The following is a 40,504-nucleotide window of genomic DNA, read 5'->3' as shown; positions in this document are numbered from 1 at the left end:
CTGCTGTCCCTGCCCGGCTCGCCGATCCTCTACTACGGCGACGAGATCGGCATGGGCGACAACATCTGGCTCGGCGACCGCGACGCGGTGCGCACCCCCATGCAGTGGACCCCCGACCGCAACGCCGGCTTCTCGTCCTGCGACCCGGGACGGCTCTTCCTGCCGACGATCATGGACCCGGTCCACGGCTACCAGGTCACCAACGTCGAGGCGTCCATGTCGTCGCCGTCCTCGCTGCTGCACTGGACGCGCCGGATGATCGAGATCCGTAAGCAGAATCCTGCCTTCGGACTGGGGTCCTATACCGAACTGCAGTCGTCGAACGCGGCGGTGATCGCGTTCCTGCGGGAGTACGAGGACGATCTCGTCCTGTGCGTGCACAACTTCTCCCGCTTCGCCCAGCCCACCGAGCTGGACCTGCGGCGCTTCAGCGGCCGGCACCCGGTGGAGCTGTTCGGCGGGGTCCGGTTCCCGGCCGTCGGCGAACTGCCGTACCTGCTGACCCTGGCAGGACACGGCTTCTACTGGTTCCGACTGCGCGCGGACGGGTAACCGGAACCCAGGCACGGTCCACCCCGGGCGGCGGCTACCGCCGGTCCGCCCGGGGCACGCATCACCGACGCCCCCGACGACCGGGGAAAGGACGTACCGCCATGGCGGAAACGGTCACCTCTTCCACGCCCCCTCTGCTCGCCTCGCTCGATCCCCTGCTGCGCGAGTGGCTGCCCCGGCAGCGCTGGTTCGCGGGCAAGGGCAGTCCGGTCACCGGCTTCGCCACCGTGGCGGAGACCGAACTCCTGCCGTCCGACAGCAGGCTGGGCCTGCACCATCTGCTGATCCGCGCCGAACAGCCGCCCGCGCCCGCCTCGGCCGGCGACTGCTACCAGCTCCTCATAGGCACGCGCGAGGCGCTGCCGCCGCGGCTGGCGCCCGCGCTGATCGGCCATCTCACCGAGGGTCCGCTGGCCGGACGCACGGTGTACGACGCCCTGTACGACCCCCGGCCCGCCGAGCTGCTCCTGGAGGCCCTGCGCACCCGGGCCCGGATCGGCGGGCTGTCCTTCGAACGCGACCCCGGCACCGAGATCCGCGACGGACTGGTGGCCCGGCTGCTGACCGCCGAGCAGTCCAACTCCTCGGTCGTCTATGGAGATACGTTCATCCTGAAGCTCCTGCGGCGCGTCGTGCCCGGCGTCAACCCGGACCTGGAGCTGCCCCTGGCGCTGGCCCGCGAAGGCTGCGCCCGGGTGCCCGCCCCGGCGGCCTGGCTGCGGGCGGAGCTGTCCGAGGAGCCCGGCGCGTCGTACGTGCTGGCCGTCCTGCAGCCCTTCGTGAGCGGCGCGACCGACGGCTGGGAACTGGCGCTGCGCGAGCTGGCCAAGGGCGAGGACTTCGCGGCGGACGCGCGGGCGCTGGGGCGGGCCACCGCCGAGGTGCACACCGCGCTGGCCCGGGCGCTGCCCACCGTCACCCTCGGACACGTCCAGCTGGAGTCGATGGTCGCGGGCATGACCGAGCGGCTGACGGCGGCCGCCCAGGCGGTGCCCGCGCTGCGGCCCTACGAGGACGGGCTGCGCTCGGCCTACGAGGCGCTGGCCGGCCTGGCCGCCGAGGGCCGCACCTGGACCGCCCAGCGGGTCCACGGCGACCTGCACCTGGGGCAGTGCCTGCGCTCGCCGTCCGGGGAGTGGTCCCTGATCGACTTCGAGGGCGAGCCGGCCCGCCCGCTGGCCGAGCGCCGGCTGCCGCAGCCGCCGGTCCGCGACATCGCCGGCATGCTGCGCTCCTTCGACTACGCGGCCCACTCGGTGACCCCCTCGGCCCGCGCCTGGGCCCAGCTGTGCCGGGCCGCCTACTGCTCCGGGTACGCCGAGATCACCGGCACCGACCCCCGCACCGACCCCGTGCTGCTGCGCGCCTACGAGACCGACAAGGCCGTCTACGAGGTCGTCTACGAGGCCCGGCACCGCCCCGACTGGCTTCCCGTGCCCCTGTCGGCCGTCCGCCGCCTCGCCACCTCCGACTCGACCTGACATCCCCGGGAGACGCGTCCGTGACCTCCAAGAAGTCCGTATCCGTAGCCGCCGACGACCGCGACCGGCTGCTGCTCGGCACCCACCACGACCCGCACTCCGTCCTGGGCGCGCATCCGGTGCCGGGCGGCGGGATAGCCGTGCGGGCGTTCCGTCCCTACGCCCGCGGGGTGTCGGTGGTGGCCGGCCGGGACCTGCGGGCCGAACTGCACGACGACGGCGACGGCTTCTTCTCCGTCCTGCTCCCTCTGTCCGACGTGCCGGTCTACCGGCTGCTGGTGGAGTACGAGGGGACGGTCCAGGAGTCCGAGGACGCCTACCGCTTCCTGCCCACGCTGGGCGACCTGGACCTGCACCTGCTCGGCGAGGGCCGGCACGAGCAGCTGTGGGAGGTGCTCGGCGCGCATCCCATGACCCACCAGGGCGTGACGGGCACCCGGTTCGCGGTGTGGGCGCCGAACGCGCGGGGCGTCCGGGTGGCCGGCGGTTTCAACTTCTGGGACGGCACCGGCCATCCGATGCGTTCGCTCGGCTCGTCCGGGGTCTGGGAGCTGTTCGTGCCGGGCGTCGGTGCGGGCGAGCTGTACAAGTTCGACATCACCCGCCCGGACGGCTCCCGCACCCTGCGCGCGGACCCGATGGCCCGCCGCACCGAGGTGCCGCCGAGCACGTCGTCCATCGTCGACGTGTCCCGGCACGAGTGGACCGACGGCGAGTGGATGGCGCACCGCGGCGACACGCCGGTGCACGAGGCGCCGTTCTCGGTGTACGAGGTGCACCTGCCGTCCTGGCGCCCCGGCCTGACCTACCGCGAACTGGCCGAGCAACTCCCGCGCTACGTCGGCGACCTGGGCTTCACGCACGTCGAGCTGATGCCGGTCGCCGAGCATCCCTTCGGCGGCTCCTGGGGCTACCAGGTCACCGGCTTCTACGCCCCGACGGCCCGGCTCGGCACCCCGGACGACTTCAAGTACCTGGTCGACGCGCTGCACCGGGCCGGCATCGGGGTGCTGATGGACTGGGTGCCGGCGCACTTCCCGCGGGACGAGTGGGCGCTGGCCGAGTTCGACGGACGGCCGCTGTACGAGCACTCCGACCCGCTGCGGGCGGCCCATCCGGACTGGGGCACCCTGGAGTTCGACTTCGGACGCCGTGAGGTGCGCAACTTCCTGGTGGCCAACGCCCTGTACTGGTGCGAGGAGTTCCACATCGACGGGCTGCGGGTGGACGCGGTCGCCTCGATGCTCTACCTCGACTACTCCCGCGAGGCGGGCCAGTGGACGCCGAACGAGCACGGCGGGCGGGAGAACCTGGACGCGGTGGCGTTCCTCCAGGAGATGAACGCGACGGTCTACCGGCGGGTGCCGGGCGTGGTGACGATCGCCGAGGAGTCCACCGCGTGGGACGGCGTGACCCGGCCGACCGACACCGGCGGCCTCGGGTTCGGCCTGAAGTGGAACATGGGCTGGATGCACGACTCGCTCGAGTACATGTCCCACGAGCCGGTGCACCGCAGGTACCACCACCACCAGATGACCTTCTCGATGGTCTACGCGTACAGCGAGAACTACGTGCTGCCCATCTCCCACGACGAGGTCGTGCACGGCAAGCGCTCGCTGGTCTCCAAGATGCCCGGCGACTGGTGGCAGCAGCGTGCCAACCTCCGTGCCTACCTGGGCTTCATGTGGGCCCATCCCGGCAAGCAACTGCTCTTCATGGGGCAGGAGTTCGCCCAGGGCGCGGAGTGGTCGGAGGCCCACGGCCCCGACTGGTGGCTGCTGGACCCGGCCTACGGCGCCGAGGCCGACCACCGGGGCGTGCGCGACCTGGTCCGCGACCTGAACTCCGTCTACCGCGCCACCCCGGCCCTGTGGCAGCGGGACACCTCCCTCGCCGGCTTCCAGTGGATCGCGGGCGACGCGGCCGAGGACAACGTCTTCGCCTTCCTGCGGTACGACGCCGAGGGCAGCCCGCTCCTCGCGGTCTCCAACCTCGCCCCGGTGGTCCGCGCCGACTACCGCCTGGGCGTCCCGGACGACGTCCCGGCCTGGCACGAGGCCGTCAACTCGGACGCCGCCCGGTACGGCGGCAGCGGCATCACCAACCCCGACCCGGTGAAGCCGGAGCACCACGAGTCCCACGGCCGCCCCACGAGCATCCGCCTGACCCTGCCCCCGCTGGCTACGGTGTGGCTGCGGCCTGCCTGAGCCCGTCGGGCAGCGGGCCGGTGTGCAGTACGCCCAGGCGCTGGGTGGCCCGGGTCAGCGCCACGTACAGGTCGCTGGTGCCGTAGCGGCCCGGTTCGACCACCAGGACCGAGTCGAACTCCAGGCCCTTGGCCTGGCGCGGGTCCAGCAGCACGACCGCCCGGGTCAGGTCGGGTTCGGCGCCGGCCGTGACGCCGTCCAGGCCGGCGGCCAGGGCGCGGTGCAGGTCGCGCGGTGCGATCACCGCCAGCCGGCCGTCCGCCGGGGTGAGTTCGGCGGCGGCCTTCGCCACGGCGCCGGGCAGGTCGTCGTGGGCCTGCCGGATCCACGGGCGCACTCCGGTGGACCGCACCGAGCTGGGCGGTTCGAAGTCCGGGTCCCCGGCGCGGACCACGGCCGCGGCGAGGTCCATGATCTCGGACGGGGTGCGGTAGTTGACGCCGAGGCGGGTGTGGTCCCAGCGGTCCTCGACGTACGGCTGGAGGATCCGGGACCAGGAGCCGACGCCCGCCGCCTCCGCGGTCTGGGCGGGGTCGCCGACCAGGGTCATGGAGCGGGTCGGGCTGCGCCGCATCAGCAGCCGCCAGGCCATCGGCGACAGCTCCTGCGCCTCGTCGACGATGATGTGCCCGAAGGCCCAGGTGCGGTCGGCCGCCGCGCGTTCGGCGGCGCTGCGGAAGTCCTCCTCCTCGTGGCGTTCGGCGAACCGTTCGGCGTCGATGATGTGGTGCGCGGACAGGACCTCCGAGGCCTCGGGGTCGCTGTCCTCCTTGTCGTCGAACTCGTAGGTCCGGGAGGCGTAGGAGACGTCGAGGACGCCCTGCGCGTAGGCGATCTGGGTCTCGCGCTCGCGTTCGGCGCGGGCCCGTGCGACCCGCTCGTCGACGCCGAGCAGCTCGGCCGCCTCGTCGAGCAGGGGCACGTCGGAGACGGTCCAGGCGCGGGTCACCGGGCGCCGGATCGCGGCCGCGTCCTGATCGCCGACATGGCCCTCGGGCGCGGCGAGGAAGTCGGCGACCAGGCGCTGCGGGGTCAGCCGCGGCCACAGCCGGTCGACGGCCGACCAGACCTCGGGGTTCTCGGCGAGCTCGTCGCGGATCTGGGTGATGTCGGAGGCGTCCAGCAGGCTGCTGCCGTCGAAGGGGTCGGTGCCGACCCGCTCGGCGTACAGGTCGGTGAGGGTGTTGAGGATGTGCCCCTCGAAGTACTCGCGGGCCACGTTGTGCGGGAGCCCGGCGGCCCGGGTGCGCTCGCGGGCCACGTTCACCAGGCCGTCGTCGAGCATCAGCACCTCGCGGTCGTGCTCGACGGTGATGACCGGGTCGGGCAGCGCCTGCCGGTCGCGTACGACGGCGGCGAGCACGTCGGCCATGTCGGCGCAGCCCTTGACGGCGGCCGCCTCCGGGGTGTCGGCGGCCGTGGCCTTCACGCCCGGGTACAGCTCGCCGACCGTCGCGAGCAGCACGCCGGTCTCGCCGAGCGAGGGGAGCACCTCGCCGATGTAGCCGAGGAAGGCGGGGTTGGGTCCGACGATGAGCACGGCCCGCTTGGCGAGCAGTTCCCGGTGCTCGTACAGGAGGTAGGCGGCCCGGTGCAGCGCGACGGCGGTCTTCCCGGTGCCGGGACCGCCCTCGACGACCAGGATCCCGCGGTGCGGTGCCCGGATGATCTCGTCCTGCTCGGCCTGGATGGTCTGCACGATGTCGTTCATCCGGCCGGTGCGGGCCGAGTTGAGGGCGGCCAGCAGCACGGCGTCGCCGGACGGGTCCTCGTGGCCGGTGCGCTCCTGGTCGCCGAGGTCGAGGATCTCGTCGTGCAGGGAGGCGACCCTGCGGCCGTCGGTGGCGATGTGCCGGCGGCGCCGCAGGCCCATCGGGGTGTGGCCGGTGGCCAGGTAGAAGGGGCGGGCGACCGCGGCGCGCCAGTCGATGAGGAGCGGGGTGCGCTCGGCGTCGTCGCGGCGCAGTCCGATCCGGCCGATGTGGTGCTTCGTGCCGGAGGTCAGGTCGATCCGGCCGAAGCAGAGCGAGCCGTCCACGGCGTTCAGCGCGGCCAGCAGCCCGGACCGCTCGGCGACCAGGATGTCCCGCTCCAGGCGGGCCTGCATCGGCTTGTCGCCGAGGGAGAGGGCGTCCGCGACCGAGTCCTCGGTGTCGCCGCGCAGGGCGTCCACCCGTGCGTACAGTCCGTCGATGAATTCCTGCTCGTGCCGCAATTCATCGTCCGGAAATTCGGTGTTTGACAATTCCGCTCCCGCCCGGATATACTGTGCCCACTGAACTTCTTCGTGGCTCAATCGATTTCTTCACCGATCCGAAGTCACGAACTCTTGAATATACGCAAAAAAATCCCCCGGGCGCAATTGCCGGGGGATTTCCTGTGTTCGGGGCGGGTTCAGAGGACGTCGGACAGTTCCTCGCGGAGCCGCCGTCCGGGCCGGGCGCCGACCATCGCCTTCACCGGCTCGCCGTCCCGGAACACCATGAACGTCGGCATCGACAGCACCTTGTAGGCGTTGGTCGTCTCCGGGTTGTGGTCCACGTCCAGCTGGACCACCTTCAGCCGCTCGCCCTCCTGCGCCGCGAGGGCCGTGAGCACCGGCGCCATCTGCCGGCACGGCGGGCACCAGTCGGCGGTGAACTCCACCAGCACCGGCCGGTCCGCCCCGATCACCTCCGCCGCGAAGTCCGCGTCCGTCACCTCGGCCACACCCGCTGCCCTGGTCATCCGCCGTCCCCTCCCAGCTCGCACACCGGTTCCGGACCACCCGGAACCGCCGCCTCGGCGGCCAGCCGCGCCCGCGCCCGCTCGGCCCGCTCCAGCTGGGCCCCGACCTCGCTCCGCACGGCCTCCAGCTCGCCGATGAGCGAGTCCAGCTCCGTCAGCTTGCGCCGGTAGACCGCGAGCGACGCCGGACAGGTGTCGCCCTCCGGGTGCCCGGCCCGCAGGCACTCCACGAACGGCCGGGTCTCCTCCAGCTCGAAGCCGAAGTCCTGGAGCGTCCGGATCTGCGTGAGCAGCTTCAGGTCGCGCTCGTCGTAGGTCCGGTGGCCGTTGCCGGAGCGGCGCGCGGGCAGCAGCCCGCGCGCCTCGTAGTACCGCAGGGTGCGCGTGGTGGTACCGGCCCGTGCGGCCAGCTCGCCGATTCGCATGTCCACGACGGTAGGCCTTGACGCCGACGTCAAGGCAAGCTCGGCTGCATCCCCGCGGATTCCTCGACTTCGAGCAGGGAGGCGCTGTGCCGCTCCTCGTCGAAGGCCCGCCGTCCGCCGCGCAGCCCGAACAGCCGCTTGGCGAGGGCGATGTAGAGCACCGCGAGAATGTTCAGCACCAGCGTGGCGATCTTCAGGTAGCTGACCTTCTCGGTGAGTTCCCAGATCTCCAGCGGCAGGAAGGCGGCGGTGGCGACCACCGTGAGGTATTCGGCCCACCGCTTGGCGTACCAGAGCCCGACCGCCTCGACGAGTTCGATCAGCGCGTACGCCAGCAGCAGCCCGGCCACGAGCACCAGGGTGGAGTGCTTGTAGCCGAAGGCCTTCTGTATGGAGCCGACGACCGGTGAGTGGTCGAGGTCGTAGTGGAAGTGCTTGAAGACCGGTCGGAAGGTGTCCAGGTACTCGTTGAAGAGCCGGCGCACCGCGTCCTGGCTGTTGCTGAACTTCCACACCGCGACGGCGGCGAGCACGATGAACACCCCGCGCACGGCCCGCTCGACCGCCAGGAAGCGCAGGATGAACAGGTCCCGCAGCACCTTCCCGCGCGGTACCAGCGGGGCGTCGGCCGCCGGGCCCGAGCCGTGCGGCTCGCCGAGCGCGAAGTCGCCGCAGCGCAGGCAGCGCCAGGCCTCCCCGACCGCGGTCTGGGCGTGCAGCCGTACCCGCAGCCGCGGGTCGTCGGGGGCGTAGGTGACGTGCCCCTTGCGCGCGCAGTGCCGACGGTCCCAGTCGATCTTCATCCCCCGTGCCTCCATGCCAGTGCCGACGTGCCGTTCCGGTTGGTCCGGAGCGGCACGTTAGTGGATACGGCCCGCACGTGCCGGTCGGGGGTCAGCGCGCCCCGCTCTCCGCCGGCTCCCTTTCCTCTGCCGGGGCCTCCTGCCCCGGCGCCGCGCGCCCCGGCAGCAGCGCCGCCACCAGCACCGTCCCGATGCCCAGCAGGACCGCTCCGACCAGGCTGGTGTGGGCCACCGCGGAGGCGAAGGAGGAGCCGACGGCGTCCGCCATCTGCCGTGCGCCTTCACTCAGTTGACCGGCCTGCGCCTTCAACTGGGCGGCCTGCTGCGGGTCGGTGGCCTGCGCGGCCCGGGCGGCGGTCCGCCGGGCCTGCTCGCCGATGCCCCGGGCGACCGCGTACCCGGCGCCGACCGAGTCCTGGGCGGTGGCCAGCGCGCTCGCGGGCAGCCTGCTGCCGCTGGTGGCGTCGGTGAGGTGGTTGCCGTAGGAGGTGGCGAGGAGCGAGCCGAGGACGGCGATGCCGAGGGAGCCGCCCAGCTCCAGCGAGGTGTCGTTGACGGCGCCGCCGACGCCCAGTTCGGACTCCGGGAAGGCGCCCATGATCGCGTCCGTGCAGGGCGAGAGCGCGAGGCCGATGGCCAGCCCGAGGATGATCAGGGGCGCCACGAAGTCCCCGTACCCGGAGGCGGCGTCGACCCGGGTGAGCAGGGCGAGCGCGGTGGTGCCGCCGGCCATGCCCGCGGTGACCGTCCACCTCATCCCCACGCGCGGGGTGAGCCAGCCGGTCAGGGCCGACCCGGCGAAGACGGCGCCGGCCAGCGGCAGCATGCGCACGCCGGTGCCGAGGGCGTCGTAGCCGAGGACGAACTGGAGGTGCTGGGTGAGGTAGTAGAAGGCGCCGAAGACGGCCAGGAAGAACAGGGCCACGGCGAGGTTGGAACCGGCGAAGCGGCGGTGGGCGAAGCGGCGGACGTCCAGCACCGGGTGCGGGTGGCGCAGCTCCCACAGGACGAAGGCGAGAAGTCCGGCGCCCGCGACCACGGCGGCGGTGACCGCCTTGGCACCCCAGCCGAAGTGCGGCCCCTCGATGATCATGTAGACCAGCGCGCCGATCCAGAGCACGGAGAGCAGTCCGCCGACGTAGTCGATGCGGTCGTGGTGGCCGGCCCTGCTCGGCGGCACGAGGACCAGGGCGCCGACGGCCGCGACGGCGGCGATCGGCACGTTGATGAGGAAGGTCGCGGACCAGCCGTGGTCGCGCAGCAGCGCGCCGGCGACCACCGGTCCCGCGGCGATGGCGAGCCCGGCGGTGGCGGTCCACAGGGTGATGGCCTTGGCCCGCTCGCGGCGCGGGAAGGTGGCGGCGAGCAGCGAGAGGGTGGCCGGCATGATCAGCGCGGCGCCGGTGCCCATCACGGCACGGGCCGCGATCACGGTCGCGGCGCTGCCGGCGGCGTACCCGAGGACGGCTCCGCCCGCGAACACGGCCAGGCCGAGGATCAGCGCCCCGCGGCGGCTGTACTTGTCGCCGACGGCGCCGAGCAGCAGCATCAGGGCGGCGTAGGGGACGGTGTAGCCGTCGATGACCCACTGCAGGTCGGCGCTGCCGAGCCCGAGGTCGGCGGTCATGTCGGGCGCGGCCACCGTGAGGGCGGTGTTGGCCATCACGATGATCAGCAGGCTCAGGCAGAGCACCAGCAGCGCCCACCAGCGGCGCGGATAGGGCCGCTCGGCCGTCTCCACCGGTTCCTTCATGACGAGTCGCATGACAGGGATCGCCTTCCTCACGCGTCCAGGTGCCGTCGGGTCCGTACGGCGGGACTTGCACAGTTGCGTGCAACTGCACAACCATGTGCAATGTAAGGGATCTGCACAGCACTGTGCAAACGGTGGGGGTGAAGCACTTGCGGAGAGACGGCGAGACGGACCGCGGGCCAGGCAGAATGGCAGCCATGACCACGGGTAACCCCTCCCGCGCCGACCTCAACAGGCGCCGCATCCTCGACGTCGCCCTCGCCGAGCTGCTGCGCGACCCCGACGCCTCGATGGACCAGATCGCGCGCGCGGCAGGGGTCGTACGACGGACCGTGTACGGCCACTTCCCGAGCCGGGAGGCGCTGATCGGCACCCTGGTCGACGACGCGGTGCGGACGCTGACCGCGGCCGACGAAGGGGCCCGGCGGCAGACCGCGGACCCGGCGGAGGCGGTGGCCCGCTCGGTCCTCGCCATCTGGGAGACCGCCGACCGCTACCGGCTGCTGATCGGCCTGGCCCAGCGCACCGTCACCATGCAGGGCATCCGCGACCGGCTCACCCCGCTGCGCGAGCAGAAGGTGGAGCTGCTGCGCCGCGGCCTCGACGAGGGGATCTTCACCTCACCGCTGCCGGCGCCGGCCCTCGCGTACGTGCACGAGCAACTGCTGTTCGCGGTGATGGAAGCGGTCAACGACGGCCTCCTGGACGCGCGGAAGGCGGGCCGCGCCGCCGCCGTCAGCGCACTGACGGCGGCGGGCGTGCCCGCCTCCCGGGCCACGGAACTGGTGGCCGAGCTGAGCGAGTAGCCGGATCGGGCTCCGGGCGGCCGGACGGGGGGGGGAGTTGCCGGCCGCCCGGAGGCTTCGGCCGGACGCCCGGCCCCGGTTCAGGCGGGGCCGGACGTCCGGAGCGGGTGGACCGGGCACACGGCGCCCGGGTCCGAGGCACGCGGCCGGCCGCACCGGCCGGCGGGCGCTCAGGCCTTCGCCAGCTCCTCGCGCTGCTCGGGCACCTCGGGCGTGCCCGGCTCCCCGTCGTCCAGCAGCGTCTTCTCGTCGAACGGCAGCTCACCCCCGAGCACCTGCCGCACCCGGCCCTTGTCGATCTCCTTGGTCCAGGTGCCGATCAGGACCGTGGCGACCGCGTTGCCGGCGAAGTTCGTCAGCGCGCGGGCCTCGCTCATGAACCGGTCGATGCCGACGATCAGGCCGACGCCGTCCACCAGCGCGGGCTTGTGCGACTGCAGACCGCCGGCCAGCGTGGCCAGACCGGCGCCGCTGACACCCGCCGCGCCCTTGGAGGCCAGCAGCAGGAAGAGCAGCAGCGGGATCTGCTCGCCGACCGACATCGGCGTGCCGAGGGCGTCGGCGATGTAGAGCGACGCCATGGTCATGTAGATCATCGTGCCGTCGAGGTTGAAGGAGTACCCGGTCGGAACGGTGATGCCGACGACCGGCTTGCTGATGCCCAGGTGCTCCATCTTCGCGATGAGCCGCGGCAGCGCGGACTCGGAGGACGAGGTGGACAGGATCAGCAGGAACTCGCGGGCCAGGTACTTGAACAGGGAGAAGATGTTCAGACCCGCGATGGCCCGGAGCATCGCGCCCAGCACCACGAAGACGAACAGCACGCAGGTGACGTAGAAGCCGAGCATCAGCACGGCGAGGCTCTTGAGGGCGTCGAGCCCGGCGGAGCCGACGACCGCCGCGATGGCGCCGAAGGCACCGATCGGCGCGGCCCACATGATCATGCCCAGGATGCGGAAGACGAGCCGCTGGATGTGCTCGACGCCCCGCAGCACCGGCTGCCCGGCCGAGCCCATGGCCTGCAGCGCGAACCCGGCGAGCAGCGCGATCAGCAGCGTCTGCAGCACCTGGCCCTCGGTGAAGGCCGAGACGAACGTGGTCGGAATGATCGACAGCACGAAGTCGACGCCGCCGAGCGCCTCGGAGTCCACCTGGGCGTGCCCGGTGGCCTTGAGGGCGTTGGTGATGTGCAGCCCGTCACCGGGGTGCAGGATGTTGCCGACGACCAGGCCGATGGTGAGCGCGACCAGCGACATCACCAGGAAGTAGCCGAGCGCGATACCGCCGACGGCACCGACCTTCGCGGCCTTGCGCACGGACCCGATCCCGAGCACGATCGTGCAGAAGATGATCGGCGAGATCATCATCTTGATCAGGTTGACGAACCCGGTGCCGAGCGGCTTCAGCTCGACGCCCGCGTCGGGCCAGATCAGCCCCACGGCGATGCCCAGGGCCACCGCGACGATCACGGCGATGTACAGGTAATGGGTACGGTCCCGCTTCGCAGCGGGAGCGGCAGGTGCCGTACTGGGGGTGCTTGCGGCGGCCACGGCTGCCCTCCTTGACGTCTTCGTCGGCATCACCGGCGTGCGGCTCACGTCCGGGGGATATGGGGGTTGCCGTGACTATCTCCCGCCCTGTGAGCCCGGTCACCCTTCCGTTCATTTAGTTCATCGTTAACCGGAGAGGCACACTGCTGACATGCGCCTCCCGACCGTCCCCCGCCCCCGCAGCCTGGCGGGACAGCTCTTCGCCATGCAGGCCGTGCTGATAGCGGTGCTGGTCGCCGGGTACGCGCTCTTCAGCTACGTCAGCGACCGCCACCAGGCCGAGCAGGCGGCGGCCCGGCAGGCGGCGGCGGTGGCCAGGTCGGTCGCCGACGCCCCCTCGGTCCGTACCGCGATCCACACGCCGGACCCCACCAAGGAGCTGCAGCCCTACGCGCTCCAGGTCATGCGGGACACCGAGGTCGACTTCGTCACGATCATGACCCCGGACGGCATCCGCTGGACCCACCCGGACCAGAACGAGATCGGCCGGCACTACCTGGGCCACATCGAGGCCGCCCGGCACGGCCACACCTTCAGCGAGACCTACAAGGGCACCCTCGGCCCCTCCGTGCGCACGGTGACGCCGGTCCTGGACAACGGCCGGGTGATCGGCCTGGTGAGCGCCGGCATCCGGGTGGACGCGATCAGCCAGCGGGTCCAGGAGCAGGTGACGGCGCTGCTCGGGGCGGCGGGCGGCGCGCTGGCGCTGGGCGCGGTCGGCACGTTCGTGATCAACGCCCGGCTGCGGCGGCACACGCACGGCATGAACGCGGCCGAGCTGAGCCGGATGCACGACTACCACCAGGCGGCGCTGCACGCGGTCCGCGAGGGCCTGCTGATGCTGGACGGCCAGTTCCGGGTGGCCCTGATCAACGACGGCGGCCGGGAACTGCTCGGAGTGGGCCCCGAGGAGGAGGTGGTGGGCCGCTCGGTGGCCGAACTGGGCCTGCCGGCACCGCTGACCGGCGCGCTGCTGGCCGCCGGACCCCGGGTGGACGAGGTGCACCTGACGGCGGACCGGGTCCTGGTGCTGAACACCTCGCCGGTGTCGGGCGGCGAGCGCCGCGGCACCGTGGCCACCCTCCGCGACGTCACCGAACTCCAGGCCCTGACCGGCGAGCTGGACTCCGAACGGGGTTTCACACAGGCCCTGCGGTCGCAGGCGCACGAGGCGGCGAACCGCCTGCACACCGTGGTCTCCCTGATCGAGCTGGGACGCGCCGCCGAGGCCGTCGACTTCGCGACGGCCGAGCTGGAGCTGGCTCAGGCCCTGACCGACCAGGTGGTGGCGGCGGTCAGCGAGCCGGTCCTGGCGGCGCTGCTGCTCGGCAAGACGGCGCAGGCCAACGAACGGGGCGTCGAGCTGGTGGTCTCGGACGAGAGCCGGCTGGATGACGGTTTGCTACCGGAGAGCCTGTCGGCACGCGATCTCGTCACCGTCCTCGGCAACCTGATCGACAACGCGGTCGACGCGGCCCAGGGGACGGTACGGGCCCGGGTAACGGTGACCGCCTTCGCGGAGGACGCCGAACTGGTGATGAGGGTGACGGACACGGGCGCGGGGGTCGACCCCGCCCACGCCGAGCTGGTCTTCCAGCGCGGCTTCTCGACGAAGCCGGCGGGACCGGGCGGCCGGGGCCTCGGACTGGCGCTGGTCCGGCAGGCGGTGACGCGGCTGGAAGGCAGGCTGACCGTGACGGAGGCACCGGAGGGCGGCGCGGTGTTCGAGGTGCGGCTGCCGCTGCGGGCGTCGCTGGCGGGAGGCGGGGCCCGGTGACCGGGGAGCCGATCAGAGTCCTGGTCGTCGAGGACGACCCGGTGGCCGCGGACGCGCACGTGCTGTACGTGGGCCGGGTGCCGGGGTTCACGGCGGTGGGCAAGGCGCACACGGGCGCGGAGGCGCGCCGCGTCCTGGACCGCACGCCGGTGGACCTGCTCCTCCTGGACCTGCACCTGCCGGACGTGCACGGCCTGCAGTTCGCGCGCTCCCTGCGGGCGGCCGGCCACCAGGCCGACGTCATAGCGGTGACGTCGGCTAGGGACCTGGCGGTGGTGCGCGAGGGCGTCTCGCTGGGCGTGGTCCAGTACGTCCTGAAGCCCTTCACCTTCGCGACCCTCCGGGACCGGCTCACCCGCTACGCGGAGTTCCGCGCCGCGGTGGGCGAGGCGAGCGGCCAGGACGAGGTGGACCGTGCCCTCGGCGCCCTGCGCGCCCCGTCGCCCGCCGCGCTCCCCAAGGGCCTCAGCGCCCCGACCCTGGAACGGGTCACGGTCGCGCTGCGGGAGTCCGCGCAGGGCCTGACCGCGGCGGCGCTCGCGGAGACCGTGGGAATCTCCCGGATCACGGCCCGCCGCTACCTGGAACACCTGGTGGAAGCGGGCACGGCGGGCCGCAGCCCGCTGTACGGACAGGTGGGGCGTCCGGAGCTGGTGTACCGGTGGGGACGGGGGCGGTAGCGCCGCCACCCCGCCGCCACCCCGCCGCTCCCCCGCGGCCGGCGTCGACGCCAGGCCGTCAGCCCGCGGCCCCCGCCGGTCGCGCCGGCCTCATGTACAGGAGCACCTGCGCCCCGAGTCCCACCACCGCGACCGCCTCGGCCACCGACAGCCCGACCAGCAGCGCGCCGCCGGACCGGCCGGCCCAGAACACCACCAGCGCGGCCAGCGGCACCGCGCAGAAGGCGGTCAGGTCGATCACGGCCTGGATCGCCTTGCGGGTCCGGCGCCGGACGTCGGTGCGGTGGTACGCCTCCCAGCCGAAGGTGGCGAACTCGCCCTCGGCGGCGGCCAGCCGGGCGAGCCGCGGCCCCAGGTCCTCCCGCACGTAGTGCCCGATCGCCGAGATCTTCTCGTCGTTGACCAGGTAGGTCCATCCGAGCACCACGCACACCGGCGGCAGCGCCAGCAGCATCGCCGGCTGCTCGGCCTGCGCGGCGGCGGCGATGACGGCGGCCACCACGCCGAGCGTCACGTACAGCAGGTTGTCCCGGAACCCGATCCGCGCCTTCTGCTCGTCCTTGACCGTCTGGTACTCGGCGAGCAGCAACTGCCCGACGCTGACGCCTCGTTCCGGCATACGCCCCTCCCCCGCTCCCACGCCCCGCCCGACGCCGGACGACCATACCCCCGGCCCCTAGGGCAGCACCCCCGGCCGGAACGGCTCCACCCCCACCACCCGGCGTACCTTCACCGGCTCGATCAGCAGCATCAGCCGGCGTTCTCCCGGCAGCAGCCACGGGTAGCGGTCCTCGCCGATGTACTTGCGGGTCAGCCGGTCCATGGAGCGCTCCGCCTCCTCGCCCTCGACGAACCGCGCCACCCGCCCCCGGATCTCCACCCGGTCGTAGGGGTTCTCCGGGTCGTGGTGGGAGAGCGAGACACCGGGGTTGCGCCGCAGGTTCTCCTCCTTCACGCGGCCGACCGCCGTGTTGACCATGACGTGGTCGCCCTCCAGGTCCGCCCACATGGGCGACACCTGCGGCGCTCCGTCCGGCCCGACGGTCGCCAGGTGCCAGAAGTTCGGCGCCAGCAGCCGCTCGCGCACGGATTGGTCCAACCTGCCGGTGCGGTCCACGGAATACATGGGGGCATCCTCACCTCCCACCCGGCCCGGCAAACCCCCGCACACTCATTGACCTGACTAGACCACTCCACTTACCTTCACACGGCAAGAGACGAGCCCCCAGGCCACAGCGCAGTGGCCGCCGAGGAGGTCGTGCCCGTGCGCCCCACCGCCGTCAGCATCCTTGCCCTCTCGCTCGTGACCGCCGCCGCTTCCCTGACGGCGTGCGGCAGCGGGTCCGGGAGCAGTCCCGACACCGTGAAGATCTCCTTCAAGCAGTCCACGGACAACTCCGTGAAGGTGATGGACACCTATCTCGCGGACATGAAGAAGCAGTTCGAGAAGGAGTACCCGGGCAAGAAGGTCGAGCTGGTCCCGATCAAGGCTCCCGACTCCGAGTACTACACGAAGCTCCAGCAGATGCTCCGGTCGCCCCGGACCGCTCCTGACCTGGTCTACGAGGACACCTTCCTCATCAACTCGGACATCACCAGCGGGTACTTGAAGCCGCTGGACTCCTACCTCGCCAGGTGGCAGGACTGGGGACAGTTCATCGACACGGCGAAGTCGGCGGCCCGGGGCGAGGACGGGAAGACGTACGGCGTCCCCGACGGCACGGACACCCGCGGACTCTGGTTCGACAAGCGCGTGTTCACGAAGGCCGGGCTGCCGCTGGACTGGCAGCCGAAGAACTGGGACGACGTCCTCGCCGCCGCCCGGACCATCAAGAAGAAGGTCCCCGGCGTGACCCCCCTCAACGTCTACACCGGCAAGGCCGCCGGCGAGGCCGCCACCATGCAGGGCCTGGAGATGCTGCTCTACGGCACCAACGACGGGACCAGCGACCCGCTGTACGACAAGGGCAGCAAGAAGTGGATCACGGGGAGCCAGGGGTTCAAGGACGCGCTGTCGTTCGTCGAGACCGTGTACAAGGAGAAGCTCGGGCCGGACGTCTCCGACGCCCTCGACCCCAACTTCAGCACGGCCGTGCGCGGTGAGCTGATGCCCCAGGGCAAGCTCGGCATCGACCTCGACGGGTCGTGGCTGCCGCAGGACTGGCTCCAGGGCAGCGGGCACGAGTGGCCCGACTGGTCCAAGCAGCTGGGGCTCGCCTACATGCCGACCCAGCACGGCCAGGCCCCCGGCAAGGTGAGCATGTCCGGCGGCTGGACGTGGGCGATCCCGGCCAAGGCCGGCAACCCCGACCTCGCGTTCGACTTCGTCAAGACCATGCAGACCAAGGCGAACGCCCAGAAGTGGTACATCGCCAACTCCGGGATCGCGGTGCGCAAGGACGTCGCGAGCGACCCGTCGTACACGTCCGCCCAGCCGGGCATCAAGTTCTTCACGGACCTGGTCGCCAGCACGCACTACCGGCCCGCGTACCCGGCCTATCCGAAGGTCTCCACCGCCGTGCAGGAGGCCATGGAGAGCGTGACGACCGGTGACGCGTCCGTGGACAAGGCGGCGAGCCAGTACGACGCGACGCTCAAGGACGTGACCGACGGCCAAGTGGTCTCCCCGTGAGCCAGCCCGTCCTCACCCGGCGGCTGCTGCGCGCCCTCCCCCTCACCCCGGCCCTGGCCCTGCTGCTGCTCTTCCTCGGCGGGCCGATCGTCTACTGCGCCTGGATCGCCTTCACCGACCTCCAGCTCACCGGCCAGGCGCACTCCTCCTTCGTCGGTTTCGCCAACTTCCGCAGGGCCTTCCACGACGACGCCTTCCTGAACGCCGTCTGGCTGACCCTGGTCTTCACCGTGGTGTCCTCGCTGGTCGGGCAGAACACGCTGGGGCTGGCGCTCGCCGCGCTGATGCGGCGGGCGTCGAAGCCGGTGCGGACGCTCACCGGCGGGATCGTGATCACGGCGTGGGTGCTGCCGGAGGTCGTCGCAGGCTTCCTGCTCTACGCCTTCTTCCGGCGGGAGGGAACGCTCAACGCCATCCTGGACCTGCTCCATCTGCCGTCCCAGAACTGGCTGTTCACCCTGCCCATCCTGGCCGTGTCGTTCGCCAACGTGTGGCGGGGCACCGCCTTCTCGATGCTCGTCTACTCCGCCGCCCTCGACGAGATACCGGACGAGATCGAGGAGTCGGCGGAGGTCGACGGCGCCGGCGGCTGGCGACGGATGTGGCACATCACGCTGCCGATGATCCGCCGCTCCATCGGGACGAACCTGATGCTCAACACCCTGCAGACGCTCTCCGTGTTCGGGCTGATCTGGGTGATGACCCGCGGCGGGCCCGGCGACAGGAGCCAGACGCTGCCGTTGTTCATGTACGAACAGGCCTTCCAGAACAGCATGATCGGGTACGGGACGGCCGTCGCCCTGCTGCTCCTCCTGGTCGGCTCGCTCTTCTCCGTCGTCTACATGCGGCTGCTGCGCACAGAGGTGTGAACAAAACAGATGCCCCGCAACCGCCGGCGCTCGCGCCGTCTCGCCGCCGACCTCGGACTGCTCGTCGTGGCCGCCGCCTTCGTGCTGCCGCTCGCCTGGGTGCTGCTCTCCGCCGTCGATCCGCACGCCGATCTGCGGGTGCGGATCCCGGACGGGTTCACCTTCGCCAACTTCGACGCGATCCTCACCCCTGACATCACCTACACCCCGCTCCTCAACAGCCTGATCCTGTGCGGCGGAGCGACCGTGCTCACCGTCGCCTGCGCCGCTCTCGCCGCCTACCCGCTCTCCCGCTACCGCTCCCGGTTCAACCGGCCGTTCCTGCTGTCCGTCCTCTTCGCGACCAGCCTGCCGATCACCGCGATCATGGTGCCGGTGTACGCGCTGTTCGTACGGGTCAACCTCATCGACACCATGCAGGGCACCATCCTGTTCTTCGCCGCCTCCCAGCTCCCCTTCGCCATCTGGCTGATGAAGAACTTCATGGACGGCGTGCCGAAGGAACTGGAGGAGGCCGCCTGGACGGACGGCGCGGGCCCCGCCCAGTCGCTGGTGCGGATCGTGCTGCCGCTGATGGGGCCGGGGCTGGCCGTCGTCACCGTCTTCGCCTTCGTGATGATGTGGGGCAACTTCTTCGTGCCCTTCATGCTGCTGCTCTCCCCGGACCAGATGCCCGCCTCGGTCAGCATCAACGACTTCTTCGGCAACCGGGGCATGGTGGCCTACGGCCAGCTCGCCGCGTTCTCCGTCATCTACTCGACGCCGGTGATCCTGCTCTACGTCCTGGTCGCGCGGAAGCTGGGCGGCGGGTTCGCGCTGGGCGGCGCGGTCAAGGGATGAACAGACCCGGCACCGCGCCGTATCCGTACGTTCGCACAATCCGTGTTCCTGGCCGAACGGACCGTAGTCACGGCCCGCCCGCGCCCCTACCTTGTGCGCTGTGCGCCGACCCCCAGCTCTGCCGAACCAGCCAGGTCCTCCCTTCAACGCCCCCGCCGCCCGCAGACTCCGTGCCGGCCTCGGGATGGGCCCCGAGCACGTCGCCCACCATCTGCGGGTCTCCTACGGCATGCCGTACGCCACGCCCGATCTCGTGGTCGCCTGGGAACGCGGGGCGCTGATCCCGAGCAGCCCGGAACTCACCGCGCTCTCGGGCGTGCTGTGGTGCACGCCCGGCGAACTGATCGGCCGGCCGCGGACGTTGCGGGACCACCGGATCGCGCGGGGGCTGGCTCCGGAGGACGTGGCACTGGCCGTGGGCCTGGAACTCCACGCCTATCTGGGCGTGGAGGAGGACGGGCGCTGGCAGGGCACGGACCGCCAGTCCGCCGTCCTGGCCGACCTGCTCCGGCTCTCCCTGCCGGACTACGTCACCGTGACCGGCAAGGAGGAGAGACTGGCGGACCTGCTGCGCAGCGCCGTCACCACCCGCTGGCAGGCGTACGTCCGGCCGGTCGGCAAGCTGGTCCCGCTGGACCGCCGGGTGATCGAGAGCGCCCTGCGGGCGCTGCACGAGGACTACCAGGGCCGGATGACGGCGACCCTGGCCTGGGGCGCCATCCCGGCGGGCGAATCGGCGGACGACAAGGGCAGGGAATTCCTTACGGGGATCGTCGCCCACTTCTGGAACACGGTCGAGGACGGGCCTCCCTAGGCCGTGTCCGCGGCCGGAACCGGGACGCCGGCCCCCACGCGCCCGCGGCCGGAAGGGACGCCGGCCCTAGGGCGTGTTGCGAAAGTCCCGCCTGCCGCGCGACGCCATGCACGCACTCTCGCCGTACCGGGCGAAAGCCCGAGTACGCCCAGTACGAGGGCTTCCGCCCGGCACGCCGAGAGCACGCACCTGACGCCGCGCGGCCCGCCCTCCGGGCGAACGACGGGACTTTCGCAACACGCCCTAGAAGACCGACTCCGCCTCGTCCATCCGGTCCTTCGGCACCCGCTTCAGCTCGGTGACGGCCTCCGCGAGCGGCACCATCACGATGTCCGTGCCGCGCAGCGCCGTCATCCTCCCGAACTCGCCCTGGTGCGCGGCCTCGACCGCGTGCCATCCGAACCTCGTCGCGAGGACCCGGTCGTAGGCGGTCGGCGTGCCGCCGCGCTGCACGTGGCCGAGGATGACCGGCTTGGCCTCCTTGCCGAGCCGGCGCTCCAGCTCGTAGGCCAGGGCGGTGCCGATGCCCTGGAACCGCTCGTGGCCGTACTGGTCGATCTCGCCCTTGCCGTAGTCCATGGAGCCCTCGGCGGGGTGCGCGCCCTCGGCCACGCAGACCACGGCGAACTTCTTGCCGCGGGCGAACCGCTCCTCGACCATCTTGACCAGGTCGGCGGGGTCGAAGGGCCGCTCGGGGAGGCAGATGCCGTGGGCGCCGGCGGCCATGCCGGACTCCAGGGCGATCCAGCCGGCGTGCCGGCCCATCACCTCGACGACCATCACGCGCTGGTGGGACTCGGCGGTGGTCTTCAGCCGGTCCATGGCCTCCGTGGCGACGCCGACCGCGGTGTCGAAGCCGAAGGTGCGGTCGGTCGAGGAGATGTCGTTGTCGATGGTCTTCGGGACGCCGACGACCGGGAGGCCGGCGTCCGACAGCATCCGGGCGGCCGTCAGGGTGCCCTCGCCGCCGATCGGGATCAGCGCGTCGATGCCGAACTCCTCGACCATGTCGGTGGCCCGGTCGCAGGCCTCGCGCAGCCGGTCCCGCTCCAGTCGCGAGGAGCCGAGGATGGTGCCGCCGAGGGCCAGGATGCCGCCGACCGCGTCCAGGTCGAGGGTGCGGTAGTGGCCGTCGAGCAGCCCTCGGAAGCCGTCCTCGAAACCGATGACCTCGTCGTCGTACTGCGCGATCGCGCGGTGTACCACCGATCGGATGACGGCGTTCAGGCCGGGGCAGTCGCCGCCTGCGGTGAGAACTCCGATGCGCATGGTGGTGTGTCTCCTGCTCGCTGTCGTTACCGGTGAGCCGATCCGATTGTTTCATGCCGTACGGGGCGGTGAAATCCTGACGGGCGCCTTATCCGGCGTCGGGGGTATTGTCAAGAGCGTTCCGCTCACCCCGGTGGGCGATTTTTATGCGGCCGCACAGGAATCACACAGAGACGGAGTGCACACGTGACGCGCAGCGTGTACGTGACCGGGATCGACCGCGGCGACGGCCGCCAGGTCGTGGAGCTGGGCATGATGGAGCTCCTGACCCGACAGGTCGACCGGGTGGGCGTCTTCCGCCCGCTCGTCCACGACGGCCCCGACCGCCTGTTCGAGCTGCTGCGTGCGCGGTACCGCCTCTCCCAGGACCCGGCGACGGTCTACGGCATGGACTACCACGCGGCCTCCGCGCTGCAGGCCGAGCGCGGCGCCGACGAGCTGGTCTCCACCCTCGTGGACCGCTTCCACCTGGTCGCCCGTGACTACGACGTCGTCCTCGTCCTCGGCACCGACTACGCCGACACCCAGTTCCCCGACGAGCTGTCCCTCAACGCCCGGCTCGCCAACGAGTTCGGCGCCTCCGTGATCCCGGTGGTCGGCGGCCGCGAGCAGAGCGCCGAGTCGGTGCTCGCGGAGACCCGGAACGCGTTCCGGGCGTACGACGGTCTCGGCTGCGACGTGCTGGCGATGGTCGCCAACCGGGTCGCCCGCGAGGAGCGGGACGAGATCGCGGGGCGGATCGACGGGCGGCTGCCGGTCCCGGTGTACGTGCTGCCGGACGAGCCCGCGCTGTCCGCGCCGACGGTCGCCCAGATCGCGCACGCGCTCGACGCGGAGGTGCTGCTCGGTGACGACTCGGGGCTGGCCAGGGACACGCTGGACTTCGTCTTCGGCGGCGCGATGCTGCCCAGCTTCCTGCCCGCGCTGACCCCGGGCTGCCTGGTGGTGACGCCCGGCGACCGCGCCGACCTGGTCGTCGGCTCGCTCGCCGCGCACAGCGCCGGCACCCCGCCGATCGCCGGCGTGCTGCTCACCCTGAACGAGCGGCCCAGCGAGGAGATCCTCACCCTCGCCGCCCGGCTCGCCCCGGGCACCCCGGTCCTGTCGGTGCCCGGCAACAGCTTCCCGACCGCCGCCCGGCTGTTCTCCCTGGAGGGCAAGCTGAACGCGGCCACCCCGCGCAAGGCGGAGACCGCGCTCGGCCTGTTCGAGCGGTACGTCGACACCGCCGGCCTCAGCAAGCGGGTCTCGGCGCCGAGCAGCGGCCGCCTCACCCCGATGATGTTCGAGCACCAGCTGCTGGAGCAGGCCCGCTCCGACAGGCGGCGGGTGGTGCTGCCGGAGGGCACCGAGACGCGGGTCCTGCACGCGGCCGAGGTGCTGCTGCGCCGGGGTGTGTGCGACCTGACGCTGCTCGGGCCGGTCGACCAGATCCGCAAGAAGGCCGCCGACCTCGGCATCGACCTCGCGGACGCCCAGCTGATCGACCCGGCCGTCTCCGAGCTGCGCGACGCCTTCGCCGAGCGGTACGCGCAGCTGCGGGCGCACCGGGGCGTGACGGTGGAGCTGGCCTACGACGTGGTGACCGACGTCAACTACTTCGGCACGCTGATGGTCCAGGAGGGGCTGGCGGACGGCATGGTCTCCGGGTCCGTGCACTCCACGGCGGCCACCATCCGGCCCGCCTTCGAGATCATCAAGACGAAGCCGGGCTCGTCGATCGTCTCGTCGGTGTTCTTCATGTGTCTGGCGGACAAGGTGCTCTGCTACGGCGACTGCGCGGTCAACCCGGACCCGGACGCCGAGCAGCTCGCCGACATCGCCATCCAGTCGGCCGCCACCGCCGCCCAGTTCGGCGTTCAGCCGCGGATCGCGATGCTGTCGTACTCCACGGGGACGTCGGGTTCGGGCGCGGACGTGGACAAGGTGCGGGAGGCCACCGAGCTGGCGCGCTCGCGGCGGCCCGACCTGAAGATCGAGGGGCCGATCCAGTACGACGCGGCCGTGGAGCCGAGTGTCGCGGCGACCAAGCTGCCCGGCTCCGAGGTCGCGGGACAGGCCAGCGTGCTGATCTTTCCCGACCTGAACACCGGCAACAACACCTACAAGGCCGTGCAGCGGTCGGCCGGCGCGGTCGCCGTCGGTCCGGTGCTGCAGGGGCTGCGCAAGCCCGTCAACGACCTGTCCCGGGGCGCGCTCGTCCAGGACATCGTCACGACCGTCGCCATCACGGCGATCCAGGCCCAGAACCTCGATTCCTCCAACGCGAAGGCGTCCGCCCAGTGAGCCCCACCCGTGTCCTCGTCCTCAACTCCGGTTCCTCGTCGCTGAAGTACCAGCTGCTGGACATGCGGGACAGCAGCCGGCTGGCGGCCGGCCTGGTCGAGCGGATCGGTGAGCAGACCTCCCGGATCCGGCACACCTGCCTCGCCACCGGCGAGGCCCGTGAGCACGGCGGGCCGATCGCCGACCACGACGCGGCGCTGAAGGCCGTGTCGCAGGAGCTGTCCAAGGACGGGCTGGGGCTGGACTCGCCGGAGCTGGCGGCCATCGGGCACCGGGTGGTGCACGGCGGGATGTTCTTCACCGAGCCGACCGTCGTCGACGACGAGGTGCTCGCCGAGATCGAGCGGCTGATCCCGGTCGCGCCGCTGCACAACCCGGCCAACCTGACCGGCATCCGTACCGCGCGGGCGCTCCGTCCCGACCTTCCGCAGGTCGCCGTCTTCGACACGGCGTTCCACACCACCATGCCGGAGTCGGCGGCCCGTTACGCGATCGACCCGAAGGTCGCCGACCGGCACCGCATCCGCCGCTACGGTTTCCACGGCACCTCGCACGCCTACGTCTCCCGCGCGACCGCGCAGCTGCTGGGCAGGGCGCCGGAGGAGGTGAACATCATCGTGCTGCACCTCGGCAACGGGGCGTCCGCCTCGGCGGTCGCGGGCGGCCGGTGCGTGGACACCTCCATGGGGCTGACGCCTCTGGAGGGACTGGTGATGGGTACGCGTTCCGGTGATCTGGATCCCGCCGTCATTTTCCATTTGGCGCGTGTTGGCGGAATGTCCATGGATGAGATCGACACTCTTCTCAACAAGAGGAGCGGTCTGTTCGGACTGTGCGGTGACAACGACATGCGGGAGATCCGGCGCCGGATCGACGAGGGCGACGCGGAGGCCGAACTCGCCTTCGACATCTACATTCACCGCCTGAAGAAGTACATCGGCGCGTACTACGCCGTGCTCGGCCGGGTGGACGCGGTGGCGTTCACGGCCGGGGTCGGCGAGAACGCGGCGCCGGTGCGGGCAGCCGCCGTCGCCGGGCTGGAGGGGCTGGGGCTGGCCGTGGACCCGGAGCTGAACGCCGTACGGGCGGACGGGCCACGGCTGGTGTCGCCGGCGGACGCGCGGGTCGCCGTCGCCGTGGTGCCGACGGACGAGGAACTGGAGATCGCCACCCAGACCTACGCACTGGTCGGCGCCGGCGCGAATAACAGCTGAGCATATCGGCGCCCATTTGTATCTTCCGCCAGACGGAATATTCCGCAGCGAAACAAACCGATAGGATCGCCCCATGCGCCGTTCGAAAATCGTCTGCACTCTCGGCCCCGCGGTCGACACCCACGAGAAGCTCGTCGCCATGATCGAAGCCGGCATGAACGTGGCCCGCTTCAATTTCAGCCACGGCTCGCACGCCGAGCACCAGGGACGCTACGACCGCGTCCGGGCCGCCGCCAAGGAGACCGGCCGGGCCATCGGTGTCCTCGCCGACCTGCAGGGCCCGAAGATCCGTCTGGAGACCTTCGCCGAGGGCCCGGTGGAGCTGGAGCGCGGTGACGAGTTCGTCATCACCACCGAGGACGTCCCGGGCGACAAGACCATCTGCGGTACGACCTACAAGGGCCTGCCGGGCGACGTCTCGCGCGGCGACCAGATCCTCATCAACGACGGCAACGTCGAGCTGAAGGTCCTGGACGTCGAGGGCGCGCGGGTGAAGACCATCGTCATCGAGGGCGGTGTCGTCTCCGACCACAAGGGCATCAACCTGCCCGGCGCGGCCGTCAACGTGCCCGCGCTGTCCGAGAAGGACGTCGAGGACCTCCGGTTCGCGCTGCGCATGGGCTGCGACATGGTCGCGCTGTCCTTCGTGCGGGACGCCAAGGACGTCGACGACGTCCACAAGGTGATGGACGAGGAGGGCCGCCGGGTCCCCGTCATCGCCAAGGTGGAGAAGCCGCAGGCGGTGGAGAACATGGAGGGCGTCGTGATGGCGTTCGACGCCGTCATGGTGGCCCGCGGCGACCTGGCCGTCGAGTACCCGCTCGAGAAGGTCCCCATGGTGCAGAAGCGCCTGATCGAGCTGTGCCGGCGCAACGCCAAGCCGGTGATCGTGGCGACCCAGATGATGGAGTCGATGATCACCAACTCCCGGCCGACCCGCGCCGAGGCCTCCGACGTGGCCAACGCGATCCTGGACGGCGCGGACGCGGTCATGCTGTCGGCGGAGTCCTCCGTCGGCGCCTACCCGGTCGAGACGGTCAAGACGATGTCGAAGATCGTCGTGGCGGCCGAGCAGGAACTGCTGAGCAAGGGCCTGCAGCCGCTCGTCCCCGGCAAGAAGCCGCGTACGCAGGGCGGTTCGGTGGCCCGCGCGGCCTGCGAGATCGCCGACTTCCTCGGCGGCCGCGGCCTGGTGGCCTTCACCCAGTCCGGCGACACCGCCCGGCGCCTGTCCCGCTACCGGGCCCAGCAGCCGATCATCGCGTTCACCACGGACGAGAACACCCGCAACCAGCTCACCCTCAGCTGGGGCGTGGAGTCGCACGTGGTGCCGTTCGTGAACACCACGGACGAGATGGTCGACATGGTCGACCAGGAGCTCGCCAAGATCAACCGCTTCGACGCGGGCGACACCGTCATCATCACGGCCGGCTCGCCCCCCGGTGTCCCCGGCACCACCAACATGCTCCGGGTCCACCACGTCGGCGGCTCCGCGGGCAACTGAGGTACCTGTAGCGGTTCTTGCACGGCACCGAGGGCGCTCCCCGCGACGGGGGGCGCCCTCGGTGCCGTACCCGAGGCCCACGCACTGTGGCCCGGTCCTCCGCCTGAGGCGGACGACCGGGCCACAGCTCTGTGCGCGGCTCCCGAACGGGTCTGCGGACGGCGCTCAGCCGGTGCCGTCGGTGGTGTAGACGTGCATGCCGGGGACGTGCAGGGTGCCGCCGAACTGGGCCGCCTGGACGACCTTCACGTTGGTGAAGTAGATCAGCGGGATGTTCAGCGGCGGCGGGCTGTCCGGGGTGAACGTGATCGGGATCAGGCCGAACAGGTTGCCCGAGATCGACTCCGTGTACATCGTGGTGTCGCCGTCACGGATGGTGGACGTCGAACCGGACGCGGCCTGCACGTGGTAGGTCTTGCCGATGGTCGTGTCCTTGACCGTCTGGTGCAGGTCGCCGATGTCGGTGCCGCCGGAGATGACGTACTTCAGCACCTTCTTGGTCTTCCCGCCGGCCGTCTTCACCTCCACGACGCCCTGGTAGTCGGCGCTCTTGAGCAGCAGCGAACTGGCGCTCAGGTACCAGGGGTCGTCGGCCACCGCGACCTTGTTGTCGACACCGCTGACGTCGTCGGTGGCGACCTTGCAGTCGTCGGGCACCGCGGCGGCGCTGTCGGACGGGCTCGGCGTGGCGGTGGCGTCACCGGCCGCGCCGGTGGCGTCCTTGGTGACCTCGCCGGCCGCCTCGGTCGCCTTGTCGGTGGTGTCCTTCACGGTGTCCGTGACCGTCTTGGCGGCCTTGGTCACCGTGTCCTTGACCGTGCCGGAGGCGCTGTCGCCCTTGGCCGTGTCGTCCTTGGCCGTGTCCGACTTGTCCGTGGACGACGACCCGCCCGCGGACGCCGAGGCCGACGGCGTGGGGCTCGCGGCGGAGTCCGACGCGGACGAACCCGCCGTGCCGCCGCCGAGGATGCCGCTGATGGCGTCGCCGATGGAGCCCAGCAGGCCGCCGCCGGCACCGGTCGCGGAGGCGGACGGCGACGGGGTGGCCGTGGCGTCGGAGCCGGACGAGCCCGAGTCGCCCGACGAGGACGACTTGGACGGGGTCGGGGTCTTCACGTCGTCGGAACCTGAATCCGACGAGGAGGACTTGCCCGAATCCTTGCCCTTGTCCCCGCTCTTGCCCTCGCCCTTGTCCGACGACGAGTCCTTGGCACCGGAGGACGCCGAGGGGGACGGCGTGGCCGAGTCCTTGGCGTCGTCGCTCGCGCTCGCGGAGGGCGAGGCGGAGTCCAGGGCGGAGACGCAGTCCTTGTAGTCGTCGGCCTTCTGGCTGTTCGACGAGGTCGACGTGTTGTTCGTGTCGGCGATCGCGAGCGTGGACGTGAACCCCATGCCCATGATCACGGCCGTCGGCATCGCCACGGAGGCTATCGCCTTGCCGGCCGGCATGTGGAACCTGGTGAACAGCGGCTTCTTGGGTGCCGCGTGGCGCGGCCCGGTTCTCACACGGGACGCGTCCACGTCGGTCCCGTGGGTCACCTCGTCAGCCGGCACTGTGCCTCCCGTTCGCCCCGTCCAGCGGGCTCGTTCCTGACAGGTCATTCGCCACGCCCATGCCGTCCGCCTCCCGCAGGCGGTCGTCCGCGCCGGGGGTGTGGTCCCCGGCCTGCGGGACATCGCCCTCCGGCTGCGGCGTGCCCGGCGCCCAGGCGACCTCCGGCTGCGGCGGGACGCCCGGCGACCAGGCCACGGCCATCGCTCCGCCGATCAGGGCGAACAGGAAGCCCATGATGAAGCCGCCGAAGTTGGACACGGGGAGGGACACCAGCGCCAGCAGGATCGCGGCGACTCCCGCGAAGGTGCGGATGTGCTTCTGGAACCAGACGCTGATGCCGAGGACGACGAGCAGCACACCGATGATCAGGGACCCGGCTCCCGCGGTGGTCGCCATCGCGATGGTGAGATGACCGAGCTGGAGGTGCGCGTACGGGAAGTACATGATCGGGAAACCGGCGATCAGGATGTACAGACCGGCCCAGAACGGCCGCGTGCCCCGCCAGGAGCGGAACTGCAGCCTCCGGCGGTCGAACTGGCCGGGTGCGGCAGGAGTCTCGGCGCTCATGGAAAACAGCTCCCTGGTGCGGCGTTGCTTTGGTGGTGTTGCTGTGGTCGGGCGGTGCCGTTGTGTGCACCGCATGTGAAGACCGCGGGAAGAAGGGTCAGGCGGGGGTGCCGTCGGCGCCCCCGCCCGTCACGGAGTGCCTAGTAGCACTCCGCTCCCTTCGTCGAGATCGACATGTGCAGGCCGCTCAGCTTGAAGGTTCCGGCGGTGGTGGCCCACGCCGTCTGCTTCACGCCGGACAGCGAGGCGTGGTCGGCCTCCTGCGCGAACCCGTTGGGGTTCGTCTGGCCGGCCTTGGCCTCGTCCGACTTGATGCCGGGACCCTTGGTCGAGCTGCCGGCCGCGACACCGATGTTGATGTTGGTGAACGTCGCGTCGGCGCTCAGGTCGTCGAGGTCGATGTAGAGCTTGCTGGCCTCGACCGGCTTCTTGGCGTCGGTGCCCGCGTGCAGGATCAGGCTGACGTTTCCGAAGATCGGGACGTTCGGCGTGACCACGGACTGGCACAGGTTGTTGATCGTCGCGCTGTTGAACGCGGAGACCGCAACCGGGTGGATCGTCTTGTCACCGGCGAGGGTGACACCCGAGTCGACGGCGCCGTACTGGACGAAGCCGTCACCTTCGAGCTGGTCGGCCGTGACCTTGAACTGCTGGCCCGACACGCTGAACGACGCGGCCAGAGCACCCTGCGCGAGGGCGACACCTATACACGCCGTGGCGGCGACGCTGGGCACCATGACCACAGCGAACCGCTTCCATCTGGTCCCGCCACGCACCTGGGACTCCATATTTCCTCCTTCTCGGACGTACATCTCCTGGCCCGGAATCGCCCCCAACGGCGGCTCGGCCGGGCAGGGATGGGAGAAGTGCTACGTCCTCGGAAGGGGAGCGCCCGCACTCGGAGGCACGAACCGCACCTCGATCACCGGCGATCACCCCCGAGCGACAACCACTGGTCGCGCCTGACACGCATCACGCACAACCCTGCTGGACAGGCTCCGCCTCGCGGCGAAGACCCCCCTGCCCAAGAGCCGGCGTCACTGCCGCCGACTCTGCTCGGTGGGGACCCAGATGAGCCCGCGGACCCGACCGGCTGTCGGGGTACGGCATTGGACCGAGCGTCGCCGATCGTGGTGCATTCTCGCCGCCCGCACAAGGGGCTTCGTTACTGGGTAGTAACGGCCGGATAACCGATGGACGACCCGGTGGTCTCGGAGAGCGACACAGGGTCGCATCGAGGGGCAGAGCAAAACAGTTGATCCCTGGACAGAACCAGACAGATCAAGGCCCCTGATTTACTGCGAGTAACAGCGGCCGCGATTACCAAGATTTGGTAAAGAGCGGCCGCTGTGACCTCTTACCGGCGAATCTTTCACGCCGGCACCACAGGACGTGACGTTTAGCGACTGGTCAGGACCGTGTTCAGACCGCGCCTCAGAACAGCGCCCGTGCCAGGGCCCTGCGCGCGTTCACCACCCGCGGATCGTCGGTGCCGACGACCTCGAAGAGCTCCAGGAGCCGCCGCCGCACCGCGTCCCGGTCGTCCCCCGCCGTCCGCCGCACGGCCTCGATCAGGCGCCCGAATGCGTCCTCGACGTGGCCGCCCACCAGATCCAGGTCGGCGCCCGCGATCTGCGCCTCGGCGTCGGCCGGCTTCTCGGCGGCCGCCGTGCGCACCGCCTGCGGGTCCATCCCCTGGACCCGCTGGAGCAGCTCGGCCTGCGCGAGCCCCAGCTTGGCCTCGCTGTTGCCCGGATCGTCGCCGAGCACGTTCTTGTACGCCTGGACCGCGCCGGCCAGGTCGCCCGCGTCCAGCGCCTGGACGGCGGCTTCGAGGAGCGCGTCGTAGGGGCCGGCGGCTACCGCGGCACCGGCCGCCGGGGCGGCGCCCGGCTGCGCGTCGGGGTCGACGGTCAGACCGGTCAGCCCGAAACGCTCCTCGGCCACCTGGATCAACTGGTCGAGGGTGCCGCGGATCTGGTCCTCGCCGGCGGCGCCCTGGAAGAGCGGCAGCGCCTGCCCGGCGACCACCGCGAACACCGCCGGGATCCCCTGGATCCCGAACTGCTGCATCAGCATCTGGTTGGCGTCGACGTCGATCTTGGCCAGCAGGATGCGGCCGTTGTACTCGACGGCGAGGCGCTCCAGGACCGGGCTCAGCTGCTTGCAGGGCTGACACCACTCGGCCCAGAAGTCGAGGACGACCGGGACTTCGGCGGACCGCTGCAGGACATCGCGCTCGAAGCCGGCTTCGTCGACGTCGATGACCAGATCGGCCGGGGCGACGGCACCGGCTCCGCCCTGGCGGGCCGCTTCGGCGCGCGTCTGCTCGGCCTTGGCCTTGGCCTCCTGGGCCGCCTTCACCGCGGCGAGGTCGACGACGCCGCTCATGGACATGTTCCGTGGCTGCATGCGTCTATCCTCCCCCGTTCCCGCGTGTGTGTGAAAAGCGTGGTGAAAGCCGGGCCGAACAAGCGTCTGACAGGGGCACGGGGTCCCCGTCCCGTACCGTGGTCGTCGCCCGTGCGGTCACCCACGAGCTTTCGCTACGAGTCGTAGCGTAATGCCACCGGGAGCCCGCGCGACACCCCTTCCCGGTGATCTCCCTCACGACGTCACATGAACCGCCGGTTATGGTCGTGGGATGCAGAGCCGCACCCCCGCCAGCCGTACCGGGCGCCCGCGCAGTGCCGAGGCGGACGCCGCGATCCTGGCGGCGACCCGGCAGGCGCTGGTGGAACTGGGCTGGTCCAAGCTCACCTTGGGCGACGTGGCCACGCGCGCGGGGGTGGCGAAGACGACCCTGTACCGCCGCTGGGCGGGCAAGAACGAACTCGTCGTGGACGCCGTGGCGGAACTCTTCGACGAACTGGAGCTGCCCGACTGCGGCAGCCTCGCCGACGACATCGAGGGCGTGGTCCTGCAGTTCGCGGCGATCCTGGACCGCCCCGAGGCCAAGAGCGGCCTGATGGCGGTGGTCGCCGAGTCCACCCTGGACGACGCGCTGCGCGAGCGGGTCCGCACCTCCATCGTGCAGCGCCAGATGCGGCTGGTCCTGGAGGGCCGGGAACGGGCCCAGTTCCGCGGCGAACTCCCGCCGGAGCCGGACCCCGAGGAGTCCGCCCGCACGGTCGAGCTGATCTTCGACATGGTGGCGGGTGCGGTGGTCCACCGCACCCTGGTCAGCGGCAAACAGGCGGACGAGCAGTGGGTCCGCGACTTCACCCGGGTCCTGCTGCAGGGGCTGTCGTCGGAATCCGGGGCGGGTTAGGGACTGTCTCCACCCGAACGAGGGATCAGGGCAGGGCCACCGCGTCTCGGGGGTCGTGGGCGCGGCGCTTGCCCTCTCTGATCGCGCGGCGCACCGGGTCCCCCGGTGGGTCCGCGGGACCGGCCGGGGCGGGCTCGGCCCGGCGGGGGATCGCGGCCAGGTAGGCGTCGCCCCGCCGGTGGACGACGAGGGCGGGACGGGCGGCGTCGGGAGCCTCCGGGCCCGCCGCGTGGTGGCGCCGGTGGGAGCCGTCCTCCTCGACGACGATCAGATCGCGGCCGACGTGCCGGGCCGCGAGGGCCGCGGCCAGCTCCGCCGTACGGGCGTCCCAGCGGCGTGCGGTCACCAGCGCCGTCCTGAGCAGCGCGCGTCTTTGCGCGGGGGTGAGCGCGCGGCCGAGTTCGACGGGCAGCCGGCCGCCCGCGTCGCGGATCGAGTCGCGCAGTTCCGGGTTCCGGGCGAGGACGTCCGGCGCCGCCGCCTGCACCTCGGCGAGGTGGAAGACCGCCTGCGGGTCCACGTGCGGGTCGTGCCCGGTGAGCGCCTCGCCGGTCGCCCCGTGCGCCAGTTGCCGCGGCCGGCCGGTGTCGCCGCCGGCCATGCCCACCGCCGCCCAGAAGCCGTTGCCGTCGGCCGCACGGCCCGGCCGGAGGGGGTCTTCGTGCCGCCCGGGGACGACCGGGAAACCCTCCCGGTCGACGTACGGTCTGTGCAGGTCGTAGACGACCGTGCCGCCCTCCGTGTCGGTCATGGCCAGGGTGCGGTGGTCGGTCGCGGTGTCGAAGACCGGGGCGGGTTCGGCGCCTTCGGCGGCGGGCCGCGGCCGCCAGGGCGGGGCCGCGTGGGCCGGACGGGCCGGCACCGCCGTGCCGTCCGTGCCGTCCGTGCCGTCCGTCCGGACGACCGGGGCCGGTTTCGGCTTCGCGGCCTTCGGCGCCTGCGGACCGGTCGAGCGGAGGGCCGGTGCCTGGGGCGGGGTGAAGGTCACCGCGTCCGGCTCGGCGACGTCCTCGCCCCGCAGCCGCTCCTGTCGGGCGGCGTCCAGTTGGTGCCAGGCCGTGAGCCGGTCGGCGCCGCGGCGCAGCCGGGCGAGTTCCGTGTGCAGTGCCCTGCCGTGGTCGTGCAGCGCCCTGACGTCCGCGGCGACCTCGTCCACCGCGGCGCGGGCCAGGCCCTCGGCGGTCTCGGCGGCGGTCAGTTCGTCGGCGGCCGCCTGACGGGCCCGCGCCAGCCGCCCCCGGGCCTCCTCGGCCAGGGCGTCGCGCAGCCTGCCCCACTCCTCGTGGTCGGCCTCGGCGTCGTCCTCGGCCCGCTCCCTCATCAGCGCGGTCAGCGCGTCCTGGGCCTCGCGGACCGCCGGGAGCGCGTCCACGTCCCGTTCCGCGAGAGCGGTGACGTCCCGGCGGGCCCGGTGCCACGCGGTGGCCCGCTCGGCACCCGTGCCCAGGCGCAGGTCCCACAGGGCCTTGTCGGCCGTGACGAGGGCGGCGCTCGCCCGCTGGACGGCGTTCCACGCCTCCCGCGCCGCGGGCGGGTGGTTGGTGTCGTCGAGCAGCCCGAGCCGGAGGGCGACGTCCTCGCGGACCCAGACCAGGGCCGTGGTCTCGGTCTCCATCGCCGGGGCCTCCCGCCGCGCGGCGTGGAAGACGCCCCGGACGGCCGCTGCCAGGGCCGCGTCCTTGAGGTCGTGGTGGACCCGCGCGACGCTGAGCCAGCGCACCGGCAGCGCGTACAGGTAGGCGCGCGTCTTGTTGTCCGGCTTCACGTTGACCGAGCCGAAGCCGTCGAGCGCCGCGCCCACGGACTGCGAACCACCTGTCCGACGGCTTCCGCCACCGCCGCCCTGGGCCGAACCCGCCGGGGTCGGGCCGGCCGGTCCGGCGTCCACGGTGTGCGCGGAGGAGCCGCTCTGCCCGAACGTCGACGCCTCGCCGTGGGCGTGCTGCGCGGGCGTCTCGAACTTCATGCCGTCCGCGACCGTCAGCAGCCGGGCCCGGCCGAAGTCCGGTCTGGAGTAGAGGTCGAGGCGACCGCCGGCGCCGCCGAGCGGGCCGCGCCATTCCAGGCCCGGCACCTGGTAGCCGTCCGCGGTGAGCGTCCGGCCGAAGAACGCCGTCAGCGCCATGCCCGACGTCGCGGTCTCCAGGCTCTCGCGCGGGCCGGTGCCGATCCTGGTGAGCGGGGTGTCGTGGGCCTTCGCGAGGAGGGCCGCGTCGTCGATGCCGGCGTTCAGCGGCAGCGTGAGGGACGAGTCGTAGGCGGCGCCCAGTGCGAGGACGTTCGCCGAGCGCAGTTCCTCCAGGCCGTGGAAGCCGCGGACCGCGAAGCCCTCGGCGGGCATCTCGAAGGGGCGGCGGCCGCCTTCCGCACCGAGGTGGACGACGTCGCGCCAGGCGCCCGCGCCCGGCCCCGCCGGCAGCGGCACCCGGCGGGTGCGGCCCGGCTGTTCCAGTGGGGCGGGGGCCAGCGGATCGGGCCGCCCGCCGGCTTCGGGGGCGGGCCGCATCAGGCTGATCGGCACGTGCCTGGTCAAGGAGCCGGCGGGCGCCCCGGCCTGGATGTGCCGGGCCGGTGCCGTCTCTCCGGCTTCGGCGCCCGCCGCCACCAGGGTGATGCGGAGCTCGTACTGCCGGGCGGACACGGCGTGCAGGTCCGTGTACGTCACGATCGTCCCGGAGCCGGTGGTGTCCGTCCGCGCCGAGCCCGCCGTCCAGGCGGTGGCGGCCGACTCCGAGAAGGCGGGCCCCGCCGAACCGATGCCGCCGGAACCGGTGTCGGCGCGTTCGGACACGGTGACTCCGGCGGTCCGGCCCACGGTGCGGCCGCGCCCCTGCTGGACGGTGTCCGTCGCCAGCACCTGGTGCTCCAGTTCCGCGCCGTGGTCCAGTCCGTGGAACCCGGAGCCGTCCATGGGGACCAGTTGGAGCTTGAGCTGGACATCGCGTCCGCCGACCGTCCAGCGGGCGATCCGTGCCGGGAGCGCCACACCCGGACCGGCCAGCTCGTTGCCCAGGGCGCGGATCACCCGGCCGGACACCATCCGGCGCAGGCGCTCGGCGCCGTCGCCCTTGAGGTTCAGCAGTCCCAGTTGTTCGTCCAGCCGCAGCAACGCGCCCGCCGGGTTGAGCGAGTTGACCGGCCAGCCGCCGAACTGCACCTGGCGCAGCCACGGGAACTCCGACCAGGCGGACTCGTCGTACCAGGGCACACCGCCGTACTCGTCGCGCAGCACACCCAGTTCGTAGGCCGCCTTGACCGGGATGATGCCGACCCACTGCGACGTGTGCCGCTCGCCGTGCGCGTCGGCGAGCGACGCGGGCACCAGGGCCGCGCCGTGCGCGGCCGTGCCGGCCTGGCTCGACGCCGTCGCCCAGGCGTGCTCCAGCGGGCCGCGCACCAGGGTGTGACGGTCGCCGGCGGCCTTGCGGGTGAAGACGTCGGCGACGCTGCGCTGGGTGAAGGCGGAACGGGACGTGCCGATGCCGGCCGTGAGGGAGAGGCCGAGGGTGCCGGCGACCCCGGCGTGCCGGTGGGACGTGAGCAGGCTGACGCGCCCGCCGAAGTCCAGTGTGCTGGTCCTGGTGTCGCGGCCCCAGGCGCCCAGGTTCGCGCCGACGGCTCCTTCGACCTCCATCTTCACCGGTCCGCCGACGACGGTCAGCGCCGACTCGCCCGCGGGGGTCCGCTCCAGCAGCGTGGTCCGGTAGGCGAGCGTGGTGGTGCGCCGGAGCAGGTACGGCGTCTCGGTGGACAGCGTCCAGTGCCCGCCCAGCGGGGTGGAGGTGGTGGGGAAGCCGGCGATCCGGTTCTGCCGTCCGAGGACCAGCTGCCACTCCGTACGGCCCTCGGTGCCCGGCAGGGTCAGTCCCCACGCCCCGTGGGTCGCCCGGTCCACGGTCCTGGCGGCCATGGCCGCGAGCAACGGTCCTTCGGTGATGTCGACCGTGGTGTGGGGGTAGCCGAGAACCGACCTGGAGCGCCGGTCGACGGTGCCGACGTCCCGGGCCGCCGCCGTCAGCCATTCCCTCGACCCCAGTGCCATGGCACGGGCGTACTCGGCCGTCATCGGTCTCGGCGCGGGCGGCTCCGCGGCGTGCGCGGCGACCGTCCCGTCCGGCTCGCCCTCGGCCGGCGGCCTGGTGTGTTCGACGGGGACGGAGAGCACGACCTGCCCGTGCCCGCCCGCGCTCCGGTCGCCGGCCGGGGCCGCGGGGTCCACCAGCGTCCGGTGCCCGTCCGGGAGCACGAACGCCTGCGTGTCCAGGAGTCCGCCGGACGGCAGACCCCGCATCCACCGGCGCGGCCGCCAGTGACCGTCGCTGCTGACGGTGAACCGGACGCCGTAGCGGTACCAGTCCATGCCGCCGGTGGTGATCGAGGTGGTCTCGTCACCGCCGGACAGCGCGTAGCCGCTCTCCGCCTCCGTCCGCCGGCCGTAACGGCCGCCGACGGCCAGCGTCTCCGCGTGCAGCGGCATGCCCGCGGTGCCGGGGGTCCGGTCCCGCACGGAGACCGTGCCCTCGATGCCCACCTGCCAGGAACGGCCGCCGCCCCGCTGTCCCGTGACGGTCTCCGCGCCCGGCGCGCTGAAGCGGCTGCGCTGGTCGGTCCGCCTGCCCAGGTACTCCCTGGTGGTCAGCGCCGCGTCGACACGGACCTCGACGTGCCTGCGTCCCAGGGGGGTCCACTGGTCCAGGTTCATCCGCAGACCGGTGTCCAGCATCGCGCCCAGGTTGGCCGTCAGGCTCTGGTGGGACAGCCGCTCCAGGATCTCGCGCGTGTTGTGGAGCACCGTCAGGAAGTGCTCCGTGCCTCCGGTCCACCGGGGGTTGGCCGGGTACAGCTCCGCGAGGGAGGCGACCATGTCGGGGTAGGCGTGGTCGAGTTCCCTGAGCACCTGTTCCGTGAACGGCGAGGAGGCCCCGGTCCGGGCGCCTCGGTCCCGGGGTGCGCCGTCGTCCGGGAAGCGCACCTCGTGCACCCGGCTGACGCCCAGCGACTGCCCGGTGATGAGCTTCGGCACCGGCCCGCCCTCCCGGGGAGCGGCCACCTCGCCGCGTCCGGCGAGCCGTTCGGCCTCGCCGATCGGCAGCCGCACCAGGGCCGACACGGCGCCTCGTTCGATCGTCGCCGCGCGCGGTTCGCTCCTCCTCAGGGTCAGGTGTCCCGAGTCGCCGCGCGCCGGGGGGCCCGACGTCCTGCCCGTCACCCGGGCCGGGCCGATGACGGTCAGTTCCGCGTGCAGCCGGTACAGCGCGGTCGGCACGCCCTTGGCCTGCGCTCCGACCCTGATGCCGGCGGCGCTGCCCACGGCCGTGGTGCCGGAATCGAACGCGCCGACGCGGGCGGTGCCCCCGACCTGGACACGCAGGGAAGGGCCGCCCGGGAGCGACGCGGTGAAGCCGGGACCGAGGGCGGCGCCGGCCTCTCCGGAGCGCGAGGTTCCCGCCGACCGCTCGGCGCGGACGGCCGACTGCGCGATGTCGCGGATCTCCGCCGCCGTCGTGCTCGGGCCGACCTTCTCCAGCCGCTCCGGCCGTATCTCCATGCGGATGACGCCCAGCGGCCGGTGGCCGCCGGACCCTCCGAACAGGACGGGGCTCAGGACCGGGCCCACCAGCAGCGAGCGCATGCTCTGCCGCAGACCGTCGGCCGACAGCAGCCCGGTGATCTGCTCGGCTCCCTTCGCCCCCGGCGCCGTGCCCAGCATCCGCAGCACCCGGTCGCCGAGGTCGGGGTCGGCGACGACGACGTCCTCGACGCTCACCTCGTGGAACCCGCGCCCGTCGGCCAGGGGGATCTCGTCCGGGAAGGCCGGACCGCTCTCCGGCGCGGTGCTCGTGAGGAAGTCGGCGAGCCGCATGGAGAGCCCGTCGCGCACCGAGAACCGCAGCTCGGCCGGCCGGTCGGGCGCGCCCTCGGCGGGTACGCGGCCGTCCGGCCCCACCGGCCGTCCGGCCCGGTCGGTGATCCTGAACTCGTACTCCAGGGCGTCGAGATGGACGTGGGAGGCGTCCGTACTGCGGGTCTCGGTCTGGTTCACCGTCTGGTTCTGCGTGCCGAACCGCGACGACCTGCCGAAGACGGCCCTGGCGAAGCCGTTGAACCAACCCGCGGCGACCCCGCCCGCCGGCCCCACGCCCACGGAGGCTCCGACGCCCCACGAGGACGAGTTGGCCCAGGCGCGGCCACCACCCTGGGTGACCCGGTGCGCCACGTCGATCTTGGCGGGGTTGCCCAGTCCGAACGTGAAGCGTTCCGGCACGCCGTGCGGCCGCGCGGTGAGCACCATCCGCAGACGCAGCCCGGCCTCGGTCTCGTAGTCGAACGTCCTGGTCCCGCCGATGAACCCGCCCGGGTCGCCCTCCAGGGCCCGCGTCAGCGGTCCGCGCACATCGGAACGCCGCCGTCCGCCGGACGCGGGCCGCAGGTGCCGATGCCCCTCCAGCCAGCCGACGGCCTCCCGTACGACCAGGTCGGCGCCGCGGATCTCGTGCCGGCCGGCGCCGAGCGCGATCCGGCCCTGGTAGCCCTCACCCGTCAGGTACGAGGGCAGCCGGGAGCCGTCGGTGAACCGCACCTGCCCGGCGTTCCGCGCGGGCGGGGGCAGTTCGCGGTCGATCCACGGCGGCCGCCGCCGGTTCAGGTCCTCCCCGACCGGCACCAGGCGGGGCGTCTCCGCGGCGGGGCGGGGGGCACGCGGCGCCGACGGCCCCGCGGCCGGCCGGTCCGCCGGGCCGGCCGGGGGACCCTCGTGCGAGGTCCCGTGCGGGAGGGCGCGCCGGGGGGACGAGGGGCCGGCCTGCGGCTGCGCCCCGGCCCGCAGACCGCCGAACCGGACACCCACCAGATGCCATGCGGTGGCCTCCGCACGCGCCTTGACGTCCATGCGGGTGAAGGCCGCGCCGTGCGTCCGCTCCAGTTCCTGTACGGCTCTCAGCACCCCTTCCGCCGAGGCCGCGCCGCCGCCGGCCCCGCGCAGGCGCGTCTTCACCGACACGAGGAAGTCGTCGGGAAGCCGGGCCTCGCGTACGGCGATGACCGCGTGTCCCGTACGTCCCTCGCCGGGCGCGTCCAGTTCGACGGCGGCCTTCAGCCGTGCGGCCAGACCGGGCTGCCGGGCGTCGAGGCTCCGTTCGAAGGCGGTGCGGATCCGTTCGGCCCACACCGTGCTGGTCTGCAGGGACCTGCCGAAGTGCCGCTGCCCGGCCACGGCGACGGCACGGTGCACGGTGTACGTCACCTCGGGCAGCGGGCGGCCCGTCCTGTCCCGTTCCGCCACGTCGTGGGCCAGGTCGGCGGCGAGCGCGTCGATACGCGCGCTCTCCTCGCGGCCGGGCCCCGGGTGCAGCAGGTCGAGGCCGAGGGCGAGCGGACGGCGGTGCTCGGCCTTCTCCGGCGTGGCCGGGAACCGGTGCGCTGCGGACGGGGGAGGTGACGCGGGCGGGGGCTCCGGTGCACGGGCGGGTGCGCGCGAGGGCTGCGCGGCGGGATCGGGCGCGGGGTGCGGGCGCACGGTAGGCGAGGAGGCGGCGAGCGTCGCGGGATCGGACGCGTGCGGCTTCGTGGCGGCTTGCGGACCGGTGTCGGCGAGTGGCCCGGCGGCGGCGCCCTGCGGACCGGTGCCGTCGGCTCGCCCCGCGGCGGCTCGCGGCTCCGTGGCGGTCTGCGGGTCGGCGGCGGCCCGGGACTCCGTCATCCCTCTTCCCTCGACCACGGCTCGCGGTTCCGTGACGCCGTTCGTCCCGGCGGCTCCGTGTGTCTCCGTGACGGCCGAGACCCTCGTGCCGCCGCCCGGCACCCGCGGCGGGGCGGTCTCCGTCGGCAGGCCCCGGCCGTTCGCGGTGACGTCCCTGACCGCGCCGCCGCCGGCCGGGACGGTGGCGCCGGTGTGGCCGACGGGGGCCGGTGCCGGGGAGCGGTCACCGGGGTGCGTGGGGCTCTCGGTGAGGGTGGCCGGAGCGCTCGCCGAGGAGCGCAGGAGGGTGGTGACGCCGGACAGGCCGCCGTCCTGCGTGAACGCGGCCCCGCCGCGGGACCCGTGGGCGTCGGCCGGGACGACGGCCGCCGGGGCTGCCTGCGCGGATACGACGGTGCGGCGCACGACGTCGGGGCGCCTGAGGTCGGCGACGGCCGTCCCGGAGCCGGGAGACCTCCCCGACCGGGCCGCCACACCGGGGGCGCCGGACGAACTGCTGTACGCGGCGGTGCCCGTGAGGCGCCCCGTGCCGGGGCGGCCGCTCGCACCGGTCGGCGCGGACGCCGGCTCGCCCGGCGTCAGCCCCAGGGCGTTCGTCCCGTGCGTCCCGGATCCGGCGGCCCCTGCGCCGGAGCGGGCGGACCCCGTGGACCCGGCGGCCTCCCCGGAGCGGACGGAATCCGCCGCCTGCTCCCCCGCACCCGCACTCGCACCCGCACCCGCGTCCGCGTCCGCGCTCGCCTCCGTGGTGAGCCCGCTGCCCACGTCAGGAATGCCCGGCAGGTGCGGGACGTGCGTGTTGACATGGATCTCGGCGCCCCCGGCAGCCCCGGCGAAGCGGAACTTGCGGCCGCCCTCCAGCACGCCGATGACCCCGGAGGTGATCGCCGAGCCGAAGGCCGACGTCTCGTCACCCCAGATGGCGTAGGTGATGCCTTCGGTCAGGCCGCCGGTCACCCCGCCGAGCAGCAGCTTGCCGCCGAGCGATTCGGCGAATCTCGGCTTCCACGCCCGGCCCGCCCCGAAGACCAGGCCGCCCACGGCGCCGCCGATCGCACCCGACTCGACCGCGGACACGGTCGCGTCCTTGTCCCACTCGTGCCGGTGCCCCGCGATGAACTGGCCGACCTGCACCAGCACATCGCTGACGAGGTTCAGCGCCACACCCGACCCGACCGACACCAGCAGGTTCTTCACCAGCATCGTCACGATCGCCCGGCCGC

28 protein-coding genes (1 of these 28 running past the window's edge) are annotated in these 40,504 nt (G+C 72.4%); 14 read left to right on the top strand and 14 right to left on the bottom strand.

The window, feature by feature from the left end; translation table 11 throughout:
* The 3 genes from ACIQOE_RS19135 to glgB form a co-directional block, all read left to right on the top strand.
* A partial coding sequence (locus tag ACIQOE_RS19135) for an alpha-glucosidase C-terminal domain-containing protein (protein WP_401412509.1) occupies nt 1-552 on the top strand: 552 nt, incomplete at its 5' end.
* Between the two features lie 101 nt (nt 553-653).
* Nucleotides 654-2,033 (top strand): maltokinase N-terminal cap-like domain-containing protein, encoded by a 1,380-nt coding sequence (locus ACIQOE_RS19130; RefSeq protein WP_362649853.1) that lies wholly within the window; start codon nt 654-656, stop codon nt 2,031-2,033.
* Nucleotides 2,034-2,053: 20 nt separating this feature from the next.
* Complete coding sequence (gene glgB, locus ACIQOE_RS19125; protein ID WP_401412506.1) at nt 2,054-4,240, top strand: 1,4-alpha-glucan branching enzyme; 2,187 nt, start codon at nt 2,054-2,056, stop codon at nt 4,238-4,240.
* Here glgB and ACIQOE_RS19120 read toward each other — a convergent pair.
* The 5 genes from ACIQOE_RS19120 to ACIQOE_RS19100 all read right to left on the bottom strand — a co-directional run bounded on the left by ACIQOE_RS19120 (nt 4,215) and on the right by ACIQOE_RS19100 (nt 9,960).
* On the bottom strand, nt 4,215-6,485 hold the full coding sequence (locus ACIQOE_RS19120) for a HelD family protein (RefSeq protein WP_401412504.1): 2,271 nt from the start codon (nt 6,483-6,485) through the stop codon (nt 4,215-4,217). The genes glgB and ACIQOE_RS19120 overlap by 26 nt on opposite strands.
* A 149-nt stretch (nt 6,486-6,634) precedes the next feature.
* Nucleotides 6,635-6,967, bottom strand: a complete 333-nt coding sequence (locus ACIQOE_RS19115) for a thioredoxin domain-containing protein (RefSeq protein ID WP_351322183.1) — start codon at nt 6,965-6,967, stop codon at nt 6,635-6,637.
* Entirely contained in the window at nt 6,964-7,392 is a 429-nt protein-coding gene (locus tag ACIQOE_RS19110) for a MerR family transcriptional regulator (RefSeq protein WP_365556310.1), read from the bottom strand. Before ACIQOE_RS19110 ends, ACIQOE_RS19115 begins: the two co-directional genes overlap by 4 nt.
* A 29-nt stretch (nt 7,393-7,421) precedes the next feature.
* Complete coding sequence (locus ACIQOE_RS19105) at nt 7,422-8,195, bottom strand: DUF2127 domain-containing protein (protein ID WP_365556312.1); 774 nt, start codon at nt 8,193-8,195, stop codon at nt 7,422-7,424.
* 91 nt (nt 8,196-8,286) lie between these two features.
* Complete coding sequence (locus ACIQOE_RS19100; RefSeq protein WP_401412501.1) at nt 8,287-9,960, bottom strand: MFS transporter; 1,674 nt, start codon at nt 9,958-9,960, stop codon at nt 8,287-8,289.
* Nucleotides 9,961-10,136: 176 nt separating this feature from the next.
* Here ACIQOE_RS19100 and ACIQOE_RS19095 point away from each other — a divergent pair, with 176 nt between their 5' ends.
* Nucleotides 10,137-10,754, top strand: coding sequence for a TetR/AcrR family transcriptional regulator (locus tag ACIQOE_RS19095; RefSeq protein WP_351322175.1), 618 nt, complete (start codon nt 10,137-10,139; stop codon nt 10,752-10,754).
* Between the two features lie 170 nt (nt 10,755-10,924).
* On the opposite strand, the gene ACIQOE_RS19090 is transcribed toward ACIQOE_RS19095, so the two are convergent.
* Nucleotides 10,925-12,334: a cation:dicarboxylate symporter family transporter gene (locus tag ACIQOE_RS19090; protein ID WP_401412556.1), complete on the bottom strand. Its 1,410-nt coding sequence runs from the start codon at nt 12,332-12,334 to the stop codon at nt 10,925-10,927.
* Nucleotides 12,335-12,455: 121 nt separating this feature from the next.
* On the opposite strand from ACIQOE_RS19090, the gene ACIQOE_RS19085 reads away from it, so the two are divergent.
* Together ACIQOE_RS19085 and ACIQOE_RS19080 are read left to right on the top strand one after the other, a co-directional pair.
* Complete coding sequence (locus ACIQOE_RS19085; RefSeq protein ID WP_401412499.1) at nt 12,456-14,081, top strand: ATP-binding protein; 1,626 nt, start codon at nt 12,456-12,458, stop codon at nt 14,079-14,081.
* A complete protein-coding gene (locus ACIQOE_RS19080) occupies nt 14,078-14,761 on the top strand; it encodes a response regulator (RefSeq protein ID WP_351322171.1) in 684 nt (227 codons plus the stop codon). Before ACIQOE_RS19085 ends, ACIQOE_RS19080 begins: the two co-directional genes overlap by 4 nt.
* 58 nt (nt 14,762-14,819) lie before the next feature.
* On the opposite strand, the gene ACIQOE_RS19075 is transcribed toward ACIQOE_RS19080, so the two are convergent.
* Nucleotides 14,820-15,380 (bottom strand): hypothetical protein, encoded by a 561-nt coding sequence (locus ACIQOE_RS19075; protein WP_365574210.1) that lies wholly within the window; start codon nt 15,378-15,380, stop codon nt 14,820-14,822.
* Between the two features lie 57 nt (nt 15,381-15,437).
* On the bottom strand, nt 15,438-15,887 hold the full coding sequence (locus tag ACIQOE_RS19070) for a PPOX class F420-dependent oxidoreductase (RefSeq protein ID WP_363013934.1): 450 nt from the start codon (nt 15,885-15,887) through the stop codon (nt 15,438-15,440).
* A 132-nt stretch (nt 15,888-16,019) separates the two neighbouring features.
* On the opposite strand from ACIQOE_RS19070, the gene ACIQOE_RS19065 reads away from it, so the two are divergent.
* The 4 genes from ACIQOE_RS19065 (at nt 16,020) to ACIQOE_RS19050 (ending at nt 19,916) form a co-directional block, all read left to right on the top strand.
* Complete coding sequence (locus ACIQOE_RS19065) at nt 16,020-17,393, top strand: extracellular solute-binding protein (protein WP_401412496.1); 1,374 nt, start codon at nt 16,020-16,022, stop codon at nt 17,391-17,393.
* Nucleotides 17,390-18,262, top strand: a complete 873-nt coding sequence (locus tag ACIQOE_RS19060; protein WP_351322161.1) for a sugar ABC transporter permease — start codon at nt 17,390-17,392, stop codon at nt 18,260-18,262. The genes ACIQOE_RS19065 and ACIQOE_RS19060 overlap by 4 nt, the downstream gene beginning before the upstream one ends.
* A 9-nt stretch (nt 18,263-18,271) precedes the next feature.
* Nucleotides 18,272-19,102, top strand: a complete 831-nt coding sequence (locus ACIQOE_RS19055) for a carbohydrate ABC transporter permease (RefSeq protein WP_351322159.1) — start codon at nt 18,272-18,274, stop codon at nt 19,100-19,102.
* A 100-nt stretch (nt 19,103-19,202) separates the two neighbouring features.
* Nucleotides 19,203-19,916: a helix-turn-helix domain-containing protein gene (locus ACIQOE_RS19050; protein ID WP_401412493.1), complete on the top strand. Its 714-nt coding sequence runs from the start codon at nt 19,203-19,205 to the stop codon at nt 19,914-19,916.
* Nucleotides 19,917-20,159: 243 nt separating this feature from the next.
* Here ACIQOE_RS19050 and ACIQOE_RS19045 read toward each other — a convergent pair whose 3' ends face one another.
* Entirely contained in the window at nt 20,160-21,185 is a 1,026-nt protein-coding gene (locus ACIQOE_RS19045; RefSeq protein WP_351322156.1) for an ATP-dependent 6-phosphofructokinase, read from the bottom strand.
* Nucleotides 21,186-21,371: 186 nt separating this feature from the next.
* On the opposite strand from ACIQOE_RS19045, the gene pta reads away from it, so the two are divergent.
* From pta to pyk, 3 genes are all read left to right on the top strand, one after another.
* Nucleotides 21,372-23,471, top strand: coding sequence for a phosphate acetyltransferase (pta, locus tag ACIQOE_RS19040; protein ID WP_351322154.1), 2,100 nt, complete (start codon nt 21,372-21,374; stop codon nt 23,469-23,471).
* Nucleotides 23,468-24,685: an acetate kinase gene (locus ACIQOE_RS19035; protein ID WP_401412490.1), complete on the top strand. Its 1,218-nt coding sequence runs from the start codon at nt 23,468-23,470 to the stop codon at nt 24,683-24,685. The genes pta and ACIQOE_RS19035 overlap by 4 nt, the downstream gene beginning before the upstream one ends.
* A 73-nt stretch (nt 24,686-24,758) precedes the next feature.
* Nucleotides 24,759-26,189, top strand: coding sequence for a pyruvate kinase (pyk, locus tag ACIQOE_RS19030; RefSeq protein ID WP_351322150.1), 1,431 nt, complete (start codon nt 24,759-24,761; stop codon nt 26,187-26,189).
* 165 nt (nt 26,190-26,354) lie between these two features.
* Here pyk and ACIQOE_RS19025 read toward each other — a convergent pair whose 3' ends face one another.
* The 4 genes from ACIQOE_RS19025 to ACIQOE_RS19010 all read right to left on the bottom strand — a co-directional run bounded on the left by ACIQOE_RS19025 (nt 26,355) and on the right by ACIQOE_RS19010 (nt 30,723).
* Nucleotides 26,355-27,743: a hypothetical protein gene (locus ACIQOE_RS19025; protein ID WP_401412488.1), complete on the bottom strand. Its 1,389-nt coding sequence runs from the start codon at nt 27,741-27,743 to the stop codon at nt 26,355-26,357.
* Nucleotides 27,733-28,311: a DUF6114 domain-containing protein gene (locus ACIQOE_RS19020; RefSeq protein WP_365556330.1), complete on the bottom strand. Its 579-nt coding sequence runs from the start codon at nt 28,309-28,311 to the stop codon at nt 27,733-27,735. The genes ACIQOE_RS19025 and ACIQOE_RS19020 overlap by 11 nt, the downstream gene beginning before the upstream one ends.
* Nucleotides 28,312-28,451: 140 nt before the next feature.
* Nucleotides 28,452-29,099 carry a DUF6230 family protein gene (locus ACIQOE_RS19015; protein ID WP_351322144.1) on the bottom strand — a complete coding sequence of 216 codons (648 nt, stop codon included), beginning with the start codon at nt 29,097-29,099 and terminating at the stop codon, nt 28,452-28,454.
* Between the two features lie 646 nt (nt 29,100-29,745).
* Nucleotides 29,746-30,723, bottom strand: coding sequence for a tetratricopeptide repeat protein (locus tag ACIQOE_RS19010; RefSeq protein ID WP_351322142.1), 978 nt, complete (start codon nt 30,721-30,723; stop codon nt 29,746-29,748).
* 232 nt (nt 30,724-30,955) lie between these two features.
* Between ACIQOE_RS19010 and ACIQOE_RS19005 the strand changes: the two genes are divergently transcribed.
* Nucleotides 30,956-31,582, top strand: a complete 627-nt coding sequence (locus ACIQOE_RS19005; RefSeq protein WP_365556333.1) for a TetR/AcrR family transcriptional regulator — start codon at nt 30,956-30,958, stop codon at nt 31,580-31,582.
* A 25-nt stretch (nt 31,583-31,607) separates the two neighbouring features.
* On the opposite strand, the gene ACIQOE_RS19000 is transcribed toward ACIQOE_RS19005, so the two are convergent.
* Nucleotides 31,608-40,504: the 3' portion of a hypothetical protein gene (locus ACIQOE_RS19000; protein WP_401412484.1), read on the bottom strand. It continues 415 nt past the right edge of the window; only the last 8,897 of its 9,312 coding nucleotides appear in the window; the start codon falls outside the window, past its right edge; it ends in the stop codon at nt 31,608-31,610.

It is taken from the genome of Streptomyces sp. NPDC091282, from assembly GCF_044757385.1.
GTDB classification, from domain to species: domain Bacteria; phylum Actinomycetota; class Actinomycetes; order Streptomycetales; family Streptomycetaceae; genus Streptomyces; species Streptomyces gramineus.
The sequence above is the reverse complement of the archived record's forward strand: the minus strand, read 5'-3'. Positions and strand labels throughout refer to the sequence as shown.

Bases quoted from the DNA above. Each gene is read 5' to 3' on its own strand.
- ACIQOE_RS19130 (WP_362649853.1), top strand. From the start codon at position 654: ATGGCGGAAACGGTCACCTCTTCCACGCCCCCTCTGCTCGCCTCGCTC.
- ACIQOE_RS19115 (WP_351322183.1), bottom strand. From the start codon at position 6,967: ATGACCAGGGCAGCGGGTGTGGCCGAGGTGACGGACGCGGACTTCGCG.
- ACIQOE_RS19110 (WP_365556310.1), bottom strand. From the start codon at position 7,392: ATGCGAATCGGCGAGCTGGCCGCACGGGCCGGTACCACCACGCGCACC.
- ACIQOE_RS19105 (WP_365556312.1), bottom strand. From the start codon at position 8,195: ATGAAGATCGACTGGGACCGTCGGCACTGCGCGCGCAAGGGGCACGTC.
- ACIQOE_RS19100 (WP_401412501.1), bottom strand. From the start codon at position 9,960: ATGCGACTCGTCATGAAGGAACCGGTGGAGACGGCCGAGCGGCCCTAT.
- ACIQOE_RS19095 (WP_351322175.1), top strand. From the start codon at position 10,137: ATGGCAGCCATGACCACGGGTAACCCCTCCCGCGCCGACCTCAACAGG.
- ACIQOE_RS19090 (WP_401412556.1), bottom strand. From the start codon at position 12,334: ATGCCGACGAAGACGTCAAGGAGGGCAGCCGTGGCCGCCGCAAGCACC.
- ACIQOE_RS19085 (WP_401412499.1), top strand. From the start codon at position 12,456: ATGCGCCTCCCGACCGTCCCCCGCCCCCGCAGCCTGGCGGGACAGCTC.
- ACIQOE_RS19075 (WP_365574210.1), bottom strand. From the start codon at position 15,380: ATGCCGGAACGAGGCGTCAGCGTCGGGCAGTTGCTGCTCGCCGAGTAC.
- ACIQOE_RS19070 (WP_363013934.1), bottom strand. From the start codon at position 15,887: ATGTATTCCGTGGACCGCACCGGCAGGTTGGACCAATCCGTGCGCGAG.
- ACIQOE_RS19055 (WP_351322159.1), top strand. From the start codon at position 18,272: ATGCCCCGCAACCGCCGGCGCTCGCGCCGTCTCGCCGCCGACCTCGGA.
- ACIQOE_RS19045 (WP_351322156.1), bottom strand. From the start codon at position 21,185: ATGCGCATCGGAGTTCTCACCGCAGGCGGCGACTGCCCCGGCCTGAAC.
- pyk (WP_351322150.1), top strand. From the start codon at position 24,759: ATGCGCCGTTCGAAAATCGTCTGCACTCTCGGCCCCGCGGTCGACACC.
- ACIQOE_RS19020 (WP_365556330.1), bottom strand. From the start codon at position 28,311: ATGAGCGCCGAGACTCCTGCCGCACCCGGCCAGTTCGACCGCCGGAGG.
- ACIQOE_RS19015 (WP_351322144.1), bottom strand. From the start codon at position 29,099: ATGGAGTCCCAGGTGCGTGGCGGGACCAGATGGAAGCGGTTCGCTGTG.
- ACIQOE_RS19010 (WP_351322142.1), bottom strand. From the start codon at position 30,723: ATGCAGCCACGGAACATGTCCATGAGCGGCGTCGTCGACCTCGCCGCG.
- ACIQOE_RS19005 (WP_365556333.1), top strand. From the start codon at position 30,956: ATGCAGAGCCGCACCCCCGCCAGCCGTACCGGGCGCCCGCGCAGTGCC.